Raw genomic sequence first — 55,749 nt, 5'->3', positions numbered from 1 at the left:
GCGGCCCGGTACAGGACTGGCTGGCCCTCCTGGCGCGGCCTGAGCCGGTCGTGACCGTGCCGGGGCGGTCTCGGCGGGAGCGGCCTCAGCGGGGCCACGGGTAGGCCGGGTCCGGTGTGGTCCTCACCCGGTGGAGCGCGTTCCGGGGGAAGCTCCAGATCCGGCCTGCGGTACTGGTGGCGGTGACCACGTGGTCGTCGAGGGTGACCTCGGCGAACGGGTTTTCGAAGCGGTCCACGCCCGGCATCACGGCACGGCGCGGCAGACGGGTCACAGCACCGCCGGTCGGGGCTGCGCCGAGATGCGCCCGCCGGTCCGCTGCCGCACGGTCAGAACCATGAGTGGTGTGATCGTGCTACTGGAACTGGAGCCCTTTGCCGAGGTCCTCGATGCCGGCGAGGTCGACGTGAGCGCCCGGATCCGCTGGGTCCACGCGGCCCCGACCGCCCCGGACGTGCCCGAGGCCCCGGGCCCGCTCACCTTCTGCGGTATCGCCACGAGCGGCCTGGAGCGTGAGCCGTACCGCTCGACCGGGCCGGGAGCCCCCTGGTACCCGCCGTCCCAGCGGACCCGTCGCTGCCAGGCCTGCGAGGCCGCGCTGAAGGCTCTGTGACGGCCTTTCCCTGGCCAGCCGGCCGCGCCCCGGCGAGAGCGCCGTCCTTCTCTCTCGTGGCCGGCAGTCACGTGACAGCTCTCAACCGATCCCGGTGGCCGTCGACGCCACTGACAGGAGCAGGGCGCCGAGCGCACCCGCAGCGCCGTGGAACCACACCTCGCGCGGGCAACCGTGCCGCCGGACATGTCGAACGGTAGCGGCGGCGAATACCAGGCTACCGAGGATGAACCACGGCCCCCACAGGTAGAGGTACCAACGGGTCAGCCCGACCAGGTCGGGCGTGACAGAAAGCACTCCGGCCTCGACCAGCACGCCGTGAACCACGAAGAGGCAGCCGTGCCAGACGAGCAGGACGGCCGCGCCGCCGCCGCAGAACACCAGGAGGCGGCTGATCCGCCTGCGCCGGGGGTGTGTCAGGCCGATGCCGATCACCGCTCCGAAGAGCTTCAGGAAGCCGGTCACCCACAGGACGGCCAGGAACCACGGCACCCCGTCGCGAGCGAGCTTCATCAGCGCCGGAGACACCGTCGACTCCGCCCCGAGGGTGCCACCCGAGGCCCAGACGAAGCTGGGCACGGCGAACAGGAGGCCCCACGCCGCGGCGGCGTATCCGGACCACTCGCCCGGACGGAGACGGTGCGCCGTCCGCGGGATCGGCCGCACCCTGTCACCCGGAGAACGCGTGGTCGTCATGACTCCACTCTGGCTGACCGGCGGTGACGAGGCATCATCTGCACCGAGGAGCTCCCTCCCCCATGCGGGCTAGGTCTCGACGCCTTGCGGCTGACGACCCGAAGGAGACGGAACCGGCGACCACGAATGCGGACCTCCTGGCACCCGGAGCCCACGCCCTACCGCCGCGGCAACGGGCAGCGCGGCGGGCCGGGTTGAGGCGGCCGGGAAGACTCCGTCCGGATTGTGGATCACAGGCAACCGAACACGGGCTTCCGGTGGTCTCTTCGAACGCAGTACGAGCCGGGCAGGTGGCCCGGACGGCACAGGAGCTGGATACAACAACGCGATGAAACTGACCGGCACCCCCTTCTACATCCTCACGATCGTCCTGTTCCTGGCCTCCATAGGGTTGGCCATGCTGCAGTGGGCGAGGGGAGGAGGAAGCGGCATCCGCTGGGGCCGGGGCGGCGCGCAGGGGCAGGCGGCGGCGAGCAGGCTGGGGCCGCTCCGGTTCGTCGGCTACCTGGCGACCGTCCTGCTCTGCCAGTTCACCGCCGTGATGCTGGTGTTCGTCATAGTCAACAACGAGAACATGCTCTACGACAGTTGGGGCGACCTGCTGGGTACCAGCAGCCATGTCCGGGCGGTTCCGGTGCCGCCGAAGGACAACGGCATCGCGGGCGACTCCGGCGCGGGCAAGGATCGGCCCAAGGTGATCCAGTCTTTCCACGGGGTGGACAACGACATGATTCCCAAGGACGTCAAGGAGACCGATCTCAAGGGCCAGCTCTCTGGAGTGGACGGTGAGGTCCTGGTGTGGACGCCGCCGCAGTACGACGACCCGGCGTACAAGGACAAGACCTTCCCCGTGGTCGAGCTGTTGGTCGGGTTCCCCGGCAGTGCAAACGCCTGGTTCGGCACCATGAAGGCCTCCAAGGAGCTCGCACCACTGATGAAGTCCGGTCAGGTGACACCGTTCATCCTGGTCTCACCCCGGGTCAAGCTGCTCGGCGAGAGCACCGACACGGGCTGTGCGGACATCCCGGGCAAGGTCAACGCGGAGACCTGGCTGTCGCGTGACGTGCCGCAGATGGTGCTGGACAACTTCCGGGCGGACGCCTCCTCCGACCGCTGGGCGGTGGCTGGCTACTCGGCGGGCGGGCACTGCGCCACCAGGCTCGCGCTGGCGCACCCGAACCGCTACCGGGCCGCGATCAGCATGTCCGGCTACAACGACCCGGCGGGGGAATCCGCTTCGCTGACCGGCAAGGACCCGCACCTGCGGGAGACCGCCAACCCGCTGTACCTGCTGACCCACGCCACCACCCCGCCGAACGTCTCCCTCTTCGAGACCGGCAACAAGGGCGACGGCTTGGAGGACGCGGCAGCGCTGCAGAAGGCGGCCAAGTCCCCGACCTCGGTGACGACCTTCGAGACCCACGGCCCGCACCTGAGCTCGACCTGGATTCCGATCGTCGAGCCCTCCTTCAAGTGGCTCAGCGGGATCATCCCGGCGAAGCACTGACCGACCGGCAGGCGGTTCAGGTCTCCCCCAGGTCCCCGTCCAGCTCCTGGTCGAGCCAGTCGAGCCAGAACGTCTCCAGGCCGATGCCCGCCTGCAGCGCGAGGTGCTGCAGGCGGGCCCTCTCGTCCGTCATCGAGGCGAAGTCGGGGGTTGAGGAACATCCGTGCCAGATCGTGTGCTAAGCCCTGGCCGGTCTCGGGAGGCCGTGGTGGCGGTGGAGTCCGCCTCCACCAGCCACCCCTCAGTCGGCGCTGACCTGGCAGAACGACCGTAGGGGGCGGGAACGACCTCTGGCTCAGGAAGATCGAGACAGATCGGGAGTTGGCCGAGGTCGACTGAGACGCGCGATCAGTTGGTGCAGAACGATCGAGACTGCTCACCTTCGCAGAGACGGGACACTCACGGCGCCGGTCCAGGTTGCAGTGATTGCTAGTGTTAGCGCCGTGCTTGCATTTGCAAGCACGGCGGGGGAGACTGCCCGTATGGCCTCACTGAACGTTGGCTCGCTGGGCGAGTACATCCGGGAGCAGCGGCGGAACGCGCAGTTCTCGCTGCGGCAGTTGGCGGAGGCCGCCGGCGTGTCCAACCCGTACCTCAGCCAGATCGAGCGAGGGTTGCGCAAGCCGAGTGCGGAGATCCTGCAGCAGATCGCCAAGGCGCTGCGGATCTCGGCGGAGACGCTGTACGTCCAGGCCGGGATTCTGGAGGAGCGGCAGGGTGAGGGGCTCGAACTGCGGGCCGCGATCCTGGCCGATCCGCTGATCAACGAGCGGCAGAAGCAGGCGCTGCTCGCGGTCTACGACGCCTTCCTGAAGGAGAACAAGGAAGGGCCGTCCCCCGCGGACGGCACGGCGGCGGCCGGGCCCGGCGGGCCAGGACCGAACGCCGACGAGGGCTGAACACGGGGTGGCTGCCCGATCGGGTGGCCACCGGGCGAAGACCCATGACAGACCGGTCGCCCGGCTGTCGACGCAAAGGGAGGACCGGTCATGCCGATCACCGACGAGATCAAGAAGACCCTCAGCGACCCGACCCCGCTGTACGCCCTCGCGGGCGCCGGCGACCTCGCCTACGAGAAGCTGCGCGAGGTGCCGGGCAAGGTCGAGGCGCTGGCGGCCGATCGGAAGGGCACTCAGGAGAAGGCCGTGGTCCGGCTGCAGGAGGCTCAGACTCGGCTGGTCGAGGCGCAGGCGAAGGTGACCGAGACGGTCACCACGCTGCCGACCGACCTGAAGGCACTGCAGGAGAAGGCCCAGGTCTTCGCGTTGCAGCAGGTCGGCCGGGCGGCGGAGTTGGCGGTCCGGGCCAAGGAGGTCTACGACGAGCTGGCCGTGCGCGGCAAGGCGGTCGTGGAGCGCGGCCAGAGCTGGGCCGGGGACAGCTCGGCGACCGAGCCCGCGGTGGTCGCGGTCGACGCGGACGAGCCCGTTGAGGCCGAGATCGTCGAGGACTCCGGGGCACCGGCTCCCCCGGAGGGCGCCAGGAAGGCCCCGCGGGTGCGGAAGTCCGCCGACAAGTCCGCGGAGTAGGCCGCCTCAGGGTCACCGGGAGGCTCGGGGAGACCGCGGCGGGGCGGCGGACCGGCCGGTGAGCGGGCCGCGTCCGGCCCCCGGGGAGCGCTGCCGGGCACATCGGGGCCGGTCGGTTCGTTGTCCGGTGGGCACGACGCCGGCCGTGCCACGATGGGAAGTGGCCGTTGCCCGACCCGGTGGCACCCGGGGCGGTTCCGTCGAGACCACAGTGAGGAGACCGCAGTGGGACAGATCCTGGCCTTCGCCTATCTGAATCCGTTCTGGTGGCTGACCACCGCGATGGTGTGCTTCAAGCTCTTCGCGTTCGTGGACGCCGCCACGCGTCGCGAGGACGCCTACCGTGCGGCGGACAAGAAGACGAAGCAGTTCTGGTTGATCATCCTCGGTCTCGCCCTGGTGCTCGACCTGCTGCTCGGGTCCAGCCTGTTCGGCATGCTGTCGCTGGCCGGACTGGTGGCCGCGATCGTGTACGTGGTTGACGTCCGCCCCGCCATCAAGCAGTTGACCGACGGTCGGGGCAAGGGCGGCCGGCGGAACGTGGGGCCGTACGGACCCTGGTGATCACCGCACCGGCTGGGCCGCCCGCGGGGCGGCGGACGGGATGCAGCGGACGGATGGGAGCGGCAGGGCTGCAGGAGCAGTGGAACCGTACGAGAAGGCGGATCCGTACGGGACGGTGGGAGCGGTACCGGTCGGGTGCCGCTCCCACCGCGTTTCGTGACGACCTTCAGCCCATGATGAGCGGCACCGGGTTGCGCTCCAGTAGCAGAACGGCGACATCGTCGGCGAGCGCGCCGCCGTTGAGCTCCTCGACCTCGGCGATGGCGCTGTCGACCAGCCTGCCCCGGGTGAGGCCGGCGGACTGGTGGTCGCCGATCAGCTCGACCAGACCGTCCTGGCCCAGTCGGCGGGAGCCTGCGCCGACCCGGCCCTCGACCAGGCCGTCGGTGTAGAGCAGCAGCCGCCAGCCGGGGTGGAGCTCGAGCTCCTGGGCCGGCCAGACCGCCTGTCCGTCGTCGCACGGGACCAGCCCGAGCGCGGGACCGGCCTGGTCGGACGGGAGCAGTACGGGACGGTCGTCCGGCCGGAGCAGCAACGGTGCCGGGTGCCCGGCCAGGTAGAGCCGGGCATGCTCGGCCTCGCCGGGGCCGACGGGCGCCGCGGAGTCGGCGGACGCCACCGGATGGCCGGAGGCTGCCCGGCCGGTGGACGGCGCGGCTCCGGGGGAGAGCACCAGCATGCAGAGCGTCGCGAAGATCTCGTCACTGCGGCGCTCGTGCTCCAGCACGTGCTGGAGGGTGCTGAGCAGTGCCTCGCCGGTGAGCCCGGCGAAGATCAGGGTGCGCCACGCTATCCGGAGGGCGACGCCGAGGGCCGCTTCGTCCGGGCCGTGGCCGCAGACATCGCCGATCACCACATGGACGGTGCCGTCGGAGGTGCGGACCGCGTCGTAGAAGTCGCCGCCGAGGAGGGCTCGGCGGCGGCCGGGGCGGTAGCGCCGGGTGAACGCGAGCCCGGCGCCGTCGAGCAAGGGGGTGGGGAGCAGATGGCGTTGCAGCCGGGCGTTCTCCTGGCCGCGCAGCTCGGCCTCGACCAGGCGGCGCTGCGACTCGTCGGCCCGCTTGCGCTCGACCGCGTAGCGCAGGGCACGGGCCAGCAGCGGCCCGTCCGTCTCGTGCTTGACCAGGAAGTCCTGGGCACCCGCGGCGACGGCGGCGGCTCCGAGCTCGGCGCTGTCGGCCTCGGTCAGGACCACGACGGCGGTGTGCGGCGCCCGGCGCAGCAGCTCGCGCAGGCCGTCGAGCCCGTCCGGTCCGTTCACCCCGCCGGGGGTGTGCACCCCGGCGGGACCGCCCGCCTGATCACCCGGCTCGCCGGGGGCGGCCAGGTCGAGCAGGACGCAGCCGAAGTCGGCGCCGCGCGGGCGGCTGCGCCTGGCACCGGGCAGCGTGGGGGAGAGCAGGCCGACGGCCTGGTCGATCCCGTGCGCCCAGTGGATCTCGATGGGAGTACCGCTGTCGGCGACCAGTTGCTCGATCAGGACCGCGTCGGAGACGTCACTCTCGATGACGAGCAGCCGGAACGGCTCGCCGCGAAAGGGCGTGCCGGGAGCGCCGTTGGTGCTCCGCGGGTGCGGTATGGGGCTCGCAAGGTTGAGCTGACCGTCGGATCGGCTTCCGGGCACACCGCCGCAGCCGTCGGAGCGCCGGCCGGCGAGACCGTCGAGCTCTCCGTGGAACCGTCCGTCGCCGAGCTCGTCGAGCTGCTCGTCGGGCCGACCGTCGGTGACGCCGTCCGAGCGGGATGCGGCATGCCCGCTCGCCTGCCCGGACGACCGGTTCATGGTGGTCTCACCGCAGCCGTCCAGCCGGTCGAGGGCGGTGCCTGCGGCACGCTCGGTCAGGACGCCGCCGACAGTGGCGATGGCATGTTCGGTCAAGACTCCGCCGGGGCTGCCCGGCCGGTACGAGGCACGCGGTGCCCGCCCGTCTCCCGTTGCGGGCATTGGTCGATCCTCCCTTTCCCCGACTGGGCAACGGCTGAGAGCCGTGCTCAGTGCCCGCATGGCACCGTGTGTCGGGGAGCTTCTCGCGACCATAACGTGATCTCCGGGGATTTCTCTGACCGACCGGCGTCGATGTGGTTATTGCCATGCTCCCAGCGGTCGGGGTGGTTAGTGTGGGCGCCCTGTGGGCACGGTGTGACGGGAGGCCTGGTCTGGTGACGCAGATCACGTTGGTCGAGGGTGACATCACGGAGCAGCAGGTGGACGTGATTGTGAACGCAGCCAACTCCTCCCTGCTCGGTGGTGGTGGGGTAGACGGTGCGATCCACCGCAGGGGCGGCCCGGAGATCCTCGCGGACTGCCGCAGGCTGCGGGCCTCCCGCTACGGCAGGGGCCTGCCGACCGGGCAGGCCGTCGCCACGACGGCCGGCCGGTTGCCGGCCAGGTGGGTGGTGCACACGGTGGGGCCCGTCCATCTGTCGGAGGAGTACGAGCAGCGGGCCGAGCTGTTGGCCTCCTGTTATCGCGAATCGCTGCGGGTGGCGGTCGGGTTGGGGGCGCGGACGGTGGCGTTCCCGGCGATCTCGGCCGGGGTGTACGGCTGGCCGTTGGAGGACGCGGCGCGGATCGCCCTCACGGCGGTGGCGGAAGCGGTGGCCGGGCCGGTCGAACCTGCCGGACCCGCCGGGCCGGTGCCGGTCGGACCGGCGTCGGTCGGGTCGGTGGAGTCCACGGGCTTGGCCGAGGTGCGGTTCGTGCTGTTCGGTGCGGAGGCGTACGGAGTGTTCGAGCGGGTGTGGCGCGCCCTGGAGCGGCGGAGCTGACGGGGGCTCAAGTCCCCCTTGTCGAAAGCCGTCAGCTCGTGCAGCCGCCCCCATGGTGACCTGGTGGGGCGTCAACATGCTAGAGGTATTCGATAACTCGTTCGAGTGAACTCGCGCAAGCCGCAGCGCGTCGGATCGCAGGTCCGGCCCAGTCGGTTCCGGCCTGACCGGGTCTGACCGGCCCCGGCCCCGGCCCAGCTCGGCCTGGCCCCGGCTACGGCGCCAGAGCGCTCCACGGCAGTGTGACCTCGCCCTGCCGCCAGCGGCCACGGGCGTCCACCAGCGGCCAGTTCCCCGCCAAGGCGGTGCACGCGGCCACCCAGCGCTGGCGCGCCCCGAAGGCTCCGTACGGCGCGGCCGCGGCCCAGGCGCGGTCGAAGTCGGTCAGGAAGGCGTGCACCGGACGGCCGGGCACGTTGTGGTGGATCAGTGCCTTCGGCAGCCGTTCGGCCAGGTCGGAGGGCTGGTCGAGGCCGCCGAGCCGGGCCGCGAAGGTCACCGTGCGGGGGCCATCGGGGCCGAGTGCCACCCAGACGTGCCGCCGTCCGATCTCGTCGCAGGTGCCCTCGACCAGCAGTCCGCCGGGGGCGAGCCGTTCGCGCAGCCGCTCCCAGACCGCGGCCACCGCCGACTCCTCGTACTGCCGTAGTACGTTCGCCGCCCGGATCAGCAGCGGAGCCGCACCGTCCAGCGGTACCTCGAAGCCGCCGCGCCGGAAGGTCAGCAGTGGGGGAGCGGCGTACGGGAGGGCGGCCGCGACCCGGTCGGGCTCGATCTCGATGCCCACCACCCGGATGTCAGTCCGTACCGCACGCAGGCGGGTGGAGAGTTCGACCGCGGTCCAGGGCGCCGCGCCGTAGCCGAGGTCCACGGCGATCGGCGGCCGGTCGGCGCGGCGCAGTGCCGGGCCGAGGGCGTGGGCTATCCAGCGGTCCATCCGGCGCAGGCGGTTGGTGTTGGTGGTGCCCCGGGTGACCGTCCCGACCGGGCGCGCGGAGCGCCCACGGGCGGCGGAGGGATCGAACGAGGCGGCCATGCGAGGAAGCCTACGCGGACCGCGCCGCATCTCATTCAGCGAGACGGGAATAGCGGCCGTCGGCCCCGGGGTTGTCACACTGGACGAATGCCCACGTGGGGCCGCCGCCGTTCGGCAGGGGGTCCGGCGGGGCGGCCGCACAGAACGTCCGGAGCAGTACGGTCCGCAGGCAGCACGGCCCCTAGGCAGTCGGGGGAGCAAGAGGAGGCTTCAGCCCGGTGACCCAGCACCCCGTACGGAAGGCACGCCGTGCCCAGTACGCGCTAACGCCCACCCGCGCGCGCCTGCAGTCGCTGGTCGGCGGTCGTCCGCGCAGGCCCCGCCGGATAGCCATGCTGAGCGTCCACACCTCGCCGTTGCACCAGCCGGGCACCGGCGATGCGGGCGGGATGAACGTCTACATCGTCGAGCTGGCCAAGCGGCTGGCCGAGCTGGACATCGAGGTCGAGATCTTCACCAGGGCGATCCGCTCCGAGGACGCGCCCCTGGTGCAGCTCGCGCCCGGAGTCCTGGTCCGACACGTCACGGCCGGGCCGTACGAGGGGCTGGTCAAGGAGGATCTGCCCGCCCAGCTCTGTGCCTTCACCCACGGCGTGCTGCGGGCCGAGGCCGGGCACCGGCCGGGCCACTACGACCTGGTGCACTCGCACTACTGGCTCTCCGGCCAGGTCGGCTGGCTGGCTGCCGAGCGCTGGGGCGTGCCGCTGGTGCACACCATGCACACCATGGCCAAGGTCAAGAACGCCGCCCTCGCCGAGGGCGACACGCCGGAGCCGACGGCGCGGGTCATAGGTGAGACCCAGGTGGTCGAGGCCGCCGACCGCCTGATCGCCAACACGGCCGAGGAGGCCGGCGAGCTCTCGTACCACTACTCCGCCCGCGAGGACCAGCTCGCCGTCGTCCACCCGGGTGTCAACCTGGACATCTTCCGGCCCGGCGACCGCGCCGCCGCCCGCGCCAGACTCGGGCTCCCGCAGGACGCCCCAGTCCTGCTCTTCGCCGGGCGGATCCAACCGCTCAAGGCGCCCGACGTGCTGCTCAGGGCCGTCGCGGTGCTGCTGGAGCGCGAGCCCGGCCTGCGCGAGCGACTGGTGGTCCCGGTCGTCGGCGGGCCGTCCGGAACGGGACTGGCCAAGCCGGAGAGCCTGCACAAGCTCGCCGCCCAGCTCGGCATAACGGACGTGGTCCGCTTCCACCCGCCGGTCGGGCAGGCCGAGCTCGCCGAGTGGTACCGGGCCGCATCGGCGCTGGTGATGCCCTCGTACAGCGAGTCCTTCGGGCTGGTCGCCCTGGAGGCCCAGGCATGCGGCACGCCGGTGGTCGCGGCCGCGGTCGGCGGTCTCCCGGTCGCGGTCCAGGGCGGCCGTACCGGCACCCTGGTGCAGGGCCATGACCCGGACACCTGGGCCGACGCACTGCACCAGTACGCCACCCGGCCCGAGCTGGTCGGGCAGCAGGGCGCCGCCGCGGCCCGGCATGCGGCGGGTTTCGGCTGGAGCACGGCCGCCGCGGCCACGGCCGACGTGTACGCGGGCGCGCTCGCCCGACAGGCGGGCCGCCTCGCCCGCTCCCGCCTCCGCATCAGCTGAGCAGCTGACCCAGCCCCGGGGTCGCTCGGACGACCCCGGGGGCGTCGTGCGGACTCTGCGCCCGGGAGCGCGCATCACCAGGTGTCGCTGGAAAGCCGGGCTTACCGCCGAGTAGCGTCTCCTCCATGGCAATCCGCACGAAGGACGACGCCCTCGAGCTGCTCCGCTCCGCCCTGGACGAGGTTGGGGTGACCTGGGAACCGGCCGCCACCGATCCGTACACCCTGGTCGCCTCGCTACCGGGCAGTCGAAAGCTGGCCACCACCTGCGCGCTGCGGGTCGGCGAGCACACCCTCTCGGTGAACGCGTTCGTGATCCGCCGCCCCGACGAGAACCACGAGGCGGTCTACCGCTGGCTGCTGGAGCGCAACACCCGTCTGTTCGGGGTCGCCTACGCCGTCGACCGGCTCGGTGACGTCTACCTCGCGGGCCGCGTCCCGCTGGACGCGCTCACCCCGGACGTCGTCGACCGGCTGCTCGGCACCGTCCTGGAGAGTGCCGACGAGCCTTTCAACACCCTGCTCGAACTCGGCTTCGCCACGGCGATCCGGCGCGAGTGGGAGTGGCGCACCAAGCGCGGCGAGTCGACCCGGAATCTCGAAGCCTTCGCACACCTCGCCGGACCGGCGGCCTCCGAGCCCCGGCCGCAGGAGGACGGCCGGCCGGTGGCCGGCACGGACGGGACGGCCTGAGCCCCGGCCGGACGGCCGGAGCCCAAGAGCCGAAACCCGGAGTGACCCGACCCGGAACTCAGGTCGAGGAGACCGCCTTCCGCTCAGCGACGGTGCCCGATGCGCCCGACGCACCGGGCGTGCCGAAATCGCCGGACTCGTCAAAGGAGTCGGACTCGCTGAAGGAGCCGGACTCGGCCGTGCCCGGCTGCGCCGCCTTCCGCCGCCCGAGCAGCAGGAACGCGAGGCCGGCGGCCGTCCCGCAGACCGCGCAGGCGCCCCAGACGGCGCCGCCCGCGTGCTGCAGGAGGTAGCCGCCGGCCGCCGGACCGAGGAAGGAGGCCAGTGACCAGGAGAGCGAGTACACACCCTGGTAGCGGCCACGTGCCACGGTCGGTGAGAGCTCGGCGACCAGGCTCATCATGGTCGGCGCGTTGATGATCTCGCCGATCGTCCAGACGGCCACGGTGAGGGCGTAGAAGGCGGCCGAGGAGCCGGCCAGCGCGGTCAGCCCGAAGCCCCAGCCGGTCAGCAGGGCACTCGCGACCAGCAGCGCCGTCCGGTTGCGGCCGTTGGTCAGCTGGGTGAGCGGCAGCTGGAGCAGCACGATCAGCAGCCCGTTCAGGCCGATGACGAAGCCGTACCCGGTGGTGGAGATGCCCGCCTCCCCCATGCTGACCGCAAGTGTGGTGCTGCCCTGCTGCGCGACCACGGCGAGCAGCAGGTTGGCGCCGACCACCGCCATGAACCGGCCGTCCCTGAAGACCGCGCCCAGCCCGATCCGGGCCTCGGCGCCGGGCCCGGCCGTCTCGACCGGCCGGACGGCGGCCTCCGGCCGGGTCTCGGGGATCTTGACGAAGACCACCACGGCGCAGAGCAGCGTGCTCAGCGCGTCCAGCAGGAAGAGGGTCAGGTAGCCGTGGCTCGCGATCAGCCCGGCGGCGGCCGACGAGACCCCGAACCCGATGTTGATCGCCCAGTAGTTCAGCGAGAACGCGCGGACCCGGTCCTTGGCCGGAACCACGTCGGCGATGATCGCCGAGATGGCCGGGCGGGAGGCGTTGTTCGACAGGCCGACCAGGAAGGCGACCGCCGCGATGGCCACCGGGCCGTCGGTGAAACCGAGCACGGCGGTGAAGAGCGCCGTGGACAGCTGCGCGACCAGCAGCGTCGGCCGCCGCCCGATCCGGTCGGCGAGCACGCCCGCGCCGAGGGCCGCGATGGCCGAGCCGAGCCCGAAGAGCGACGCGACCAGGCCCGCGTACGAGGCCGAGTAGCCGCGCTCGGCGGTCAGATAGAGGGCGAGGAAGGTGACCACGAAGCCGCCCAGGCGGTTCACAAGCGTAGACGTCCAGAGCCACCAGAACTGTCTCGGCAGGCCGCCGACGGCGTTCGAGAGGGCGGCGGGGATGCGGGCGGGTCCGGGCAAAGGGGGCTCCGAGGGCAGCAGGGGCCCGCCGAGCGGGCTGGGGGCTGCCCAACGGGCATGTAAGTGGTCCAATGCTTGATCGCATATTACTAAGGGACTTTCGGCCCGGCCACTGGTTATTTGGCTCCATTAAGCTGTGGGCCATGGCTGACACGACGTACCGACTCATCCTGCTCCGCCACGGCGAGAGCCAGTGGAACCAGAAGAACCTCTTCACCGGCTGGGTCGACGTCGACCTCAACGAGAAGGGCGAGAAGGAGGCCGCACGTGGTGGCGAGCTGCTCGCCGCCGAGGGTCTGTTCCCCGACGTGGTCCACACCTCGCTGCTGCGCCGTGCGATCCGCACCTCCCAGATCGCGCTGGACAAGGCCGATCGCCACTGGATCCCGGTCAGCCGCAGCTGGCGCCTGAACGAGCGTCACTACGGTGCGCTCCAGGGCAAGGACAAGGCCCAGACCCTGGCCGAGTTCGGCGAGGAGCAGTTCCAGCTCTGGCGCCGCTCCTACGACACCCCGCCGCCGGCGCTGGCCGACGACGCCGAGTACTCGCAGGCGCACGACGCCCGCTACGCGGACATCCCGAGCGAGCTGCGCCCGCGCACCGAGTGCCTCAAGGACGTCGTCGAGCGCATGCTGCCGTACTGGTACGACGCGATCGTCCCGGACCTGGCCGCCGGTAAGACCGTGCTGGTCACCGCGCACGGCAACAGCCTGCGCGCGCTGGTCAAGCACCTCGACGGCATCTCCGACGCGGACATCGCCGGCCTGAACATCCCCACCGGCATCCCGCTGGTGTACGAGCTGGACGCCGACTTCAAGCCGGTCGTCAAGGGTGGCCGCTACCTGGACGCCGAGGCCGCCGCAGCCGCCATCGAGGCGGTCAAGAACCAGGGCAAGAAGTAAGCCCGCACGGCACTCGCCGCACTCCTCCGAGCCCCCTGCCCGCGGTCCCGCCGCGCGGCAGGGGGCTCGGTCGTGTGCGCCGGGCCGATCCGGGGAGTGTCGTGGTGGCGGCGTGCGTCCTCAGGGGTGTCCGGTCAACTCCCTTGGTGCTCACGGTGGTTCAGACCATTGACGGTCGCGGGTGGCGCTTCTGCGACGCCTCCCAGCCGCTGACCCGGGACGGCCTGGACACCACGCCCTTCCTCACCGTCCCCTACGGCGGCGCCCAGCCCCCGAGCACGCTCAGCCGCACCGCGACCCTTCCGGTCGGCCGGACCGGCCACCAGGTGGTGCTCGCGGTCTGGGACATCGCCGACACCGGCAACGCCTTCTACTCCTGCACCGACGTCGACTTCTGACGTCCGCCGGTGCGCGGCGGCAGCAGAACCGCGACCGGGTGCCCCGCCGTACGGCGGGACACCCGGTCGCGGGCCTGCCTGGGCTCAGTGGTCGCCGCAGCAGCCGCCGCTGGCGCCGCCGCACTGGCACGGCGCTCCGGACTGGCAGCCGCAGCCGCAGCCGGGTCCGCAGCCGCAGCCGGCGGCGAGGATCGGCAGCAGGGCCGGTGCGGGCGGTTCGATGACGCTCGGCGGTGGGGTGTTGGGGGTCGGGGTTGCCTTCATCGCGCTGGGCCCTCCTCGGGACGGGCACACGGCGGGTGTGCCTACGCCCATGAGTGAAGCCCCGCCCATAACAGGGCGTCAACGGGCGCGCAGAGGCGCTCGCGAGGCGCACCGTGCGCCCCCGTCTGTGCGATGTCCTCCGGAGGCAGCCCCGGGCATGCCACCGGCAGCTGCCCCCGCCCCGTGCCTACTGGGCCTGGGAAGCCTCCTGCGCGGCGACGAACTCGGCCGCGTGCTCACCCGTCACCAGGAACACCACGCGCTTGGCCACCGACACCGCGTGGTCGGCGAACCGCTCGTAGTACCGGCCGACCAGGGTGACGTCCACGGCGGTCTCGATGCCGTGCTGCCAGCGGTCGTCCAGCAGGTGCGAGAAGAGCTCGCGGTGCAGCGCGTCGATCGCGTCGTCGTCCTGCTCCAGCTCCAGGGCCTTGTCCACGTTCTTGGTGGAGATGACCAGTCCGGCCTTGGCGACCAGACGCTGGGCGAGTTGCCCCATCTCCAGCACGATCGGGTGCAGGTCGCCCGGGACGGCCGTGGCCGGGTAGCGCAGGCGGGCCACCTTGGCGACGTGCCGGGCGAGGTCGCCGCAACGCTCCAGGTCGGCGCTCATCCGCAGGCTGGTGACGACGATCCGCAGGTCGGTGGCGACCGGCTGCTGGCGCGCCAGCAGGTCGATGGCCCGGTTCTCCAGGTCGTGGTGCAGATCGTTGATCTTCGCGTCGGCGGCGATGACGCTCTCGGCCAGTTCCAGGTCGGCGTCGAGCAGCGCGGTGGTGGCCCGGCCCATGGCCGAACCGACCAGCCGCGCCATCTCGACCAGTCCGTCGCTGATCGAGTCGAGTTCCTCGTGGTACGCGTCGCGCATGCTCTCTCCTCAGTAGCTGTGTCGGTGGCGGTGCCGACCGGTCGTCCCGCCGACTCGTGCGACCACATCCGTGGACATCCGCCCGTGGACGTGCGCGAGGGCCGGGAGGCCGCTGCAGGTGGCGCGAATCGTACGCGCACGCCACCGCCCGCACGGGCTGCGCGACCCACACTGGGCCGTCCGGGCGACGGCGCACGGCCGCAGCAGTGAACCGGTGGCAACCTGAAGGTGAATTCTCGGCAACGTAAGGTCGATCCCTTGATCGCAAGCTTGGGGGAGGTCTTCACCTTGCGCTTAGGCTGGCCGTATGGACGTGAATGTGGCCGCCGCCGCTGCCTGCGCCATAGCCGGGCTCGGTGTCGGCCTCACCGCCGCCATAGCCTTCCGCTGGAGTGAGCGCGAGCAGAGCCGGAGCAGCAGGGTCGGCGGCAAGACCAGGAGCAGTACCGGTGGTGCGCCCCCGCACGAGGCGGCACTGCCGCCCGGAGTGGACACCGTGCTGTCGGTGCTGCGCTCCTGCGCCATCGTGCTCGGCGAGGCCGACGAGGTGGTCAAGGCCAGCTCGGCGGCCTATGCGATGGGCCTGGTGCGGGGCGGCGCGGTGGCCGTCGAGCAGATACTGTCGCTGGCCCGCGGCACCCGGCGCGACGGCGAGATCCGGCAGGTCGAGCTGGAGGTGCCGAAGCCGGGGGTGGCCCGCGCGGCCGATCCGCTCGCGGTCTCGGTCCGGGTCGCCCCGCTCGGCTCCCGGCTGGTGCTGGTCCTGGTCGAGGACCTGACCGAGCGCCGCCGAATCGAGGCGGTCCGCCGCGACTTCGTGGCCAACGTCAGTCATGAGCTCAAGACCCCGGTCGGCGCGCTCTCGTTGCTCTCCGAGGCCGTCGCGGACGCCGCCGACGACCCCGAGGCCGTCCAGCGCTTCGCGGGCCGGATGCAGATCGAGGCGACCCGGCTGGCCAGCCTGGTCCAGGAGATCATCGACCTCTCCCGGGTCCAGGACGACCAACTGCTGACCGACCCGGAGCCGGTGCCGGTGGACGAGCTGATCGCGGAGGCCACCGACCGCTGCCGCCAGCCCGCCGCCGCCAAGCAGATCCACATCGCCTCCGGCGGTGTCGCCGGCCTCTACCTGCACGGGAACCGCGGCCAGCTTGCCGCCGCGCTCGGCAACCTGGTGGAGAACGCGGTCAACTACAGCCCGCCGCGGACCCGGGTGGCCATCGCCACCCGCCGCATCTCCAGCGCCGCGGCGCTGGGCGAGGCGGACGGCGAACTGATCGAGATCTCGGTGACCGACCAGGGCATCGGCATCTCGGAGAAGGACCGAGAGCGGATCTTCGAGCGGTTCTACCGTGTAGATCCGGCCCGTTCCCGTGCCACTGGCGGAACCGGCCTCGGCCTGTCCATCGTCAAACACGTCGCCGCTTCCCACGGCGGCACCGTGTCCGTCTGGAGCGTCGAGGGCCAAGGCTCCACGTTCACTCTGCGGCTCCCCGCCGGGCAGATCCCGGTGGAGCAGCCGATCATCCCGCTGTCGAAGCGAATCCCCGCAACCACAAGCCCCATTTCTGCCCCGGAGGCCCGATCGTGACCCGAGTACTGGTGGTCGAGGACGAGGAGTCGTTCAGCGACGCCCTCTCGTACATGCTCCGCAAGGAGGGCTTCGAGGTGGCCGTCGCCGCCACCGGGCCCGACGCGCTGGAGCAGTTCGAACGGAACGGCGCCGACCTGGTGCTGCTCGACCTGATGCTCCCCGGGCTGCCCGGCACCGAGGTCTGCCGTCAGCTGAGGGTCCGCTCCAACGTCCCGGTGATCATGGTGACCGCGAAGGACAGCGAGATCGACAAGGTGGTCGGCCTGGAGATAGGGGCTGACGACTACGTCACCAAGCCGTACTCGACCCGCGAACTGGTCGCCCGGATCCGCGCGGTGCTGCGCCGCCGTGGCGAGGACGCGGGGGGCAACGGCGACGGCGGCGGCCCGGGCGCCCTGGAGGCGGGCCCGGTCCGGATGGACGTGGACCGGCACGTGGTCACGGTGGACGGCGCCAAGGTCGACCTGCCACTGAAGGAGTTCGACCTGCTGGAGATGCTGCTGCGCAACGCGGGCCGGGTGCTCACCCGGATGCAGCTGATCGACCGGGTCTGGGGCGCCGACTACGTCGGTGACACCAAGACCCTGGACGTCCACGTCAAGCGCCTGCGGGCCAAGATCGAGCCGGACCCGGGCGCGCCGCGCTACCTGGTCACGGTGCGCGGCCTCGGCTACAAGTTCGAGCCGTAAACCCCGCAGCAGCGAAGCGAAGGGCCCCTGCCGAGCAGGGGCCCTTCGGCGTACGACCGCGGAGTCAGTGGGTGGCGGGGGTGCCGGAGGCGGCGCCGCTCGGGGTCGTACCGGCCGGGGCCGTGGCAGCGCCGGAGGCGGGGGCCGTGGCGGCGCCCGAGGGCGAGGCGGTGGCGGAGGCCGGGGCCGAGGCGGTGGCCGGGGCCGAGGTGGTGGGGGTCACCGGCGCCGGGGCGACGGTCGGGCCGTACGAGGCGAACAGGCCGGTGGCCGGGCTGACCTGGGCCTGCGCGGTGACCTTGCCGCTCTTGGCGAAGGCGAAGCTGACCGGGGCGAAGCCGCCGACCGTGACCTTGGCCGAGGCGACGTGAGCGGCCGGCTGGCCCTGGCCGCCGACCAGCACCGCACCGCCGGCCGGGATGACGATCTCGGTGACCGGAGCGCCCTTGACGTCGGTGAAGGTCGCCGCGCTGCCCTCGCCGACCGTGATCGACTGCAGCGTCTCGGGGGTGGTGCCGTTGTTGGCGATGTTGACCGAGACGTTGGCCGGGCCGGTCTGGTCGCCGATCGCGTCGGCCTTGGTCACCACCACGATGTTGTTGAGCTTGAGGTGCTCGCCCAGCGAGGTGGCCGCGCTGTCCGGCTTGATCTCCAGGGTGTCCGGGGTGTTCCCGGCGGCGCAGGCGGACAGCGGGACGATCGCTGCGAGGACGAGGGCGGCGATGGCGCCGCGTCGAAGGCTCCGGCTCACGGCGGCGACTTCTCCTTGGATCACGTGTCGGGTGGTCAGTCAGGGCTCAGACTACCGACCACACTTATCTGCTTCTCACGGGGTGGCCCCGTGTCGCATCCGGAGCGCACTTCCGGCGCTTCCCGCCCCTCGTCGACACGGGTGCACCGTTTACGAACGACGATCATCCGCCGTGGCTCCGCGGCTCGGCGGACCGGAGTGTGACCGGGATCGCGACGGGGCGCGGCGCGCTGTGCGGCAAAAACTCAAGATCCAATCATGGTTTCCGAAGTGTCGCCAGAGGTTTCGTCAGGTCCTCCATACCGCCTCCGACCTGCGAGAAGCCTCCGTCGAACACCGGTCGCAGCACGTGAAGGGGGTGGTTGTCAAGCCCCGAGACCCGCCCTGACCTGCGGAAACGCCCTTCGGGTGCGCCGAAAAGCGTGTTATTCTGGAAAGCCACGGAAGGGGTCCTGTCACATGACGTTCAAGGTTGGCGACACGGTGGTCTACCCCCATCACGGGGCTGCGCTGATCGAGGCCATCGAAACTCGCCAGATCAAAGGTGTGGACAAGACCTACCTGGTGCTGAAGGTGCAGCAGGGAGACCTGACGCTGCGCGTGCCCGCGGAGAACGCAGAGTTCGTCGGCGTGCGCGACGTAGTCGGCCAGGAGGGTCTGGACCGCGTCTTCGAGGTGCTGCGTGCACCGTACACCGAAGAGCCCACCAACTGGTCCCGCCGCTACAAGGCAAACCTGGAGAAGCTCGCTTCGGGTGACGTTATCAAGGTCGCCGAGGTCGTGCGCGACCTGTGGCGTCGCGAGCGCGAGCGCGGCCTGTCGGCCGGCGAGAAGCGGATGCTCGCCAAGGCCCGGCAGATCCTGGTCAGCGAGCTGGCCCTGGCCGAGAACACCAACGAGGACAAGGCGGAGACGCTACTCGACGAGGTGCTGGCCTCCTGAGGCCGGCCTCCCGGTAGCACCGCGAACGCCACAGCGCCCGATGTCGGCGCGCCACCACGGTTCGGTACGCCGGGCGGGTGGCGCGGTGGCACCTCGGGCGCTTCGGCGTACCCGTAGCCGGGCGCCCTGGTTCGGTGGATCCGAGTGAAACGGCGAGCCGGCCCGGACAGCCACGGCCGGACCTGGACGGTCCGATGTCCGGGGTGGTGCGGAGTGCCGGTAGTCCGCGGAGGTCCACGGGTCTGCGGTTGGAAGGGGTCCGCGCTGTGCACCCGCCGCGCACGCCATGGCCATACCCACTTCGGCGAAGGAGTGAAACCTGAACGCCACAGCAGCAGTTGCAGCAGCCGTCGTACCCGCCGCCGGGCGGGGTGAACGGCTTGGGCCGGGCGCGCCCAAGGCCCTGCGCGAGCTCGGCGGGGTGCCCCTGCTGGTGCACGCGGTCCGGGCGCTGGCGCGCAGCCGGGCGGTCGGCCTGGTGGTGGTCGCTGCGCCGCCGGACGGTGTGGCCGGAGTGGCCGCACTGCTGGACAGCCACGGCCTGGACGGCAAGGACATCCGGGTGGTGGCCGGTGGCGCGACCCGGCAGGAGTCGGTGCGCCTGGGCCTGGCCGCGATCCCGGCCGGGACCGGGATCGTGCTGGTGCACGACGCCGCCCGGCCGCTGGTCCCGGTGGAGGTGGTGGACGCGGTCGCCGCCGCCGTCCGGGCGGGCGCCGAGGCCGTCGTGCCGGCCGTGCCGCTGGCCGACACGGTCAAGCGGGTCACTCCGGCCGCCGCGCCGGGGGTGCCCGAGCCGGTGCTCGACACGCCCGACCGCGCCACGTTGCGCGCGGTGCAGACCCCGCAGGGCTTCCGTCTGGACACCCTGCACGAGGTGCACCAGAAGGCGCTGGCCGAGGAGGCCGGCGGCGGCCTGCCGCCGGTCACCGACGACGCCGGTCTGGTCGAGCGCTACGGCGGTCAGGTGGTCGTGGTGCCCGGCCACGAGGAGGCCTTCAAGGTCACCCGTCCGCTGGACCTCGTGCTCGCCGAGGCCGTACTCGCCCGCAGGAGGGCCTCCGATGGCTTCTGAGCCGCTGATTCCGCGGATCGGTATCGGCACCGACGTGCACGCCTTCGAGGTGGGGCGCCCGCTCAGGGTGGCCGGCCTCGACTGGCCGGACTCCGAGGTCGGCCTGGCCGGGCACTCGGACGCCGACGTGGCCGCGCACGCGGCGTGCGACGCGCTCTTCTCGGCCGCCGGGATCGGCGACCTGGGCGCGCACTTCGGGACCGACCGGCCGGAGTGGTCCGGCGCCGCCGGGGTGACCCTGCTCGCCGAGGCGGCCCGGCTGGTGCGCGCGGCGGGTTTCGAGATCGGCAACGTCTCGGTCCAGGTGATCGGCGTCCGCCCGAAGATCGGCAAGCGCCGGGACGAGGCGCAGGCCGCGCTGTCGGCCGCCGTCGGGGCCCCGGTCTCGGTCTCCGGCACCACCACGGACGGGCTCGGCCTCACCGGCCGGGGCGAGGGCCTGGCCGCGATCGCCACCGCGCTGGTGTACCGGTTCTGACCGTCGGCAGCTGACCGTCGGCCGGGACGATTTGCGGCCTGACGAGTGTTCAACCCTCCTGTACGGCAAGAGAGTCGATAGCGTGGGCGGGCGGCGGATCGCCGCCCGCCCGACCGTTCACCGCACCAGAGGAGAGGTCCGACTCATGGCCGCAGAACTTCCCGACCAGGCAAAGGCGCTGCTCGACGGCAAGGCCTTCGCGGTGGTGACCACCCTGCTGCCCGACGGTAGCCCGCAGTCGTCCGTCGTCTGGGTGAAGCGGGACGGCGACGACGTCCTGTTCTCCACCGTCGAAGGCCGCCGGAAGCACCTCAACCTGGTCCGGGACCCGCGGGTCTCCGTCGTGGTCAACCCGCCGGAGCAGCCCTACACCTACGTCGAACTGCGCGGCGAGGCGGCCCTGAGCCGGGAGGGCGCCCGGGAGCTGATCAACGAGCTGGCCCACAAGTACATGGGCAAGGACTACGACATGGACGGTCCCGACGACGTCCGGGTGGTGGTCCGGATCAAGCCCCGCAAGGTGGTCGGCCGCTTCTGAGTCCGGCGGCGATCGGCGTGGACCCGACGAAGAAGTGGGCATCGGGTCCCGTAAAGGTGGCGGGGCACCCCCCGCCGCCCACTACGCTTGACGCTGTGAGCCTTCGCCTGTACGACACCAGCACCCGCCAGGTACGCGACTTCGTCCCGCTTGTACCGGGCTGTGTCTCGATGTACCTGTGTGGGGCGACCGTCCAGGCGGCCCCGCACATCGGACACATCCGGTCCAACCTCAACTTCGACGTGATGCGCCGGTGGTTCACCTACCGCGGCTACCAGGTCACCTTCGTCCGCAACGTCACGGACATCGACGACAAGGTGATCAAGAAGGAGCGCGAGCTCGGCACCCCGTGGTTCGAGATCGCGTACACCAACGAGCGTGCCTTCAACGAGGGTTACGCCGAGCTGGGTTGCCTGCCGCCCTCGGTCGAGCCCCGGGCCACCGGACACGTCCCCGAGATGATCGAGATGATGCGGAAGCTCATCGCGAAGGGGCACGCGTACGAGTCCGAGGGCAACGTCTACTTCGCGGTCGGCACCTTCCCGCAGTACCTCGGGCTGTCCAACCAGCGGTTGGAGAACCTGCTGCAGCCCGAGAGCGAGGGCGAGACCGGCAAGCGGGACCCGCGCGACTTCGCGATGTGGAAGGCGGCCAAGCCGGGGGAGCCCAGCTGGGACACTCCGTGGGGCCGGGGTCGCCCGGGCTGGCACCTGGAGTGCTCGGCCATGGCGCACAAGTACCTGGGCAAGGCCTTCGACATCCACGGCGGCGGGCTCGACCTGATCTTCCCGCACCACGAGAACGAGATCGCCCAGTCCCGCGCCTTCGGCGACGACTTCGCCAACTTCTGGGTGCACAACGCCTGGGTCACCATGAGCGGCGAGAAGATGAGCAAGTCGCTCGGCAACTCGGTGCTGATCTCCGAGATGGTCCAGCGCTGGCGGCCGATCGTGCTCCGCTACTACCTGGCCGCCCCGCACTACCGCTCGATGATCGAGTACAGCGAGGAGTCGATCCGCGAGGCGGAGACCGGCTTCGGGCGGATCGAGGGCTTCATCGAGCGCGCGGTCGAGCGCTGCGGCCGGGTGGACGCCGCGCCCGAGGTGCCGCTGGCCTTCGCCGAGGCGATGGATGACGACCTCGGGGTGCCGCAGGCGCTCGCGGTCGTGCACACTGCAGTCCGGCAAGGCAACAGCGCGCTCACCGCGGACGACAAGGAGAGCGCGGTGGCGCGTCTCGCCGAGGTCCGTGCGATGCTCGGAGTGCTGGGTCTCGACCCGCTCGACGAGCACTGGGCCGGGGCCGACCGGGGCGACGACCTCCACGGCGTGGTGGACTCGCTGGTCCAGCTGGTGCTGGAGCAGCGGCAGGCGGCCCGGGCTCGCAAGGACTTCGCCACGGCGGACGCCATCCGCGACCAGCTCTCGCAGGCGGGCCTCACCATTGAGGACACCCCGTCCGGCCCGCGCTGGATCATCAACAACCAGTAACCCCTTGGGCGCCTGGGCGCCCAAGGGGTGAGGGTGGGCCGTTCCGGACCGGTGCGGCCCTCCCTCCTTGTCCGGCAGCGGGCGGGGAGGGGCCCACATGACGCAGAGCATGCCGCGGGCGGGAATCGGCCGCCCGGCATGACGGACAGACAGGAAGTACAGCCATGGCCGGCAACAGCCAGCGCAGGAACCGCCGCAACCCCGGATCCAAGAAGGGCGCGAGTGTCGGGACCGGCGGCCACAGCCGGAGGGCGCTCCAGGGCAAGGGCCCGACCCCGCCCGGTGAGGCCCGCAAGGGCCACCCCAAGCAGCGTGCCGCCAACGCCGCGCTGAAGCGCGAGCGGGACGCCAAGGCGCGCGCCGGCATGCGCCGCGCCGGAGCCGGCGGCCGGGGCGGGCGCGGTGGCGCGGGCGCGGCCGAGCTGGTGGTCGGCCGCAACTCGGTGGTCGAGGCGCTGCAGGGCGGCGTCCCGGCCAACGCGCTGTACGTGATGCAGTTCATCGACACCGACGACCGCGTCCGCGAGGCCTTCCAGGCCGCCAACGAGCGCGGCATCCCGCTGATGGAGGCCCCGCGTCCGCAGCTGGACCAGATGACCGGTGGGCTCAACCACCAGGGTCTGGTGCTCCAGGTCCCGCCGTACGAGTACGCGCACCCCGAGGACCTGCTGGAGGAGGCCGCCAATCTCGGCCAGGACGCGCTGATCATGGCGCTGGACGGGGTCACCGACTCCCGCAACCTCGGTGCCGTGGTCCGTTCCGCCGCCGCCTTCGGCGCGCACGGCGTGGTCATTCCCGAGCGCCGGGCCGCCGGCATGACGGCCGGCGCCTGGAAGACCTCCTCCGGTGCGGCGGCGCGGCTGCAAGTCGCCCGGGCCACCAACCTCACCCGGGCCCTGGAGGCCTACCAGAAGGCCGGCCTGATGGTCGTCGGCCTGGCCGCCGACGGCGAGGCCGAGATCGGCGACCTGGACGTGCTCACCGGCCCGGTCGTGATCGTCGCGGGCAGCGAGGGCCGCGGCCTGTCCCGGCTGGTCGCCGAGACCTGCGACATCCGGGTGCGGATCCCGATGCCGGGTGAGACCGAGTCGCTGAACGCCGGTGTCGCCGCGGGCATCGTGCTGTACGAGGCCGCGCGGCTGCGCGCCAAGCGCTGACCGACGTCGCCGGTTCTCGACCGGCGACTTTGTGACCGTCAACCGATCGGGCCTGACCGGGCCCGATCGGTTTGCGCATGATCACTTCAATCACCGCCAGGAATCCACCCGGGAGAGTGTCCTAAGTGGCTGTCACCCGGTTAGACGGGTGTGGACACCAGAACACCTCGGCGCCCGAGGCAGGGCGGCACGGCTGGGATAGACGACGAGCCCAGCCTCAACACGGTCAAGGTGCCGTCCGATCCGGCCAGGCTGAGCAGCACCCAGGCCAGCTTCCGGGTACGGCTCACCACCCCGGTGGCCTCGCTGATCGAGTCCCCGGCGGATGCGGCTTTCGGCAACCCGTACGGCACGCAGAGCCTCGGCGACAGGCCGCTGGTCACCCCGCACGTGGTGGTGGACGGTTCGGCGTTCGCGGCGGCGCTGACGGGTGTCGGTGCGGTCGGCACCGCCGGGTCGTCGGTCGGTTCGGTTGGTACGCCCGTGCGGCGCAAGGGCCGGGTCACCGCCGTCACCTGGAGCGGACAGGCCGCGCCGGGCGACCTGGCGGCGACCCAACTGCTGGACGCAGTCCGCCTCAACACCGTGCCCGCCCCGGCCGCCGCGCCCGGCAGCGGCCCGGCCCCGCTCGGGGTGGAGGACACCCAGCGACTGGAGCCGTTCCCGCCCTCCGGGCCGTACCGGGACCCGTACGGGCAGCCCGAGCAGTACGGGCAGGCGGTGCCGAAGCAGCCGGGCTCGCCCGAGGGCCGCGGCCGCGCCGGTGGCTCGTACGGGGCCTCCGCGCAGTCTCCGGGCATGCGGATGCGGCCCCCGTGGACGCCCGGTGGTGAGCTGCCCGAGGTCAGTCACCCGGTCGGCGGGGAGAACCGGCACGCCTGGTACCCGGGCCGGAAGGTCGACCTCGGCCTGGTGCTGCTGCCGCTGCGCGTGCTGCTCGGCTCGCTCTCGGTCTACGCCGGCTTCAGCAAGCTCTGCGACCCGGTGTACTTCGACGGCGGCCAGCGCGGCTCGATGATGCGCTGGCTCGGCTCGCTCCACCCCTGGAAGGTGGCGCAGCCGCTGCTCGACTTCGCCATGGCGCATCCCGTCGGGTCCGGGCTCGGCGTGGCGTTCACCGAGGTCGTGGTGGGCGTCCTGTCGATCCTCGGGCTCTGGCAGCGGCTCGCGGCCGGAGCGGCGATGGTGCTCTCCGCGGTCCTGCTGTTCACCGTCAGCTGGCGGGCCGTCCCGGTCTACGACGCACCCGACCTGATCTTCCTGGCCGCCTGGAGCCCACTGCTGATCGCCGGTGCCCCGTTCGGCTCCCTGGACGGCCGGATCGCGCTGGAGGCGTGGCGCCGGTACGGCTCCGATGCCCCGGCCGTGCTGCGCCGCCGGATCCTGCGCTGCGGTGCCGTGGTGACCACCCTGGTGATCGGGACGACCCTGCTGCTCGGCTCCGTGCTGGGCGCGGCGGTCCGTACCAGCGGCCGGCCCGTCCCCGGTCCGGCCACGCCGTCGCCCGACTACGGAACGCCGGTGTGGCCCGGCAACGGGCCGTCCTCGGGGCCGGTCTCCCCGGTCATGCCGGCGCCGGTGCCGGCGCCCGTGTCCAGCTCTGCCGCCTCGGCCTCGCGGTCCCCGTCGTCCACCCCCTCGTCCACGGCGGCCTCCCCGTCCGCCTCCTCCAGCAGGAGCGGGAAGACGCACAGCGCGAGGCCGGACCGGAGCTCGGCCGGCGGCGAGGGCGCGGGCACCGGGTCGGGTTCCAGCAGTGGCGCGGGCAGCCGCAGCGGGAGTTCGCCCGGCTCGGGTTCCGGCGCGGGCGGGTCCACCCCGAAGCCGGCCTCCTCGAGCGGCGGCCTGCTCGGCGGGGTCCTGGGCAGCGGACCGCTCCCCGCGCTCGGCATGAACGGCGCGCACTACGGCGTCAGGCCGGGCGGCACCACCGTCTGACGGTACGGCTGCTCCCGGTCACGACTGCCGGGCCCCCTCCGATCGGAAGGGGCCCGGCAGTCTCCGTTTCCCGGGCCTTCCCGGGGCTTCGGGAGGAGGCACCGCTCGCCGTGCCGGGCCGAGGCTGCCGTCTGCGACTCACCCGCCCGAGGAGAGCTCCCTGGCGGCCTCGGTGAGGTCCTTCACGGTGTCGATGGCCCGCCAGTAGCAGCCCTGCGGCAGCTGGTACCCCGCGAGCCGCCCGCTGCGGGCGAGCTGCGGGAAGGTGGTGCGCTCGTGGTCGCCGACGTCCGGGAGCAGCTCGTGGAACTCCGGCCCGAAGACGTACAGGCCGGCGTTGATCAGGAACGGGGAAGGCGGCGCCTCGATGAAGTCCAGTACGTTGCCGAACCGGTCGGTCTCCACGGTGCCCCACGGGATGCGCGGCCGGGCCAGCGCGAGGGTGGCGACGGCGTCGCGCTCATGGTGGAAGGCGGCCATGTCGCGGAGGCTGAAGCGGGTCCAGATGTCGCCGTTGGCGGCGTACCAGGGCGCGTCGGGGTGGGGCAGCGCCTTCGAGGCGTACTTCAGGCCGCCGCCGCGTCCGAGCGGCTCCGCCTCCACGACCGTGCAGACGTCCAACGGCAGGTCAGCCTTGTCCAGCCACTCCTGGAGCACCCCGGCCAGGTGCCCGCAGGAGATCACCACGTCGGTGACACCCTCGGTGGCTAGCCAGGTCAGCTGGTGCCCGACGATCGGTACTCCGGTTCCGGGGATCTCGACCAGCGGCTTCGGGCGGTCGTCGGTGTACGGGCGCAGCCGGGAACCCTGGCCGCCGGCCAGGATGACGGCCTGGGTCACGGCCTGCGGGACCACCCGCGGGGCGGAGCGGGACGCCGGGGCGGTCACGGCGAGAACGGTGCGGGGACGGTCATGCCGAGAACGATAAGGTCCCCGGCCGGTGCCGGGGAGCCCAGCGGCGGCAATCGGCGGCCCCGGCCGCCGGGGTCAGCCGGCCGCGCCCGCCGCGAACGAGCCGTCGCAGACCGGGCGGGCGAAGGAGCGGGCCCGCTGGACGTCGCCCTGGTACTTGCGGACGGCGGCGCGCCCGAGGTCCGCGGCGAGGTTGCTGCAGTACGGGGTGAGGGACGGCTTCTCGCGCATGGTGCGTTCCAGCAGGTCGAGCGCCGTGCCCGGGTTGTGGTTGCGGAGCTCGTCCATCAGGTCGGCGCGGAGGGCGTCCTGCGGGGAGAGCCCTTCGGTGCCGGTGGTCGTGGTGCTGCGGCCGATGGTGCCGTCGCCGCTGGACGCCGCGACCACCTGCTGGTCCAGCCTGGTCGGCTGGGCCCAGGGGACATGGGTCACGGCGAGGGTCCCGGTGGTCACCAGGATCACGGGAAGGGTGAGGGCGACGGTCTGGCCGATACGGCGCACGAGCTGTTTCACGCTCAGGAGAGTAGCGCTCGGTGAGTCATGGGTTGCACTCCGTTACACCAATGAGTGACGCGTGTCCCGGTTCGTCCGTACGGCGTGTTGACGCGAAGGTGGCGCGCAGAGCGGACGGGTCGCGTGCAAGCCAATGCGTGAGCCCCCGGCGGACACCGTCCGCCGGGGGCTCACGCGGTTGCTCAGGAGCTCAGGCGCTCGCCTGTGCTGCTGGAGAAGACGTGCGCCTCGCCACCGGTCGGGACCACGTGGATGGTCTCGCCCTTCTGCGGGACCTGGCGGCCGTGCACGCGCACGACGATGTCCCGGTCCGCGCCTCCGATCTTGGTGGTGCCGTAGACGAAGCCGTCCGCGCCGAGTTCCTCGACCACGTTGACGGTGACCGCGACGCCCTCGATGCCGCCCGCCGGGACGATCTCGAAGTGCTCCGGCCGGATGCCGACGGTCACGGTCTTGTCGCTGCCCGCGCCGGCCAGGTCCTCACGCGAGATGTTGACGACCGAGCCGCCGAACTTCACACCGCCGTCCACCAACGGAACCTCGACCAGGTTCATCGCCGGGGAGCCGATGAAGCCGGCCACGAAGACGTTGGCGGGCCTGTCGTACATCGCCCGGGGGGTGTCGACCTGCTGCAGCAGGCCGTCCTTGAGCACCGCGACCCGGTCGCCCATGGTCATGGCCTCGGTCTGGTCGTGGGTCACGTACACGGTGGTGATGCCCAGGCGGCGCTGCAGGCCGGCGATCTGGGTGCGGGTGGAGACGCGCAGCTTGGCGTCCAGGTTGGACAGCGGCTCGTCCATCAGGAAGACCTGCGGCTCGCGGACGATCGCGCGGCCCATCGCGACACGCTGGCGCTGACCGCCGGAGAGCGCCTTCGGCTTGCGGTCCAGGTACTGGGTGAGGTCGAGGATCTTCGCGGCCTCCTCGACCTTGGTGCGGATCACGTCCTTGCTGACGCCCGCGATCTTGAGCGCGAAGCCCATGTTGTCGGCGACGGTCATGTGCGGGTACAGCGCGTAGTTCTGGAACACCATCGCGATGTCCCGGTCCTTCGGCGGCAGGTGGGTGACGTCCCTGTCACCGATCCGGATGGCGCCGCCGTTGACGTCCTCCAAGCCCGCCAGCATCCGCAGGCTGGTCGACTTGCCGCAGCCGGACGGGCCGACCAGCACGAGGAACTCGCCGTCCTCGATGTGCAGGTCCAGCGCGTCGACGGCCGGCTTGGTCCCGCCCGGGTAGAGGCGGGTCGCCTTGTCGTACGTCACAGAAGCCATGACTGTGCTCTCCTTCACCGGCAGGAACGTGCCGGACGATCCGAGTAAAGGGTTGGGTTGTCCTGCCGCCACCCCGCCGCCAGTGGTCTGAACCAGCCGACGGGATTCGACTCCGGGCGACGCTACCCGCCGGTTCACCCGCTGTCAGCCCCCCACAGCGCCCGATTTCGGCATCGATCCGATCACAACCGGGACAGCCCGGTCATACCGGTCACCTTGATATCCGCCACCACCACGGCCCCCCGTCCCGGTAGACTGCCCCTGGTGCCGCCGTGGTCCGCCGCGGACGGCCACCGTGCCTCCTTAGCTCAGCTGGCCAGAGCACCGCTCTTGTAAAGCGGGGGTCGTCGGTTCGAACCCGACAGGGGGCTCTCCGCTTGAAACCCTGCAGCACGCACGGAAGGGCCGGTTCACGAGGGTGATCCTCGGGAACCGGCCCTTCGTCGTTGTCCGAGCGGTGCAGTTCGTCGGGACGGCCGTGCCACTGCCGTGCCGGAATCGGCCGGCGGATCCTCGCCGCCGAGCGCTCCGCGGATGGCTTCACCGAGCTTGTCGGCGATCCCGGTCGCGGTCGCTTGGTCGGGTCAGGCCACCGACTTCGCGGCTGGATGGTTCGGACGTGGGGCGCGAAGGCCCTCGGCGCGCAACGAGTAGGCGACGGCCGCGCTGTTGACGTGCGCGGTCGCGGGTGCGCTCTCAGTCGCAACCTGCGCAGCTTTCTGCCGAGAGCCGCGCACCTACGCCTTTCGGCACCCCAACGCCGCCATGACCTAGGGAGATTGCTTCATCACGTGCGGGCCCGTGGGCTGCGGAGCCTGGGGCCATCGTGAACTGTGAACGCCGAATAGGTCGCCGGGGAGGGGCCCCCTGTTCCAGGGGGGCTTACCGTGGTCGTGGGACTCGCTCGGCGATGGCTCGGCGGCAGCGTTCTGCCCGTTCGTGCCGTCCTTGCCGTCCTTGCCCTCCTTGCCCTCCCTGCCCTCGACGCCGTCTCGCCCTTCTCGCCCGTTCTGTCCGTCCTGTCCGTCCTTGCCGTCCTTCCCGTCCCTGCCTTGCAGGCCGTCGCGGCCGGCGGGGCCGGCCGGGCCGGAGGGGCCAGGCGGACCGGAGGGTCCGTGCACGATGTGCTCGCCCTGCAGATCGCCGATGCGCTGAGCCTGCAGATCGTCGATCTGCATTTGCTGGGAGACGAGCACGGCCAACTGCACGACGAGCGCGGCGATCAGTGATCCGCGGAGTACGAGGTGACGCCGCGACCTTCTTGGTGCTTCATTCACGCTGCTCACATGAACCCTCACGTTGTGTGATGGCGACAGTTTAAGTGATGAGGTGCCGAAGGGGGCGGATCTCCTCCCCGGGTTCCGCGGTTCGTGGGCGCACATGTGCGAAGTCGAAGCAATCTCCGCAGGTCGTGGCGGGTGCTGGGGTGTCGGTGGGCGTAGGTGCGCGACTCGGCGGGGAGCTGCGCGGGTTGCGGCTGGCGCGGCGCCGCGGTTACGGGGCTGGGTAACTTCCCGGCCCCGTTTGAGGTCGGGCGCCGCTTCAGCGGCCGGTTCATGTGGTCCATCGCCTCGCGCGGCCTCTCCTGCGCTGCGTGCGCTTTGGCCTCCGCCGTGACCGCGATCTGGTGGTGCCCGTCGGGCGCCGGGGGCGATGTCGGCGGCGGACGGGAGTGCCTCGCGCGGCCGCGTCAGGTGTCGTGCGGTCCGATCGGGAGGCGGCGTGCGGGGGGTGGGCGGTCGATTGTCGCTCGTGGCGGTGGGCCTGCCTGCAGTCGAAGGGTGTTGGTCCGGGGGGTGCGCCCGGTGTCGGCGTCCGGGTGGAGGCGCAGTCCCCGGTGCCCTGGCGTTCCCGCTAGCCGGTGCTAGCCTGACCGTGCGGTCAGTTGACTGACCGTTCGGTCAGAGCCTTGCTGCGAGGGGAGCGTGGACATGGAGCGGACGACGTGCTGTGTGGTGGGTGGTGGCCCGGCGGGGATGATGCTCGGACTGCTGCTGGCCAGGGCCGGAGTCGAGGTGACCGTGCTGGAGAAGCACGGGGACTTCCTGCGGGACTTCCGGGGCGACACCATCCACCCCTCCACCCTGCGACTGCTGGACGAACTCGGCCTCGGCCGCAGGTTCGCCCGACTTCCGGCCCGCAGGCTGGAGGAGATGCAGATGAACATCGGCGAACACACCGTCACCATGGCCGACTTCCGCTGGATCCCCGGCCCCCACAAGTACATCGCCATGGTCCCGCAGTGGGACTTCCTCAACCTGCTCGCCGAAGCCGCCGCCGAGGAGCCCTCGTTCACCCTGCGGATGCACACCGCGTTCACCGGCCTGTGCACCGAGCGTGGCCGGGTGACGGGCGTTCACTACGTCGACGAGGACGGGTCACCCGGCGAGCTCGCGGCCGACCTGGTGGTCGCCTGCGACGGCCGGGGCTCGGAGGTCCGCCGGGAGGCCGGGATGCGGCCCGACTGGTTCGAGGTGCCGATGGACGTCTGGCAGGTGCGGGTACCGGTCCTGCGGCCCGACCGCGACAAGGCGGGCCGGGTCTTCGGGCAGGTCCGCAGCGGGCGGGTCGCGGTCACCACGGACCGCGGCGACTACTACCAGACCTCGTACCTCATCCCCAAGGGCGGCGACACGGGGTTGCGGGCCCAGGGGATCCAGTGGTTCCGTGACGAGCTGGGCGAACTGTTCGGCTGGGGCGCCGAGGTGACGGACGCGATCGAGTCCTGGGAGGACGTCAAACTGCTGGAGGTGACGATGGGCCGGCTTCCGCGCTGGTACCGGGAGGGCCTGCTGTGCATCGGCGACGCCGCCCACACCATGTCCCCGGTCGGCGGTGTCGGGGTCAACCTCGCGGTGCAGGACGCCGTCGCGGCGGCCCGTATCCTCGCCGACCCGCTGCGCCGCGGCCGCGTCCGACTCGCCGACCTGGCGCGGGTGCAGAAGCGGCGCTGGCTGCCGATGGCCTTCATGCAGAAGACGCAGCTGGGCGACCACGACATGATGCACGGCCCAGCTCTCAGCGGAACGCTCGACACCGAGCGCCTGCCGGTTCCGATCCGCCTGATGCGGCGGGTGCCGGCGCTGCGCAGTGTGACGGGCTACCTCGGCGGCATCGGCATCCGCCCCGAACGTGCACCCGCCTTCGCGCGACGGTAGCCGCCGTGGCGGCGTGAGGGCCGTACCGCGCGGAAGGCGAGTGCGTCGCATCGGATCTGATGGCGGATCTGATGGCGTGTCGCAAATGGGAGCCCAAGCGCAGCGGGTGAGCGCGCGGTGAACTCGCTTGCCGGCGCGGCGGGCTGGCGGCGAGTCCCTCGCGCGCTGAAATGTGGTGGCTAGTCGCGCGGTCGGATGGCGTTGAGGGTGAAGGTCTCCAACTCGGCGGTGGCGGCGTCGAGATCGAGCTCGGGGTGGACCAGCCAGTGCGAGATGACGCTGTCGATCGCGCCGCCGATGGCCAGCGCCGTCACCTGGGTGTCGAACTCGCGCAGGCGGCCGGCTTGCTGGCCGGCGGCGAGCAGGGCGGCCAGCTCCTGCCAGCGGCCGCGGGTGTCATGTGAGCCGGGGTTCTTCAGCTGGGTGCCGCCTCGGTCGTCCAGCAGCATCTCGGTGATCACCCGGACATGGCGCCGGTTGGCCTGCTGGTAGCCGATCATCGCGCGCAGGTAGGCGATCACGGTGTCGAGCGGATCGGACTCCGCCGCCACCCGCTCCCGGACGTACCCGGTGAACTGCTCGAAGACGTGGTCGAGCGTCGCCTGGGTGACGTTGTCCTTGGAGGAGAAGTGGTACAGCACCGCCGACTTGGAGATGCCGGCCTCCTCGGCGATGGCCGAGAGCGAGGTCGCGGGGTAGCCGCGGGTGGAGATCAGGTCGATCGTGCACTCGATGATCTGGCGGCGGCGGGCCTCCTCGACGAAGGTCCGGGCCGCGGGGTCGGCGCTCCGGCGCGGGGCCATCGGCACCCCACCCCCTTCACGTTTCCCCGGTCCAGCGAACGACACCCGACCGTACACCGCCCGGGCGCGGCCTGGCGAAGTGGCGCGTCCGGCTCGGTGGAGCGGCGGTGCCCCGGAACGTCGGCCGGCCGGGGCGGGCCCGGAGGCCCGCCCCGCTAGATGCCCAGGCCGGACGCCCGGCTCGCGGCCCGGTCGAGCAGCCGGTGGACGTCGGCCTGGCGGGTGGTCGGGGCGTCGTTGTACTCGTCGGGGGAGGCCACCGGATGCCCGGTGCCGTGCAGCACCTCCATCACCTGGACGCGGCCGCGGCGGGCGTGGTCCGGTGTGCCGTACCCGTGGGCGAGTACCGCCGCCTGCGCGCCGAGCAGGCAGACCCGTCCGGCCTCGTCCCACATCGCGCCCTGGAGCCAGCCGTGGAAGGCGATGTAGTGGGAGGTGAGCCGCAGATGGTCGGCCACGGTGACCGGGACCGGGCGGGGCGGACGGCGGGCGATCCGGTCCAGCAGGGTCGGCCGGGGCTCCGGGTGGCCGGCGTTCCAGGGCCGGCGGACGCTCCCGAGGGCGCAGACGTACGGGACGGCGGTGCGCGCGGGGGTCGGCAGGGAAGCCAGGTACGCCTCGATCTCGGCGATCAGGCCGGAATCGTCGAGAGTGAGTAAGAACTGCTGCGGGGCTCGGGTGAGAAGCGGCATGGCGGACTCCAATGAAAGGGTTTGTACCTATTTGCCCTTCCGTTGATAGCGCGGCGGCCGTTCTCGGCGCCGGAGGCGCGCACCGGATGCAGTCGTCGTGTCGGCGGCCGTACCGTGGACGGGGGTCCGGGCGGACTCGGGTCCGGCCGGACGGGATCCCGCAGGACGGGGAACCGATCGGACAGGGGGCCGACTGTAGGAGGGCTCGATGCCTGGTTCCATGACGATTGGCCACACCGACGCGCTGGTGATGCTCAGCCATGCCGATGCCGAGCGGCTGTCGACGACGCTGCGGGAGGTCTCGCACCTGCTGGAGGTGCACAGCCCCGACCGGCTCACCGACGCGCAGGTCGCCGCCCTGTGCGAGGGGCAGCTGCACCACCGCGAGGAGCTCGCCGGATGGTGCCGGAGCGTTTCGGAGTACCTGAGGGACCACCTGTAGGGGCATCTGCGGGAGTGCCGGCGGGCGGGTCCGCGCTGGCAGGGCTGCGCCGGCAGTCGGTGCAGGCGGCAGGCGGACTCGGGCGGACAGGCGTACGTAGGCAGGCGTACGCAGGCGGGTGTGCGCCGACGGTCGGGGTGGCGGTGGGTTCGCTGCCCCGGCCGTTCGGGTACGACTGTTCGATCTTCGCTCGCGGCTCCCCGATGCCCTGACGTGCTGAATTGCCGCCGACTCTATGAGGCGGCCGATCGGCTAATTGAACAGGTGAACCAGTCGTACTAATTTGGCACCTATTCCCGCCACTCGAAAGAGTGATTGCGAATGACTCCGGTTGGGCGCAGCATGTGTGCAGTAAAGCGATACTTCATGCGCTCATGCGGAGGCTCTCTCTAATGACGACCGAAACAAATCTCGGTATTCCCGCTCAGAGCGGCCAGCCGCAGGACCGGCAGCAGACCAGCCTGACCACCGCCGGCGCGCGGAATCTGGCTACGACCACCAAGTCCGAGCCGCAGATGCAGGGCATCAGCTCCCGCTGGCTGCTCAAGATGCTGCCGTGGGTGCAGGTTTCCGGTGGTACCTACCGGGTGAACCGCCGGCTGAGCTATGCGGTGGGGCGCGGCCGGGTGAGCTTTGTGAAGACCGGCGCGGAGGTCAGGGTCGTCCCGCCGTCGCTGCGCGAGGTGCCCGTGCTGCGGGGCCTCGGGGACGACACGGTGCTGGAGGAGCTGGCCGGCCGGTTCGTCCAGCGGGACTTCGCGGCGGGCGAGGTGCTCGTCGAGGCAGGCCAGCCGATCGACGAGGTCTTCCTGATCGCGCACGGCAAGGTGAACAGGATCGGCAACGGCAAGTACGGTGAGACCACCGTGCTCGGCGTGCTGGCCGACGGTGACCACCTCGGCGACGAGGCCGTCCACCAGGCCGACGCGCTCTGGGAGTACTCGGTCAAGGCCGCCACCGCCGGTACGGCGCTCGTACTGCCCTGGGCCGCGTTCCAGCAGTTGGTGAACCGCTCCGAGGCGCTGCGCGACCAGATCGCCGCCTACCTGGCCGACGCGCAGCAGTCGCAGAACAAGCACGGCGAGGCCGAGATCGAGCTGGCTGCGGGCCACGAGGGCGAGATCGAGCTCCCCGCCACGTACGTGGACTACGAGCTCGCTCCGCGCGAGTACGAGCTGAGCGTCGCCCAGACGGTGCTCCAGGTCCACAGCCGGGTGGCCGATCTCTACAACCAGCCGATGAACCAGATCGAGCAGCAGCTGCGGCTGACCATCGAGGCGCTCCGTGAGTGCCAGGAGCACGAGTTGATCAACAACCGCGAATTCGGCCTGCTGCAGAACGCCGAGTACGGCCAGCGGATCCAGACCCACTCCGGCCCGCCCACCCCGGACGACATGGACGATCTGCTCAGCCGCCGCCGGGGCACCAAGATGTTCCTCGCCCACCCGAAGGCGATCGCCGCCTTCGGCCGGGAGTGCAGCAAGCGCGGCCTCTACCCGACGCCGACCGAGGTCCACGGTCAGCAGGTCCCGGCCTGGCGCGGTGTGCCGATCTTCTCCTGCAACAAGATCCCGATCGTGGACGGGCACACCAGCTCGATCATCGCGCTCCGTACCGGGGAGGACAACCAGGGCGTCGTCGGCCTGCACCAGACCGGAATTCCGGACGAGTACCAGCCGAGCCTCTCGGTGCGTTTCATGGGCATCAACGAGAAGGCGATCATCTCCTATCTGGTCAGTGCCTACTACTCGGCCGCCATTCTGGTTCCGGATGCGATCGGCGTACTGGAGAACGTTGATGTCGCGCGTCCGCGTGACTGATTCCGCCCGGTCGATTTCTGTCCGGTGCGGATCCTGACCGGAAAGCGGGGTGCGGTCGGTCGGATTTTGCGACCACGCCCCGCCTGACCGCCTGTATTGGAAAAGCCCCGACCGGGGTCGGGGGAGGGGCTGGGTAGGGCCTCGTGGAAGGCCCACCGAAAGAGCCCGACGATCCGGGGGAGGAACACACATGGGGATCTTCACACTCGACCGCGGCAGCCGGGAGGGCCACCAGGTCGCCGACGTGCTGGTCCGGACGCGGACGCTGGTCGACCCGGCGCTGCGCTCCGCGATCGGCACGCTGCCCGAGTCGATGCGCCGGATCGCCGGGTACCACTTCGGCTGGTGGGAGCCGGACGGTACGCCCGCGAACGCCGGTGCGGGCAAGGCGATCCGCCCGGCACTGGTGCTGGCAGCCGTACAGGCCCTCGGCCGCCGCCCGGCCGAGGCCGTCCGGGCGGCGGCGGCCGTCGAACTGGTGCACAACTTCACCCTGTTGCACGACGACGTCATCGATCGGGATCAGACCCGGCGCCACCGCCTCACCGCCTGGCGGGTGTTCGGCACCACCGAGGCCATCCTGGCCGGCGACGCGATGCACTCGCTCGCGCTGCGCACGCTCGCCGAGGACGACCACCCGGCCACCCCGGCGGCCGTCCGCCGGCTCGCCGACTGCGTCGTCGAGCTCTGCGCGGGCCAGCAGAGCGACTGCGCCTTCGAACGGCGTGACGACGTCTCGCTCGCCGAGTGCCTGACCATGGCCGAGGGCAAGACCGGGGCCCTGCTCGGCTGCGCCTGCGCGATCGGCGCGCTCTACGCCGGCGCCGACGACAACGCCACGCAGGCCCTGGACGCCTTCGGCCGGGAGATCGGCTTGGCCTTCCAGCTGATCGACGACCTGATCGGCATCTGGGGCGACCCGGCCGTCACCGGGAAGCCGGTCGGCGCCGATCTCGCCGCCCGGAAGAAGTCACTGCCGGTGGTCCACGCGCTCTCCTCCGGATCCGAGGAGGCGGCGGTGCTCGCCGAGCTCTACGCGCTCGAGAGGCCGCTGACGGCCGAGGAGTTGCTGGCCGCCGCGGCGGCGGTGGACGGCGCCGGCGGGCGGGCCTGGGCACAGACCGAGTCCTGTGAGCGGATGGCGGCCGCGATCGGCCACCTCTCCACAGCCGTCCCCGATCCGACCGCCGCCGACGACCTGCTGGCGCTGGCCGAACTGGTCACCCGCCGCAACCACTGAGGGCCCGTCCCCGACTCCGCGTCCGACCGCGCCCTTGCACCCAGAACCACCTCTGCACGTCCGCAGGTCCGCACAACCGCAAGGGCAGGGAAGCACAACGTATGAGTCTGTTGGACATCGGGATCCTGGTCGGCGTCCTGCTAGCCGTCTCGGCGGTGCTGTACCTGGTGCAACGCTTCATCCCGCACCCGGTACGCGAGGTTCACAACGATGTGGCGGGGTTCATCTTCGCCGCCGTGGGGGTGCTCTACGCAGTACTCCTGGCGTTCGTGGTGATCGCGGTCTGGGACAACAACGACGCGGCCCGCAAGACCACCTTCAAGGAGGCCGACTCGCTGGCGGGGATCTACTGGATCTCCCGCCAGCTGCCGGCTCCGCTCGGCCCGCAGCTGGAGAAGCACACCCTCGACTACGCCCAAACGGTCAAAGACAGCGAGTGGCCGCTGATGGCCCACCACGAGTCCCTTCCGGCCGCGACCGAACTCGTCTACCAGATGCGCGATGACGTCTTCGCGATCCAGGCGGGCAACGACCAGCAGCGGGTGCTCTACGACCACGCGGTCAGCCACTTGGAGAGCCTGGCCTCCGAGCGCCGCGCCCGGCTGAGCCAGGTGGACGAGGACGTGCCGCCGCTGCTCTGGGCGGCGCTGATCATCGGTGGTGTGCTGACGGTCGGCTTCACCTTCCTGTTCGGACTCTCCAACACCTTCTCGCACGCGCTGATGGTGCTGGCGCTCAGCGGGCTGGTGGTGATCTCACTGATCGTCATCAGGGAGATGGACTTCCCGTTCGCGGGGGTCACGGCGGTCAAGCCGACGGCGTTCGACGTCTTCCTGCAGCGCCTGCCTCCGCCGCGCTGACGGGCTCCCGCCAAGGGGGGAGGGGCACCGCGAAACCGGCCGGCTCCACAGCGGCCGGCCCACGCGGTGCCCCACCCCTCGGCCGGGTGCCCCGCCCCGTCCAGGCTTCCCCCGCCCCCGGCCGGGCGCCCGGAGCCCTCGGGCGGGGTTCAGCCCGCCGCCTGCTCCAACAGTCTGCGCTCCTTGGCCGGGTCGATCCCGAGCGGGACGCTGCCCTGGGTGTAGGGCTTGGTGCGGGGGCCACGCTCCTGGATCCAGGCCCAGGTGTCGCGGACGGACTCGGCGATCGGGCGGCAGTTCAGCCCGGCGGCCTGGGCCTTGGCGGTGTCGGCCAGCCAGATGCCCTGCCACTCGGGCAGGTCGGGGGTCCAGAGCGGCAGCTCGACCCAGGGAGTGACCTCGGCCGCCAGCAGTGCCTCGTCGTCGATCCAGACCAGCTCGGCCTTGCCGCCGGTGACCTCCACACAGGTGGCCAGCCACTCGCCCATGGTGGTCGACCCGGCCGGTGCAGTGGTCACGTACCGGCCGGAGGCCCCGCGCTCGACGAGGTCGAGCCCGAAGGCGGCGAAGTCCCGGGCGTCGATCAGTGCCATGGTCCGGTCGGGGCTGCCGGGCGCGGCCACCTTTCCGCCCCGGGTGATCCGCTCCAGCCACCAGGGCAGGCGGCCGACGTTCTCGTAAGGGCCGATCAGCAGGCCGCAGTTGAGGATCACCGAGCGCTCGGCGCCGAAGTGTTCCAGCAGTGCGCGCTCGCAGCCGGCCTTCAGCGCGTTGGCCGGGGGCTGGTCCGCCGGGGTGTCGGCCGGGCAGGGGTGGGTGGGGGAGTCCTCGCTGACCGGCAGCGCGGGCCAGTCGGCGAAGGCGTGGATGGAGGAGACGAAGCTGTAGCGGTCGGTGTGAGGCCGCAGCAGGCGGGCGGCGAGGGCGACCGCGGCGGGCTGCTGGCCGGCGGTGTCCACCACCGCGTCCCACCGCCGGCCGTCGACCAGCCGTTCCAGGTCGGCGGCCGAGTTGCGGTCGCCCCGGACGGCCTCGACGCCGTCCTGGTCGGCTCCGCTCAGGCCGCGGTTGAAGGTGGTGACGCGGTGGCCGCGGCGCAGCGCTTCGGTGACATAGGCGCGTCCGAGGAAGGACGTGCCGCCGAGTACGAGGATGTTCATACCGGCAAGACTGCACGTCACTACCCTTGCTGGGTACGGTCGTTCACTTCGAGCTGACTTTCGTTCACTCGTGGCGGAGTGCGGCGTGTCGTTCCGGTGGGCCGTGCTCGGCGCGCTCCTCCGTGCCTCCGGCGTGCCAAGGCTTCGGACCGCATCTAGCACCCACTTTGTGCGGTAATGTCCGAATAGCTCGCCGGTCGGCCAGCCGGTCATCGGCGTGACCCGGTGTGACCGGGCAGCGGTCCGGCCAGGCAGTGGGGAGTACGGCAGCATGGGCAACCCGGCACTCGTGGACCCGGCGACGATCAGGGAGACCGCCACCGAGGCGTGGATCTGGGGCTCCGCCCTGCTGGCGAACTACCGGACCATGTACCCGCAGGCCGTCGACGACGCGGACCCGCGTTTCGTCGGCGGTTTCGGCGTCTTCCGGCACTACCCGAACCCGTTCACCCCGGCGGACGTCGACCTGGTGGCGCCGAGCGCCGACACCCCGTACTCCTGCGCCTGGCTGGACCTGCGGGCCGAGCCGTGGGTGCTGGAGGTCCCGGCCACGGAGCGCTACTACGTCCTGGCGGTGCACGACCTGGACACCTCGTACGTCGGCTTCATCGGTTCCCGGACCACCGGACAGGCGGCGGGCCGCTACCTGATCGCGGGGCCGCACTTCACCGGGGACGCCAGAGCGGGCTTCGACGGCGTGCTGCGGGCGGACACCGAACTGGTCGGCATCCTCGGCCGCACCTACCTGGCGGGCCCGCAGGACCTGCCCGCGCTGCGGGAGCTCCAGGCGCAGTACTCGCTCAGACCGCTCAGCGCCCATCTCGGCACCGAGCCGCCGCCCGCCGCACCCGAGCCGCACTGGCCGGTCTGGCGGGACGACGAGGTGCTGGAGACGCTGGAGTTCTTCGTCCTGCTGGACTTCCTGCTCGGCTTCTTCCCGGTACTGCCCGCCGAGGCCGACCTGCGCAGCCGGCTGGCCGAACTCGGCGTCGGTGCAGGCGACTTCGAGTCGGCGGCGCTGCCGCTGGACGTCCGGGCGGCGATGCTGCGGGGCATCGCGGACGGCCGGGCCAGACTGGCGGCGGAGGCGGCCAAGGGCCTGGAGAGCACCGCCTGGTTCGGCACCCGGGCCCAGCTCGGCAGCGACTACCTGGCCCGCGCGGTGGGAGCCCAGCAGGGCAGGTACGGGCTGCCGGTCGAGGAGATCTGGTCCACCGACTGGCTCGCCGACGACCAGGGCAACCGCCCGCTGGACGCCGCCGAGGGCCGCTACACCCTGGACTTCCCGGCCGGGCAGCTCCCGCCGGCCAGGTTCTTGTGGTCCGTGACCATGTACCGGCTGCCCGACCGTCTGCTGGCGGTGAACCCGGCCGGCCGCTACTCGATCGGCGACCGCACCCCGGGCCTGGTGTACGGGGAGGACGGTTCGCTCAGCCTGGTCCTGCAGCACGAGCGGCCCGCCGAGCCGGACCGGGCGGCCAACTGGCTTCCGGCGCCCGCCGGTCCGTTCACCGTGGTGCTCCGGGTGTACGGACCCGAGCCGCCGGTGCTGGACGGTCGCTGGCAGCTGCCGCAGCTCAACCTCCGCGACTGACCGGGCAGCCGGCCGGCAGTACTGATCCGGAAGGGAGTCCCGCATGTCCGATGCCGCGTCCGACGCCGCCCTGGAGGCGCTGGCGGCCGATGCCTACGTCTACGGCAGCCCGATCGTCCGCGACCTCACCACGGTCGGCGCCTTCGTGGCCCGCGGCATGGGCGGTGGCCTGCCGCCCACTCCCTTCAACCACTTCGCGCACGCCAGGGAACCGGCCACGCCCCGGACGGAGTTCCCCTCGGTCAACAGCGACACCCTGTACTCCTTCGCCCAGCTCGACCTCTCCGGCGGGCCGATCCTGCTGCACGTCCCGGACAGCCGGGGCAGCTACTACGTGCTCCAGTTCGTGGACGCCTGGACCAACAACTTCGCCTACCTGGGCCGCCGTTCCACCGGCACCGCCGAGCAGACCTGGCTGATCACCCCACCGCACTGGCACGGCACACCGTCCGAGGACGTCCAGGTGATCGTCTCGCCGACCGTCGTCGCCACCATCGTCGGCCGCTACGCCTGCGGCGGCCCGGCCGACCTCCCCCGGGTCCTCGACCTCCAGCGGCACCTCGCCCTCACCCCGCTGGAGCCCGGCGGGGTGTACGCCGGGATCCCTGCGCCCGATCCGGCGGTGCCCGGGGAACTGGGCTTCCTGGAGCGGCTCCGGCAGTGGATGGCCGCCTTCCCGCCCGCCGAGCCGGACCTGGCCTACCAGCAGCGCTTCGCACCGCTCGGCCTGCTGGACGCCGGCCCCTCCCCGTTCTCGGCCGCCGACCCCGCCTTCGCCCAGGCCCTCGTCAGGGGCCTGGCGGCCGGACGGCAGCGGGTCGAGGCGGTGACCCGGCCGACCGAGGACCGCCCCGCCGGGGAGTGGGCCGTCAGCCTCCACCTGTACGACTACAACCTCGACCACTTCGGCCCCGGTACGGTCGCGTCCCGCGAGTGGCGCGCCGCCGACCGCCGGGCCGCCTATCTCATCCGGGCGGCCGCCGCGCACACCGGCCTCTGGGGCAACCACGCGTACGAGGCCACCTACGCCACCACCCATGACGACGCCGCGGGAAAGCCGCTCACCGGCGCGCACTCGTACACCCTGCGCCTGGACGACCCGCCGCCGGTCGACGCCTTCTGGTCGCTCACCGTCTACGAGCTGCCCGACCGCCGCCTGACCGAGAACCCGATCGGCCGCTACTCGATCGGCGACCGCACCCAGGGACTGGCGTACGGGGAGGACGGTTCGCTCACCCTGGTCCTGCAGCACGAGCGGCCCGCCGAACCGGCCGAGACGGCGAACTGGCTGCCGACCCCGGCCGGCGAGTTCCGGCCGATCCTGCGGATGTACCAGCCCAGGGCCGCGGTGCTGGACGGCTCGTACCGGCTGCCGCCGCTCGAACCGCGCTGAGCCGGGGCCGCAGGCGCGTCCGCCGCCGTGGCGGCCTGCCGGCCGCCGGGGAGAAACCGGCCGCCCGGGAGAGGAGGACTGCTGTGGGCGACGCGATCGGACCGATGCTGGCCTCGGCGGCCGGCATCGCGATCGGCCCGGTGCCGCTGGTGGCGACGGTCCTACTGCTGGCCACTGCGCGCGGGCGGGTGAAGGGTGCCGTGTTCGCGCTCGGATGGGCGGCGACCCTGGCGGCGGTGACCACGGCGGTCGTGGTCCTCGTGGGGGTCTCGTGGACGGGCCCGCGAGGGGGAGCGGCCGGCCACGGGGCGGGAGCCTCCTGGCCGTGGTGGGTGCGGCTGGCCGTGGGGCTGCTGCTCCTGCTCCTCGGCGCCGGGCGGTGGCGGGAGCGCCCGCGGGAGGGCCATGTGCACCGTCCGCCGCGCTGGATGTCCTCCGTCGACCGCCTCACCCCCGGCCGGTCGGCAGCCTTGGCCGTCTCCCTGGTCGCCTCCGATCCGAAGAATCCGCTGGTGGCGGTCGGCGGCGCCGTCGCCATCGCGACCAGCGGCGGCGACGCGGGGAACAGGGCACTGGCCCTGGCGCTGATGGTGCTGCTGGCGTCGCTGTGCGTCCTGGTGCCGCTCGCCGTCCGGCTGGCCGGCGGGGAGGGGGCCGACCGGGAGCTGGGCGAGTGGAAGGCCTGGATGTCCACCCACAACGCGGCGATCGCCACCGTGCTGCCGGTGGTGCTGGGGGCGGACAACGTCGGTGCCGCCCTCTCCGGGCTGACGGCCTGATCCCGCGGTCGTGGACCGGACCGGGCCCCTTCACATCACCCGGCCGGGCGGATGTCTGCGCGCCCGTCGGGGCGGGTCGCGTGTACGACCGCCCGGGCGGGGACGGCCCCGTCGGGGCGGCCGGTCCGCACCTCCGGCGGCCGGCGGCCCCGGTTGTCGTACCCAGCCGATACGGTTGGCGGCATGGCTGCCCGCACCAAGACCACCGCCAAGCCGCGCCCGGCGTACCGCTGCACCGAGTGCGGCAACCAGCTGCCCAAGTGGGTCGGCCGCTGCCCCGAGTGCAATGCCTGGGGCACCGTCGAGGAGTACGGCGCGGTGCCTATCCGCACCACGGCCGCCGGGCCGGTCAGCTCGCCCGCCAAGCCGATCGCGCAGGTGGACGGCCAGGTGGCGACCGCCCGTACCACCGGTGTGCCCGAGCTGGACCGGGTGCTCGGCGGCGGGATCGTCCCCGGCGCGGTGGTGCTGCTCGCGGGTGAGCCCGGTGTCGGCAAGTCCACCCTGCTGCTGGATGTCGCGGCGAAGGCCGCCAGCGACCGGCACCGCACCCTGTACGTGACCGGTGAGGAGTCGGCCGGCCAGGTCAGGCTGCGCGCCGACCGGATCAAGGCGCTCTCCGACCACCTCTACCTGGCCGCCGAGTCCGACCTCGGCGCGGTCCTCGGCCACATCGAGGCGGTCAACCCGGGCCTGCTGATCCTGGACTCGGTGCAGACCATCGCCTCCGCCGAGCTGGACGGCGCCCCCGGCGGCCCCGCCCAGGTCCGCGAGGTGGCGAACGCGCTGATCCGCGCCTCCAAGGAGCGCGGCATGGCCTCCCTGCTGGTCGGCCATGTGACCAAGGACGGCCAGATCGCCGGCCCCCGGCTGCTGGAGCACCTGGTGGACGTGGTGCTGAGCTTCGAGGGGGACAGGCACGCCCGGCTGCGCATCATCCGAGGGGTCAAGAACCGCTACGGCGCCACCGACGAGGTCGGCTGCTTCGAGCTGCACGACGAGGGCATCGAGGGCTTGGTCGACCCTTCGGGCCTGTTCCTGACGCGCCGCGACAAGCCCGTTCCCGGTACCTGCCTGACCGTCACCCTGGAGGGCCGCCGCCCGTTGGTCGCCGAGGTGCAGGCGCTGATGGTGGACTCGCAGATCCCCTCCCCGCGCCGGACGACCTCCGGTCTGGAGTCCCCCCGGATCGCGATGATCCTGGCCGTGGTCGAGCGGCACGGTGGCGTGAAGCTAGGCAAGCAGGACATCTACACGGCGACGGTCGGCGGTGTGAAGCTCACCGAGCCCTCCGCAGACCTGGCGATCGCGCTCGCGGTGGCCAGCTCCTCCTCCGACACCCCGCTGCCGAGCAACCTGGTGGCGATCGGGGAGGTCGGCCTGGCCGGCGAGGTCCGCCGGGTCACGGGCGTGCAGCGGCGGCTCGCCGAGGCGCACCGGCTGGGCTTCACCCACGCGTTGGTCCCGCCGGACCCGGGCAAGGTGCCGCCGGGTATGAAGGTGGTCGAGGTCTCCGACATCGGCGAGGCGCTGCGGGCCATCCCCGGTCGCCGCCGGCCCGCCAGGTCGAAGGCGGAGGGCGACAACAAGCCTGCACCGCAAGGGCGTTCGGTCTCCCGCCCGGTCCCCGCGCCGGCCGTGGCCGCCTACCCGGACGAGCTGATGGCCGGGTGGGAGCCGGTGGACTCCGACGAACTGGCCTGACCCCGGCCCCGATATTGCCGTGCACAGTTAGACTCTGAGCTGTCCAATTGGCATCAAGTGCAGTAATTGAGCAGCGACAGACCGTCGGGCGCCACGCCACACGGTCCGGGGCGACCGGAGGAGTCACGTGGCAGCCAGCGACCGGGTGGACAGGTCCTCCCGCGAAGACGCCCTGCTGCGGGCCTCCCTTCAGGCCATCGCCCCCGGCACCCCGCTGCGGGACGGCCTGGAGCGGGTGCTTCGCGCCAACACCGGCGGCCTGGTGGTGCTGGGCTTCGACCGCACCGTCGAGTCGCTCTGCACCGGCGGCTTCGTGCTGGACGTCGAGTTCTCCGCGACCAGGCTGCGCGAGCTGTGCAAGCTGGACGGCGCGGTGGTGCTCGACAAGGACATCACCAAGATCGTCCGAGCCGGTGTGCACCTGATGCCGGACTCCACCCTCCCCACCGACGAGACCGGCACCCGCCACCGCACCGCCGAGCGGGTCAACCGTCAGACCGGGTTCCCGGTGGTCGCCGTCTCGCACTCGATGCGCCTGATCGCGATGTACGTCAACGGCACCCGCCGGGTGCTGGAGGACTCCACCACCGTGCTCTCCCGGGCCAACCAGGCGCTGGCCACCCTGGAGCGCTACAAGCTGCGCCTGGACGAGGTCGCGGGCACCCTCTCCGCGCTGGAGATCGAGGACCTGGTCACCGTCCGGGACGTCGCCGCGGTGGTCCAGCGGCTGGAGATGGTCCGGCTGATCGCCGCCGAGATCGCCGGCTACGTCCTGGAGCTCGGTACGGACGGCCGGCTGCTCTCGCTCCAGCTGGACGAGCTGATCGCGGGCGTCGAGCCCGAGCGTGAGCTGGTCGCCCGGGACTACTTCCCCGAGCGGGCCGCCAAGAAGGGCCGTACCGTGCCCGAGGTGCTGGACGACCTGGAGGCCCTCACCCACGCCGAGCTGCTGGACCTGCAGACGGTCGCCAAGGCGCTGGGCTACTCGGGCTCGCCCGAGTCGCTGGACTCGGCGGTCTCGCCGCGCGGCTACCGGCTGCTGGCCAAGGTGCCGCGCCTGCCCAACACCGTGATCGAGCGGCTGGTCGAGCACTTCGGCGGGCTGCAGAAGCTGCTCGCCGCCAGCATCGATGACCTGCAGACCGTCGAGGGCGTCGGTGAGACCCGGGCCCGCTCGGTGCGCGAGGGGCTGTCGCGTCTCGCGGAGTCGTCCATCCTGGAGCGGTACGTCTGACGCCAACTGCCCTGCGCGCGCGGACGATGCCGCGCCGCCGCGGTCCTCTCCTGGCCCAACTGCCCTGCGCGGACGATGCGAGCGGGGCGGACGTGTGACAGCAAGCCGCCCGCCGCACGGGATCCCGTACGGCGGGCGGCTTGCTGTCGGCGGGGATCCGGGACGGCGGCCGAGCCGGGCTCAGCCGTCGAGGCGGATCGAGGTCCGGGCGGTGATCGGACCGCCGGTCGGGCCGGTCAGGGTCGCCTGCACCAGGTAGTTGCCCGGCTGGGCGGTCGAGCCGTCCGGGGTGGCGCACTGCGGCTTGCTGCGGCTGCGGTCCCAAGTGAATGTCTCGGTCAGGCCGTTGCCCGCGCTGATCTCAACCCAGGTGGCCTGCTTGTCGGTCGGGCAGTCGGCGGAGGACCAGATTCGCTCGTTGGCCGCCGAGGTCACCGCGATCGCGGACGCCGTCCGGCCCAGGTCCACCCGGCAGTTGGAGCCGGAGGTGTTGCGGACGGTCAGCGCGAGGCGCGGCTTGTCCTTGCTCTCGAAGGAGTTCTGGGTGCCGGCCAGCTCCAGGGTGACCTGTGAGGCGCTGCAGACCGGGAGGGCCATCACCTCGGCCGTGTTCACCGGAGGCGGCGCGACGGCTCCGTTCGACCCGCCGCCGGCCGAGCCCCCCGAGGTGCCGCCCGATGCGCCGCCGGAACCCCCGGACGCGCCACCCGACGAGCCGGCCGAACTGCCGCCGCTGGCACCGCCGGTGAGGCTGACCTCGCCACCGCCGCCGCCCGAGACACCGCCACCGCCCGAACCGCCACTGCCGCCGGGGCGGGTGGTGATCGCGGGGCCGGTCGGCGAGGCGCCGGGGGTGATCGACTGGGCCGGCACGGGCTGGGCGGTCTTGCCGGTGGGTTTTCCGCCGTCGTCCTGAGCGGTCGTCAACCAGACGACGAGCGCGATCACGGCGAGCAGGACAGCGGACACGACGATGCGCCGCCGCCAGTAGATCGACGCGGGCAGCGGTCCGACGGGTTGACGAAGAGAGGGCACGCGCAAACTCTACGAGACTGGGTGTACCCATTGACGCACCAACACTGACCCTGCGTCGCTTCATTCACATCATCCGTCATTTGGCCCGGATGAGGGAAGAGGTGTAGGCCGTGTCGCCCACCGACGATCCGTCCCGTAGCCGACCGGGGGACGCCGACTGCTCCGGGCAGGCGACTGCTCCGTTGCTCCGCATGGGCGCGGGAAGCGGAGCGCGTCGGGTGGCGGCTGCGGCCGGCCGAGCTCGCGGACCGGGCCGGTCGCATCCGGGTAGCCCGGGGGTGCGGTGCGGTCCACCGACCGGAGGCGTGCGACTACGGCACTCTCCGCCGCACGGCGTTCCCCGTGCTTGCAGCGTTCCCCGCGCCCGGGGATGCGCCGCTTCCGCCCGGCGACCGGCGACGGTGGCAGGCGTGGGAGGATCGAAGGGCCATGGTTGCCATCACCTCCACTCCCGCCGCGCTGCTCCATTCGACCGTGCTCGACTGGTACGGGGCCAACGCCCGCGACCTCCCCTGGCGGGCGGCCGACGCCTCGCCGTGGGCGGTCATGGTGAGCGAGTTCATGCTCCAGCAGACTCCGGTCAAGCGGGTCCTGCCCGCGTACGCCGCCTGGCTGGAGCGCTGGCCCGCCCCGGCGGACCTGGCGGCCGACGCCCCGGGCGAAGCCGTCCGAATGTGGGGCCGGCTCGGCTACCCGCGTCGAGCCCTGCGGCTGCACGCCGCCGCCGTGGCGATCACCGAGCAGCACGGCGGTGAGGTGCCGGACGACCATCCGGCACTGCTCGCGCTGCCCGGCGTCGGGGAGTACACGGCCGCCGCCGTCGCGTCGTTCGCCTTTCGGCAGCGGCACGTGGTGCTGGACACCAACGTTCGCCGGGTCTTCGCCCGTGCCGTGACCGGCGTGGAGTACCCGGCCCAGGCGACCACCGCCGCCGAACGCCGCACCGCCACCGAGTACCTGCCCGCCACCGCCGAGACCGCGGCCGCCTGGGCGGTCGGCGCGATGGAGCTCGGCGCGCTGGTCTGCACCGCTCGCAGCCCGGAGTGCGGGGCCTGTCCGCTGCTGCGCCACTGCGCTTGGCAGCGGGCCGGACGCCCGCCGTACGAGGGCCCGGCGCGGCGCGGCCAGTCGTACGAGGGCACGGACCGGCAGGTGCGCGGAAAGCTGCTGGCGGTGCTGAGGGAGGCGCACGGCGAGGTGCCGCAGGAGCGGCTGGACGCGGTGTGGCACGAGCCCGTGCAGCGGGCGCGGGCGCTGGACGGGCTGGTCGCGGACGGCCTGGTGGAGCCCGTCGCCCCGGGCGTGTACCGACTTCCCCGCTGACGACGAGGCGGCCCGAGGCGGATCCTTCATCCGTCTCGGGCCGCCGTTGCGGTCGATCAGCGCACGAACTTGGAGAATTCCTCGAAGCTGATCTGTTCGTCGCTGTTCTCGTCGGCGTAGTCGAGAGCCGCGCGTGCGTTGGCGTCGCTGACCTTGGGGTTCTTCTGTAGGTACGCCTTGAACTCATCGGCGGCGATGTAGCCGTCGTGATCGGTGTCGATCTCGTCGAACTGGCGCCGGAGGCTGTCCTTGCTGCTCATTCCCACTCCTGTGTCGGTGCGAATCTGGCGTTCCGAAGCTTAGGACGGAGAAGGCGGAGAACTGCGGGATAGAAATGCCGAACGGCCCTGTTGTGCCAATCGCACAACAGGGCCGTTCGGGCGGTGTCAGACCGCCGCCGCTTCGAGCGACTGCTCGCCCGAGGGCTTCCCGGCGCCGCGGAGCGGCACCTCGCGCAGGAAGAGCGAGGCCGCTACGGCGACGACGCTGATCAGCGCGCCCCACAGGAAGACGGTGTGCATGCCGTTGGAGACGGCGTGGTGGTACGCGTCCTGGACCGTGGGGTCCTGGTGGCGCAGGGCCTCCGGGCTCATTTGGGTGAGCTTGCCGCCCGAGCCCATGGCCGCGGCCTTGCCGTGGAGGAGATCCTTCATGGTCGCGGTGACCCGGCTGTTGAAGAGCGCGCCGAACAGGGCGACACCGAAGGAACCGCCGATGGTCCGGAACAGGGTGGCCGTGGAGCTGGCCACGCCCATGTCCTTGAGCTCCACGCTGTTCTGCGCGACCAGCATGGTGATCTGCATCAGGAAGCCCATGCCGGCGCCGAGCACCACCATGTAGCAGGAGGAGGCGAACCGGCTGGTGTCGGTGGAGAGGGTGGAGAGCAGCAGCGAGCCGCCGACCATCACGGCGGTGCCGATGATCGGGAAGATCCGGTACTTGCCGGTCTTGGTGACCACCTGGCCGACCACCAGAGAGACCACCAGCATGCCGAACATCATCGGCATCAGCAGCAGCCCGGAGTTGGTCGCCGAGGCACCCTGGACGGTCTGCTGGTAGAGCGGCAGGAAGGTCACCGCGCCGAACATCGCGAAACCGACGATGAAGCCGATCAGCGAGACCATGGCGAAGTTCAGGTTGCGGAACAGGCCGAGCGGGAGCATCGGCTCCTCGACCCGCTGCTCGACGTAGCAGAAGGCGATCAGCGAGGCGACGGCGAGCGCGGCCAGGCCGAGGATCTGCTTGGAGCCCCAGGCGTACTGCTGGCCGCCCCAGGTGGTGATCAGGACCAGCGAGGTGATCCCGGCGGTGAGCAGGACCGCGCCGATGTAGTCGATCTTGGCGTTGGAGCGGACCTTGGGCAGCTTCAGGGTGACCACGATGAAGGCGAGCGCCACGATGCCCAGCGGCAGGTTGATGTAGAAGGTCCAGTGCCAGCTCAGGTGGTCGGTGATGAAACCGCCGACCAGCGGGCCGCCGATGGTGGCGAGGGCCATCACGGCGGCGAACATGCCCTGGTACTTGCCGCGGTCACGCGGCGGGACCAGCGCACCCATGATCGACATCACGCCGACCATCAGACCGCCGGCGCCCAGGCCCTGCACGGCGCGGAAGGCGATCAGCTGGGTCATGGACTGCGACAGGCCGGAGAGCGCCGAGCCGAGCAGGAAGATCACGATCGAGGTGAGGAAGGTGCCCTTGCGACCGTAGAGGTCGCCGAGCTTGCCCCAGATCGGAGTGGAGGCGGCGGTGGCCAGGGTGTACGCGGTGACCACCCAGGACAGGTGCTCGGCACCGCCCAGGTCGCCGACGATGGTGGGCATCGCGGTGCCGACGATCAGGTTGTCGAGCATGGCCAGCAGCATCGCGACCACCAGGCCGATCATCACCAGGCGGATCTCGCGCGGTGATCTCGGCGCGGGCTCGGCCGACCCCTCGGCGGTCGACGGGGTGGCCGCCGAAGCCTCGACCTGCTGTTGTGACATGGTGCGTCTCCCGGAAGCGCATCGGCCGGCCGCGGCCTTCGCACCCCTTGGCGGTGGGTCCTCGGCTCACTTACTTGTCGACCGGCTAGTTAATTATCAATTGGCACGGTAGGTTGTTTACTAGCCGGGCGTCAAGCCAGTTTCGGCGAGGCGGCCCTGGGCAGGGAGAATGCAGTCCGAGGCGCGCTCCGCAGCCGGCGCGCGTCCGCCCCACCACCGCAGTCACAAGGCAGGCCGACACGGCATGAGTACGACGCAGAGCCCCCGCACCGACACCCGGGCGCGGATCCTCGACGTGGCGCTGGAGCTCTTCTCGGAGCAGGGCTACGAGAAGACCTCGCTCCGTGAGATCGCCGACCGGCTCGGGGTCACCAAGGCCGCGCTCTACTACCACTTCAAGACCAAGGACGACATCGTCCACGGCATCGTGGAGAGCATGGCCGCGCCGATCGACGAGGTGATCGCCTGGGGGCAGGAGGAGGCGTGGTCGCCGCAGCTGCGGGACGAGCTCGTCCGCCGCTTCGCCGCGGGCATGGCCTCGCGGGCGCCGCTGCTGCGCTTCTTCCACGAGAACCAGCCCGCACTGCGGGAGTCCAAGGCCGGGCTGGAGTTCAAGGACCGGATGCTGGCGATGATCCGGCTGGTCCAGGGGCCTGACGCCGGCTTCCCAGACCGGCTGCGCGCCACCATGGCGCTCTTCACCATCAACTCCGCGTTCTTCCTGCTCAAGGAGTCCGTCAACGGCGGTGGACTGGAGTGCAGCGAGCCCAAGGTGTCCACCGTGGCCGAGGCGATGGAGGCGGCGCTGACGGTTGCGCTGGAGATCGCCGCCCGGATCGAGCCCGCGGACGCCTGACGCAACTGCGCCCCTTCCGCCCGGGGAGGCGGAAGGGGCGCAGTGCGGACGTGCGTCAGAAGTCGCTGACCCCGCGGGCCGAGAGGTAGGCGATCGGATCGATGACCGCCGCGTACCGGTTGGCGCTGCGGATCTCGAAGTGCAGGTGCGGCCCGGTGGAGTTGCCGGTGGTGCCCGAGCGGCCGATCTCCTGGCCCGCCGACACCGTCTGCCCGGCGCTGACCTCCAGCGAGGACATGTGCGCGTACTGGGCGAAGTGGCCGTCCGGCAGGCGCAGCACGACCTCCTTGCCGTACGCGCCGTCCCACTTCGCCGAGACCACGGTGGCGTGGCCGACCGAGAGCAGCGGGGTGCCGGAGTTCACCGCGAAGTCCACGCCGGTGTGGTAGCCGGCGGCGTACGCGCGGTTGGGCTTGCCGTACGGGTTGCTGATCAGCGCGCCCGGGACCGGGGCGGACCAGGCGGACCCGGGGGTGAGGACCGAGCCGGGCGCGGGCTGGGCGGCGGCCCCGGCCGCCGGTGCGGTGCCCGGCGCCAGGTTGGCGGCCACCGTGACGGACCTCTGCGAGTCGACCGAGCGCGGCAGTTGGTACGGGGTGGGCTGGGCCACCTGGACCAGGGCGGGCTGGTGGAACGGCGCGGAGACCGAGGTGAAGGCCGAGTCGCCCGGGGTGGTGGGGTGCACGGTGTGCGCCGAGGCGTAGCTGGGCAGCAGCAGGGCGCCGAAGGCCACCACCAGGGTGCCGCTCCAGGCGGTCGTCGTCCGGTTCTGCTGCACCCACCGGACGGCCGGGCGGAGCCGGTCCGGCGTACGGGCATCGGCGGCCCGGTAGAGCCTGCGGGCACCGGTCACGGTGCCGGCCCGTCCGGACTCCGCCGCCCTCGCGAGCCGGGCCGCGCCGATCGCGGCGCCGGTGCGGCCGGTGCCGATCGCGTCGGCGAGCTTGCGGGCGCCGACCGTCGCGGTGGCACTCCCGGTGCTGATCGCTTCGGCAAGCAGACGGCGGGCGGTGTGGCGGGAAGGCATCGGGTCGTGGCACCTCGGGGACGGGAACGCCCGGCGCAGGGCCGCTGAGGGCATGCCGGGCTTGGGACAGACCGATCTAAGCCGCCACCAGGGCCGGTGCCCAAACCCGTCCGCTACTACGGCTGGTAGTCCCGGCGGTCCGTGATCTTCGATCCCCAGATGTGGCGATCTTTCGAGTGGATCATCCCTTTTATCCCTTTCTTGCCTGCCACTGCCTGGTCCGCGGCGGTGGCGGGAAGACCCCGGCCGGCTCCGCCGCGGCCGTGATCCACCCGGCGGCCGACGGCTACTACTAGGCCTCGTACCGGAGTCGGGCACTGTGACAATCGCCACGAACGGCGTCCGGCGGGCGGTCGGCTACCCGGCCCTGCCAGGACGGAATCGTGAGCCGGGGCACAGCTGCGCCGCCCGGCCCGCTGTCCCCGCTCGCCAGGCCGTGCCACCCTGTCCGCACCACGGCAGCACCCGTCCTGTTCCGAGCACCTCTTTCCTCACCGGAGGACCTCCCATGGCGGCACCGCGGCTCAAACCCGGCACGTCCTGGAACGAGACCTACGCCCGCTGCGTACGGGCCGCGCCGGAGGCATTCGCGCCCGACCGGCTACTCAACCTGGTACGCGGCGAGTGGCGCGCCGTCGGTACCCCCGGCGAGCACAGCACACCGCTGGACGGCACCCCGATACCGGGACCGCCCCGGGTCGGCATCGAGGAGGCGCGGCGCGCGGTCGCCTTCGCCATCGACCGGCACGCGGCCTGGGCGAAGGTCCCGCTGGACGAGCGCAAGGCCAGGGTCGCCGCCGCCGTCGAGGGCCTCGCCGGGCAGCGCGACCTGCTGGCCCTGCTGCTGGTCTGGGAGATCGGCAAGCCCTGGCGGCTGGCCTGCGCCGACGTCGATCGGGCGTTGGACGGTGTCCGCTGGTACCTCGACAACATCGACCGCCAGATGGCCGGGCGCACCCCGCTGCCAGGTCCGGTCTCCAACATCGCCAGTTGGAACTACCCGATGAGCGTCCAGGTGCACGCCGAACTGGTCCAGCTGCTGACCGGGAACGCGGTGGTCGCCAAGACCCCGTCGCAGGGCGGCTTCCACTGCCTCACGCTCGCCCACGCGGTCATGCACCGGGCGGGACTTCCGGTCACCCTGCTCTCCGGGATGGGCGGGCAGATCGCCGACGCGCTGATCCGGGCCGAGGGGCTGGGCGCGCTGGCCTTCGTCGGCGGCCGGGCCAACGGCCGCAAGGCCGCCACCGCGCTCGCCGACCTGGGCCGGCGGCACTTCCTGGAGCAGGAGGGCCTCAACACCTGGGGCGTGTGGGACTTCACCGACTGGCCGACGCTCGCGGCGCACCTGCGCAAGGGCTTCGAGTACGCCAAGCAGCGCTGCACGGCCTACCCCCGTTACGTCGTGCAGCGCCGGCTCTTCCCGGCCTTCCTGGAGGCCTACCTCGGTGTGCTCGCCGACCTGCGGTTCGGGCATCCGCTGGCGGTCGCCGCCCCGGAGGACCCGCTGCCCGAGCTGGACTTCGGGCCGGTCATCCATGCCGCCAAGGCGGCCGAGCTCCGCAGCCGGTTCGACGCCGCGGTGGCCGGCCGGGCCGTCCCGCTCCATCGGGGAAGCCTGGAGGCGGGCGTCTTCCTCGACGGGCAGTGCACCGACGCCTACCTGGCGCCCGCCGCCCTGCTCGATCCGCCCGCCAACTGGGCGCTGCACCACTTCGAGCCCTTCGGCCCGCTGGACTCCGTGGTCCTGGCCGACACCGAGGCCGAGCTGCTCGCCGCGATGAACGCGGGCAACGGCTCCCTGGTCGCCTCGCTCGCCACCGACGACCTGGCCTTCGCCGACCGGCTCGCCCCCGACCTGCTCGCGTTCAAGGTCGGGATCAACCGGCCGCGCAGCCGGGGGGACCGTGAGGAGGTGTTCGGAGGGTTCGGCGCCTCCTGGAAGGGCGCCTTCGTCGGCGGCGACCTCCTGGTCCGGGCCGTCACCTACGGCCCCGAGGGCGCCGACGAGAAGCTCTACGGCAACTTCCCGACGTACTCGCTCTATCCGCCTCGCTGATGCCGGGCCGGCGGTTCCCGCGGTACGGGAACCGGGGGCACGGCGCACCCGGGGGGATCTCCGGGACGCCCCCGTTTCCGCCGGGGGATTCCCTCAACTGATGTGTGTCCGAGGCATGTTGCGCCGACGCGGGATCGGGGATCATCGGCGGATGGGTTACCAACCTGACACCGGCTCCGCCGACATCCCGCGCGAGCGCCGGTTCGCCGCGTTCCGCCGTAGCGAGCGCCTCCTCTCGGGCGTCCGCCCGACGAGCATCCACGACCGGCTGACCGAACTGTCCGCGCTGCACGAGCCGTCCACCGACGGCGTCGCGGCGTACGACCTCGACCAGCGGCCCGACTTCTACGGCGACGGCATAGCCCGGACGCTCGAGGTCCGGGTCGCCGGCCTGCTGGGCAAGCCCGACGCGGTCTTCTTCCCGACCGGGACGATGGCCCAGCAGGCCGCCCTGCGGATCTGGGCCGAACGCAGCGGAAACCGTACGGTGGCCATGCACCCGCTCGCCCACCCCGAGGTGCACGAGCGCCGTGCGTACGCCCGGCTCAGCGGCCTGGACGCGGTCTGGCCGACCGCCGCCCCCAGGCTTCCCACCGCCGGCGAACTCCGATGCCTGGGTGAGCACTTCGGCAGCCTGATGATCGAACTCCCGCTCCGGGAAGCCGGATTCCTCCTGCCGACCTGGACGGAGCTGGTCGAGCTGGTCGGTGCCGCCCGGGAGCGCGGTGCCGCCGTCCACCTCGACGGCGCCCGGCTCTGGGAGTCCACCCGGCACTTCGACCGGACCCTGCCCGAGATCACCGCCGTGGCGGACTCGGTGTACGTCTCCTTCTACAAGACCCTCGGCGGCATCAGCGGCGGCGCGCTCGCCGGATCCGGGGACTTCGTCCGCGAGGCCCGCGCCTGGCGGCACCGCTACGGCGGCCAGCTCTACCAGCAGTGGCCCGCCGTGCTCTCGGCGCTGGCCGGCCTGGACCGCGAACTCCCGCGCCTGGACGAGTACGTGGCCCACGCCAGGACGGTCGCCGCCGCACTGGCCCGGGTGCCGGGCGCACGGGTCTTCCCCGAGCCGCCGCACACCCACCAGTTCCAGCTCTGGCTCCCGTACCCTGCCAAGGCCCTGGACGAGGCCGGCCTCCGCCTCGCCGAGGAGAGGGGCATCGCCCTCTTCTGGGGCTGGCTCGAACCCGGCGAACCGGGCCTGGCAGGCCACTCGGTGACCGAGGTGACGGTGGCTGCCGAAGCCCTCACCTGGACGCCCGAGGAGATCTCCGAGGCCATGGTGGCCTTCCTCGCCCTGCTCCAGTCCTGACTCCGGTGCGCGGGGAGCGGATGCCGCCCGTTCCACGGCCCGAGCTGACGTCCGATCGGATCAGGCTCCACGGGAGACCGCGGCTTCGGTTCCGCCGGGCCAAGTGCGGGAGATCCTCGCCAGTCGCCATGGCGGACCGGCTGCCGGGAAGCGGCAAGGGCCCCGGCGGATCGCTCCACCGGGGCCCGGACTGCCTACCGCTCAGGTCACTTGACCGGGCGGACGGCGATCACGGTCTCCAGCTTGTTGAGGCTCTGGTAGATGACCGAGATGCTGGTGTGGGTGTCGGGAACCTTGACGCTGCTGGTGGGCGTCGCGGCGTCCCAGTAGCTGGTGGTGTGGTCGTTGAAGGTGCGGACGGCCTTCGACGACGGGATGGTGGTGAGGACGTCGGCCTTGTGGAGCTTGAGGCCGTCGGTGTTCTCCAGTCCGAAGGTGGAGTCGTAGCCCTGCACGCGGTTGCGCATGTACTTGCCGTCGGACCACTTCAGCGGGGCCGGGTGGGCGTCGACCGGCAGGATCAGGCCGGTGCCCGGGTGGGCGCTGGTGTTGTTGTCCGCCTGCGAGGTGTCCCAGAGCCAGATCAGCACGCCGTTCTGGTTGGCGTAGTGCTCGACCCGGTTGGGCTGGGCGGCCGAACCGAAGTTGTACGGGCCGACCTTGAGGGTCGCGTCGTACGAGACGTACTGGCGGTTCTCGACCAGGTAGTACTGGTCGTAGTCCTTGGAGAACTTGCCCGAGATGCGGGAGAAGCCCGTCGCGGTCCAGCCGTTGTCACCGTTCTCGGCGTCATCGGAGAAGACGGCCTTGCCGTCCGCGGCGACGGCGATGTTGTCGAGGGCGAGGCCCTTGAGGTGCAGGCCGCCGTCGGTGGTGTTGCGGAAGCGGATCTTGACGGCCTTGCCGGCGTAGGCGTCCAGCGGGAAGACCAGGTCGCCCCACTTGTTGCCGGAGTTGCCGGTCAGGCCGGCCGCGCCCGCGCTGTTCTTCGGGATGGCCTTGCCGTCGAAGGTCCCGTCCAGGGCCTTCCAGTTGGCGCCGCCGTCGGTGGAGACCTCGGCGTAGGCGTAGTCGAAGTCCTGCTCCA

53 protein-coding genes and 1 tRNA gene (1 of these 54 running past the window's edge) are annotated in these 55,749 nt (G+C 71.8%); 34 read left to right on the top strand and 20 right to left on the bottom strand.

Annotation, left to right across the window (positions count from 1 at the left end; all coding sequences use genetic code 11):
• Positions 1–85 precede the first annotated feature (85 nt).
• Complete coding sequence (locus ABD369_RS05290; protein WP_344635008.1) at positions 86–238, bottom strand: hypothetical protein; 153 nt, start codon at positions 236–238, stop codon at positions 86–88.
• Positions 239–337: 99 nt separating this feature from the next.
• Here ABD369_RS05290 and ABD369_RS05285 point away from each other — a divergent pair, with 99 nt between their 5' ends.
• A complete protein-coding gene (locus tag ABD369_RS05285) occupies positions 338–613 on the top strand; it encodes a hypothetical protein (protein WP_344635007.1) in 276 nt (91 codons plus the stop codon).
• Between the two features lie 81 nt (positions 614–694).
• On the opposite strand, the gene ABD369_RS05280 is transcribed toward ABD369_RS05285, so the two are convergent.
• Positions 695–1,309 carry a DUF3995 domain-containing protein gene (locus ABD369_RS05280; RefSeq protein WP_344635006.1) on the bottom strand — a complete coding sequence of 205 codons (615 nt, stop codon included), beginning with the start codon at positions 1,307–1,309 and terminating at the stop codon, positions 695–697.
• Positions 1,310–1,637: 328 nt separating this feature from the next.
• Between ABD369_RS05280 and ABD369_RS05275 the strand changes: the two genes are divergently transcribed.
• Positions 1,638–2,816, top strand: a complete 1,179-nt coding sequence (locus tag ABD369_RS05275) for an alpha/beta hydrolase (RefSeq protein ID WP_344635005.1) — start codon at positions 1,638–1,640, stop codon at positions 2,814–2,816.
• A 16-nt stretch (positions 2,817–2,832) separates the two neighbouring features.
• Here ABD369_RS05275 and ABD369_RS05270 read toward each other — a convergent pair whose 3' ends face one another.
• On the bottom strand, positions 2,833–2,949 hold the full coding sequence (locus ABD369_RS05270) for a hypothetical protein (protein ID WP_344635004.1): 117 nt from the start codon (positions 2,947–2,949) through the stop codon (positions 2,833–2,835).
• Positions 2,950–3,298: 349 nt separating this feature from the next.
• Between ABD369_RS05270 and ABD369_RS05265 the strand changes: the two genes are divergently transcribed.
• The 3 genes from ABD369_RS05265 to ABD369_RS05255 all read left to right on the top strand — a co-directional run bounded on the left by ABD369_RS05265 (position 3,299) and on the right by ABD369_RS05255 (position 4,909).
• Entirely contained in the window at positions 3,299–3,715 is a 417-nt protein-coding gene (locus ABD369_RS05265) for a helix-turn-helix domain-containing protein (protein ID WP_344635003.1), read from the top strand.
• Between the two features lie 90 nt (positions 3,716–3,805).
• Positions 3,806–4,345, top strand: coding sequence for a hypothetical protein (locus ABD369_RS05260; RefSeq protein ID WP_344635002.1), 540 nt, complete (start codon positions 3,806–3,808; stop codon positions 4,343–4,345).
• A 234-nt stretch (positions 4,346–4,579) separates the two neighbouring features.
• Positions 4,580–4,909, top strand: coding sequence for a DUF2516 family protein (locus tag ABD369_RS05255; RefSeq protein ID WP_425557542.1), 330 nt, complete (start codon positions 4,580–4,582; stop codon positions 4,907–4,909).
• Between the two features lie 166 nt (positions 4,910–5,075).
• Here the strand turns inward: ABD369_RS05255 and ABD369_RS05250 are convergent, their stop codons facing one another.
• A complete protein-coding gene (locus ABD369_RS05250; RefSeq protein WP_344635000.1) occupies positions 5,076–6,788 on the bottom strand; it encodes a PP2C family protein-serine/threonine phosphatase in 1,713 nt (570 codons plus the stop codon).
• Between the two features lie 281 nt (positions 6,789–7,069).
• Between ABD369_RS05250 and ABD369_RS05245 the strand changes: the two genes are divergently transcribed.
• On the top strand, positions 7,070–7,678 hold the full coding sequence (locus tag ABD369_RS05245) for an O-acetyl-ADP-ribose deacetylase (protein WP_344634999.1): 609 nt from the start codon (positions 7,070–7,072) through the stop codon (positions 7,676–7,678).
• A 214-nt stretch (positions 7,679–7,892) separates the two neighbouring features.
• Here the strand turns inward: ABD369_RS05245 and ABD369_RS05240 are convergent, their stop codons facing one another.
• The gene (locus ABD369_RS05240) at positions 7,893–8,714 is read right to left on the bottom strand and encodes a class I SAM-dependent methyltransferase (protein WP_344634998.1); all 822 of its coding nucleotides are present in this window, start codon (positions 8,712–8,714) and stop codon (positions 7,893–7,895) included.
• A 218-nt stretch (positions 8,715–8,932) separates the two neighbouring features.
• Here ABD369_RS05240 and mshA point away from each other — a divergent pair, with 218 nt between their 5' ends.
• Both mshA and ABD369_RS05230 read left to right on the top strand, forming a co-directional pair.
• Positions 8,933–10,303 carry a D-inositol-3-phosphate glycosyltransferase gene (gene mshA, locus ABD369_RS05235; RefSeq protein WP_425557536.1) on the top strand — a complete coding sequence of 457 codons (1,371 nt, stop codon included), beginning with the start codon at positions 8,933–8,935 and terminating at the stop codon, positions 10,301–10,303.
• Between the two features lie 125 nt (positions 10,304–10,428).
• The gene (locus tag ABD369_RS05230; protein WP_344634997.1) at positions 10,429–10,995 is read left to right on the top strand and encodes a type III secretion system chaperone family protein; all 567 of its coding nucleotides are present in this window, start codon (positions 10,429–10,431) and stop codon (positions 10,993–10,995) included.
• Between the two features lie 58 nt (positions 10,996–11,053).
• Here the strand turns inward: ABD369_RS05230 and ABD369_RS05225 are convergent, their stop codons facing one another.
• Entirely contained in the window at positions 11,054–12,403 is a 1,350-nt protein-coding gene (locus tag ABD369_RS05225) for an MDR family MFS transporter (RefSeq protein ID WP_344634996.1), read from the bottom strand.
• 143 nt (positions 12,404–12,546) lie between these two features.
• Between ABD369_RS05225 and ABD369_RS05220 the strand changes: the two genes are divergently transcribed.
• Positions 12,547–13,305: a phosphoglyceromutase gene (locus tag ABD369_RS05220; RefSeq protein ID WP_344634995.1), complete on the top strand. Its 759-nt coding sequence runs from the start codon at positions 12,547–12,549 to the stop codon at positions 13,303–13,305.
• 155 nt (positions 13,306–13,460) lie between these two features.
• Positions 13,461–13,703 (top strand): lytic polysaccharide monooxygenase, encoded by a 243-nt coding sequence (locus ABD369_RS05215; RefSeq protein ID WP_425557535.1) that lies wholly within the window; start codon positions 13,461–13,463, stop codon positions 13,701–13,703.
• A gap of 84 nt (positions 13,704–13,787) precedes the next feature.
• On the opposite strand, the gene ABD369_RS05210 is transcribed toward ABD369_RS05215, so the two are convergent.
• Together ABD369_RS05210 and phoU are read right to left on the bottom strand one after the other, a co-directional pair.
• Complete coding sequence (locus ABD369_RS05210; RefSeq protein ID WP_344634994.1) at positions 13,788–13,967, bottom strand: hypothetical protein; 180 nt, start codon at positions 13,965–13,967, stop codon at positions 13,788–13,790.
• A gap of 187 nt (positions 13,968–14,154) precedes the next feature.
• Complete coding sequence (gene phoU / locus ABD369_RS05205) at positions 14,155–14,835, bottom strand: phosphate signaling complex protein PhoU (RefSeq protein ID WP_344634993.1); 681 nt, start codon at positions 14,833–14,835, stop codon at positions 14,155–14,157.
• A gap of 307 nt (positions 14,836–15,142) precedes the next feature.
• On the opposite strand from phoU, the gene ABD369_RS05200 reads away from it, so the two are divergent.
• On the top strand, positions 15,143–16,426 hold the full coding sequence (locus ABD369_RS05200; RefSeq protein ID WP_344634992.1) for a sensor histidine kinase: 1,284 nt from the start codon (positions 15,143–15,145) through the stop codon (positions 16,424–16,426).
• Positions 16,423–17,118: a two-component system response regulator PhoP gene (phoP, locus tag ABD369_RS05195; protein WP_344634991.1), complete on the top strand. Its 696-nt coding sequence runs from the start codon at positions 16,423–16,425 to the stop codon at positions 17,116–17,118. The genes ABD369_RS05200 and phoP overlap by 4 nt, the downstream gene beginning before the upstream one ends.
• Positions 17,119–17,182: 64 nt before the next feature.
• Here phoP and ABD369_RS05190 read toward each other — a convergent pair whose 3' ends face one another.
• Positions 17,183–17,869, bottom strand: coding sequence for a DUF461 domain-containing protein (locus ABD369_RS05190; RefSeq protein WP_344634990.1), 687 nt, complete (start codon positions 17,867–17,869; stop codon positions 17,183–17,185).
• Between the two features lie 459 nt (positions 17,870–18,328).
• On the opposite strand from ABD369_RS05190, the gene ABD369_RS05185 reads away from it, so the two are divergent.
• The 7 genes from ABD369_RS05185 (at position 18,329) to ABD369_RS05155 (ending at position 25,487) form a co-directional block, all read left to right on the top strand.
• Entirely contained in the window at positions 18,329–18,811 is a 483-nt protein-coding gene (locus ABD369_RS05185; RefSeq protein WP_014136563.1) for a CarD family transcriptional regulator, read from the top strand.
• Positions 18,812–19,130: 319 nt separating this feature from the next.
• On the top strand, positions 19,131–19,886 hold the full coding sequence (gene ispD / locus ABD369_RS05180) for a 2-C-methyl-D-erythritol 4-phosphate cytidylyltransferase (protein WP_344635103.1): 756 nt from the start codon (positions 19,131–19,133) through the stop codon (positions 19,884–19,886).
• A complete protein-coding gene (ispF, locus tag ABD369_RS05175) occupies positions 19,876–20,364 on the top strand; it encodes a 2-C-methyl-D-erythritol 2,4-cyclodiphosphate synthase (RefSeq protein WP_344634989.1) in 489 nt (162 codons plus the stop codon). The genes ispD and ispF overlap by 11 nt, the downstream gene beginning before the upstream one ends.
• A 145-nt stretch (positions 20,365–20,509) precedes the next feature.
• Positions 20,510–20,902 carry a PPOX class F420-dependent oxidoreductase gene (locus ABD369_RS05170; protein ID WP_344634988.1) on the top strand — a complete coding sequence of 131 codons (393 nt, stop codon included), beginning with the start codon at positions 20,510–20,512 and terminating at the stop codon, positions 20,900–20,902.
• A 95-nt stretch (positions 20,903–20,997) separates the two neighbouring features.
• Positions 20,998–22,392: a cysteine--tRNA ligase gene (cysS, locus tag ABD369_RS05165; protein ID WP_344634987.1), complete on the top strand. Its 1,395-nt coding sequence runs from the start codon at positions 20,998–21,000 to the stop codon at positions 22,390–22,392.
• 164 nt (positions 22,393–22,556) lie between these two features.
• On the top strand, positions 22,557–23,549 hold the full coding sequence (rlmB, locus tag ABD369_RS05160; RefSeq protein WP_344634986.1) for a 23S rRNA (guanosine(2251)-2'-O)-methyltransferase RlmB: 993 nt from the start codon (positions 22,557–22,559) through the stop codon (positions 23,547–23,549).
• A 150-nt stretch (positions 23,550–23,699) separates the two neighbouring features.
• The gene (locus ABD369_RS05155) at positions 23,700–25,487 is read left to right on the top strand and encodes a DoxX family membrane protein (RefSeq protein ID WP_344634985.1); all 1,788 of its coding nucleotides are present in this window, start codon (positions 23,700–23,702) and stop codon (positions 25,485–25,487) included.
• 138 nt (positions 25,488–25,625) lie between these two features.
• On the opposite strand, the gene ABD369_RS05150 is transcribed toward ABD369_RS05155, so the two are convergent.
• The 3 genes from ABD369_RS05150 to ABD369_RS05140 all read right to left on the bottom strand — a co-directional run bounded on the left by ABD369_RS05150 (position 25,626) and on the right by ABD369_RS05140 (position 28,186).
• A complete protein-coding gene (locus tag ABD369_RS05150) occupies positions 25,626–26,375 on the bottom strand; it encodes a nucleotidyltransferase family protein (RefSeq protein WP_344634984.1) in 750 nt (249 codons plus the stop codon).
• Positions 26,376–26,474: 99 nt separating this feature from the next.
• Entirely contained in the window at positions 26,475–26,912 is a 438-nt protein-coding gene (locus tag ABD369_RS05145) for a peptidylprolyl isomerase (RefSeq protein ID WP_344634983.1), read from the bottom strand.
• 182 nt (positions 26,913–27,094) lie between these two features.
• Positions 27,095–28,186 (bottom strand): ABC transporter ATP-binding protein, encoded by a 1,092-nt coding sequence (locus ABD369_RS05140; protein WP_344634982.1) that lies wholly within the window; start codon positions 28,184–28,186, stop codon positions 27,095–27,097.
• A 297-nt stretch (positions 28,187–28,483) separates the two neighbouring features.
• On the opposite strand from ABD369_RS05140, the gene ABD369_RS05135 reads away from it, so the two are divergent.
• Positions 28,484–28,557: transfer RNA gene (locus ABD369_RS05135), tRNA-Thr, on the top strand.
• Positions 28,558–30,117: 1,560 nt separating this feature from the next.
• Entirely contained in the window at positions 30,118–31,344 is a 1,227-nt protein-coding gene (locus ABD369_RS05130) for an FAD-dependent oxidoreductase (protein WP_344634981.1), read from the top strand.
• 179 nt (positions 31,345–31,523) lie between these two features.
• Here ABD369_RS05130 and ABD369_RS05125 read toward each other — a convergent pair whose 3' ends face one another.
• Together ABD369_RS05125 and ABD369_RS05120 are read right to left on the bottom strand one after the other, a co-directional pair.
• The gene (locus ABD369_RS05125; RefSeq protein WP_344634980.1) at positions 31,524–32,147 is read right to left on the bottom strand and encodes a TetR/AcrR family transcriptional regulator; all 624 of its coding nucleotides are present in this window, start codon (positions 32,145–32,147) and stop codon (positions 31,524–31,526) included.
• Positions 32,148–32,302: 155 nt separating this feature from the next.
• Positions 32,303–32,839 (bottom strand): DUF6197 family protein, encoded by a 537-nt coding sequence (locus tag ABD369_RS05120; RefSeq protein WP_344634979.1) that lies wholly within the window; start codon positions 32,837–32,839, stop codon positions 32,303–32,305.
• Between the two features lie 208 nt (positions 32,840–33,047).
• Here ABD369_RS05120 and ABD369_RS05115 point away from each other — a divergent pair, with 208 nt between their 5' ends.
• The 4 genes from ABD369_RS05115 (at position 33,048) to ABD369_RS05100 (ending at position 37,201) form a co-directional block, all read left to right on the top strand.
• A complete protein-coding gene (locus ABD369_RS05115; protein ID WP_344634978.1) occupies positions 33,048–33,281 on the top strand; it encodes a hypothetical protein in 234 nt (77 codons plus the stop codon).
• 392 nt (positions 33,282–33,673) lie between these two features.
• On the top strand, positions 33,674–35,101 hold the full coding sequence (locus tag ABD369_RS05110; RefSeq protein WP_344634977.1) for a family 2B encapsulin nanocompartment shell protein: 1,428 nt from the start codon (positions 33,674–33,676) through the stop codon (positions 35,099–35,101).
• Between the two features lie 190 nt (positions 35,102–35,291).
• Positions 35,292–36,341, top strand: coding sequence for a family 2 encapsulin nanocompartment cargo protein polyprenyl transferase (locus ABD369_RS05105; RefSeq protein WP_344634976.1), 1,050 nt, complete (start codon positions 35,292–35,294; stop codon positions 36,339–36,341).
• Positions 36,342–36,442: 101 nt separating this feature from the next.
• A complete protein-coding gene (locus ABD369_RS05100) occupies positions 36,443–37,201 on the top strand; it encodes a bestrophin-like domain (protein WP_344634975.1) in 759 nt (252 codons plus the stop codon).
• 149 nt (positions 37,202–37,350) lie between these two features.
• On the opposite strand, the gene ABD369_RS05095 is transcribed toward ABD369_RS05100, so the two are convergent.
• A complete protein-coding gene (locus ABD369_RS05095; RefSeq protein WP_344634974.1) occupies positions 37,351–38,361 on the bottom strand; it encodes an NAD-dependent epimerase/dehydratase family protein in 1,011 nt (336 codons plus the stop codon).
• A gap of 271 nt (positions 38,362–38,632) precedes the next feature.
• On the opposite strand from ABD369_RS05095, the gene ABD369_RS05090 reads away from it, so the two are divergent.
• The 5 genes from ABD369_RS05090 to disA all read left to right on the top strand — a co-directional run bounded on the left by ABD369_RS05090 (position 38,633) and on the right by disA (position 45,065).
• Positions 38,633–39,955, top strand: coding sequence for a DUF1254 domain-containing protein (locus ABD369_RS05090; protein ID WP_344634973.1), 1,323 nt, complete (start codon positions 38,633–38,635; stop codon positions 39,953–39,955).
• A gap of 43 nt (positions 39,956–39,998) precedes the next feature.
• Entirely contained in the window at positions 39,999–41,348 is a 1,350-nt protein-coding gene (locus ABD369_RS05085; RefSeq protein WP_344634972.1) for a DUF1254 domain-containing protein, read from the top strand.
• An 83-nt stretch (positions 41,349–41,431) separates the two neighbouring features.
• The gene (locus ABD369_RS05080; RefSeq protein WP_344634971.1) at positions 41,432–42,127 is read left to right on the top strand and encodes a GAP family protein; all 696 of its coding nucleotides are present in this window, start codon (positions 41,432–41,434) and stop codon (positions 42,125–42,127) included.
• Positions 42,128–42,310: 183 nt separating this feature from the next.
• Positions 42,311–43,831: a DNA repair protein RadA gene (radA, locus tag ABD369_RS05075; protein ID WP_344634970.1), complete on the top strand. Its 1,521-nt coding sequence runs from the start codon at positions 42,311–42,313 to the stop codon at positions 43,829–43,831.
• Positions 43,832–43,958: 127 nt separating this feature from the next.
• Positions 43,959–45,065, top strand: a complete 1,107-nt coding sequence (disA, locus tag ABD369_RS05070) for a DNA integrity scanning diadenylate cyclase DisA (RefSeq protein WP_344634969.1) — start codon at positions 43,959–43,961, stop codon at positions 45,063–45,065.
• A gap of 180 nt (positions 45,066–45,245) precedes the next feature.
• Here disA and ABD369_RS05065 read toward each other — a convergent pair whose 3' ends face one another.
• Positions 45,246–46,100, bottom strand: a complete 855-nt coding sequence (locus ABD369_RS05065) for a hypothetical protein (RefSeq protein WP_344634968.1) — start codon at positions 46,098–46,100, stop codon at positions 45,246–45,248.
• A gap of 429 nt (positions 46,101–46,529) precedes the next feature.
• Between ABD369_RS05065 and ABD369_RS05060 the strand changes: the two genes are divergently transcribed.
• Positions 46,530–47,423: an HhH-GPD family protein gene (locus tag ABD369_RS05060; protein ID WP_344634967.1), complete on the top strand. Its 894-nt coding sequence runs from the start codon at positions 46,530–46,532 to the stop codon at positions 47,421–47,423.
• A gap of 56 nt (positions 47,424–47,479) precedes the next feature.
• Here the strand turns inward: ABD369_RS05060 and ABD369_RS05055 are convergent, their stop codons facing one another.
• Both ABD369_RS05055 and ABD369_RS05050 read right to left on the bottom strand, forming a co-directional pair.
• Positions 47,480–47,683: an EF-hand domain-containing protein gene (locus ABD369_RS05055; protein WP_344634966.1), complete on the bottom strand. Its 204-nt coding sequence runs from the start codon at positions 47,681–47,683 to the stop codon at positions 47,480–47,482.
• A gap of 126 nt (positions 47,684–47,809) precedes the next feature.
• A complete protein-coding gene (locus ABD369_RS05050) occupies positions 47,810–49,408 on the bottom strand; it encodes an MDR family MFS transporter (protein WP_344634965.1) in 1,599 nt (532 codons plus the stop codon).
• 244 nt (positions 49,409–49,652) lie between these two features.
• Between ABD369_RS05050 and ABD369_RS05045 the strand changes: the two genes are divergently transcribed.
• Complete coding sequence (locus ABD369_RS05045; RefSeq protein ID WP_344634964.1) at positions 49,653–50,264, top strand: TetR/AcrR family transcriptional regulator; 612 nt, start codon at positions 49,653–49,655, stop codon at positions 50,262–50,264.
• 55 nt (positions 50,265–50,319) lie between these two features.
• Here ABD369_RS05045 and ABD369_RS05040 read toward each other — a convergent pair whose 3' ends face one another.
• On the bottom strand, positions 50,320–51,291 hold the full coding sequence (locus ABD369_RS05040) for a M23 family metallopeptidase (RefSeq protein WP_344634963.1): 972 nt from the start codon (positions 51,289–51,291) through the stop codon (positions 50,320–50,322).
• A gap of 508 nt (positions 51,292–51,799) precedes the next feature.
• Between ABD369_RS05040 and ABD369_RS05035 the strand changes: the two genes are divergently transcribed.
• Together ABD369_RS05035 and ABD369_RS05030 are read left to right on the top strand one after the other, a co-directional pair.
• Positions 51,800–53,350 carry an aldehyde dehydrogenase family protein gene (locus ABD369_RS05035; RefSeq protein WP_344634962.1) on the top strand — a complete coding sequence of 517 codons (1,551 nt, stop codon included), beginning with the start codon at positions 51,800–51,802 and terminating at the stop codon, positions 53,348–53,350.
• A 151-nt stretch (positions 53,351–53,501) separates the two neighbouring features.
• A complete protein-coding gene (locus tag ABD369_RS05030; RefSeq protein ID WP_344634961.1) occupies positions 53,502–54,662 on the top strand; it encodes a threonine aldolase family protein in 1,161 nt (386 codons plus the stop codon).
• Positions 54,663–54,868: 206 nt separating this feature from the next.
• On the opposite strand, the gene ABD369_RS05025 is transcribed toward ABD369_RS05030, so the two are convergent.
• A protein-coding gene (locus ABD369_RS05025; protein ID WP_425557534.1) for an immune inhibitor A domain-containing protein crosses the window boundary here: on the bottom strand, positions 54,869–55,749 show its final stretch. The gene runs 1,480 nt beyond the window's last position; the window shows 881 of its 2,361 coding nt (coding positions 1,481–2,361); its start codon lies off the right edge, out of view; the stop codon is at positions 54,869–54,871.

It is taken from the genome of Kitasatospora cystarginea (assembly GCF_039533515.1).
Lineage (GTDB): Bacteria > Actinomycetota > Actinomycetes > Streptomycetales > Streptomycetaceae > Kitasatospora > Kitasatospora cystarginea.
Note: the sequence above shows the minus strand (reverse complement) of the source record. Positions and strands in the feature narration are given on the sequence as shown.

Excerpts from the sequence above, each read along its gene's own strand:
- ABD369_RS05285 (WP_344635007.1), top strand. The coding sequence starts at position 338 with ATGAGTGGTGTGATCGTGCTACTGGAACTGGAGCCCTTTGCCGAGGTC.
- ABD369_RS05280 (WP_344635006.1), bottom strand. The coding sequence starts at position 1,309 with ATGACGACCACGCGTTCTCCGGGTGACAGGGTGCGGCCGATCCCGCGG.
- ABD369_RS05275 (WP_344635005.1), top strand. The coding sequence starts at position 1,638 with ATGAAACTGACCGGCACCCCCTTCTACATCCTCACGATCGTCCTGTTC.
- ABD369_RS05270 (WP_344635004.1), bottom strand. The coding sequence starts at position 2,949 with ATGACGGACGAGAGGGCCCGCCTGCAGCACCTCGCGCTGCAGGCGGGC.
- ABD369_RS05265 (WP_344635003.1), top strand. The coding sequence starts at position 3,299 with ATGGCCTCACTGAACGTTGGCTCGCTGGGCGAGTACATCCGGGAGCAG.
- ABD369_RS05260 (WP_344635002.1), top strand. The coding sequence starts at position 3,806 with ATGCCGATCACCGACGAGATCAAGAAGACCCTCAGCGACCCGACCCCG.
- ABD369_RS05240 (WP_344634998.1), bottom strand. The coding sequence starts at position 8,714 with ATGGCCGCCTCGTTCGATCCCTCCGCCGCCCGTGGGCGCTCCGCGCGC.
- ABD369_RS05230 (WP_344634997.1), top strand. The coding sequence starts at position 10,429 with ATGGCAATCCGCACGAAGGACGACGCCCTCGAGCTGCTCCGCTCCGCC.
- ABD369_RS05220 (WP_344634995.1), top strand. The coding sequence starts at position 12,547 with ATGGCTGACACGACGTACCGACTCATCCTGCTCCGCCACGGCGAGAGC.
- ABD369_RS05210 (WP_344634994.1), bottom strand. The coding sequence starts at position 13,967 with ATGAAGGCAACCCCGACCCCCAACACCCCACCGCCGAGCGTCATCGAA.
- phoU (WP_344634993.1), bottom strand. The coding sequence starts at position 14,835 with ATGCGCGACGCGTACCACGAGGAACTCGACTCGATCAGCGACGGACTG.
- ABD369_RS05200 (WP_344634992.1), top strand. The coding sequence starts at position 15,143 with ATGGACGTGAATGTGGCCGCCGCCGCTGCCTGCGCCATAGCCGGGCTC.
- ABD369_RS05185 (WP_014136563.1), top strand. The coding sequence starts at position 18,329 with ATGACGTTCAAGGTTGGCGACACGGTGGTCTACCCCCATCACGGGGCT.
- ispF (WP_344634989.1), top strand. The coding sequence starts at position 19,876 with ATGGCTTCTGAGCCGCTGATTCCGCGGATCGGTATCGGCACCGACGTG.
- ABD369_RS05170 (WP_344634988.1), top strand. The coding sequence starts at position 20,510 with ATGGCCGCAGAACTTCCCGACCAGGCAAAGGCGCTGCTCGACGGCAAG.
- rlmB (WP_344634986.1), top strand. The coding sequence starts at position 22,557 with ATGGCCGGCAACAGCCAGCGCAGGAACCGCCGCAACCCCGGATCCAAG.
- ABD369_RS05140 (WP_344634982.1), bottom strand. The coding sequence starts at position 28,186 with ATGGCTTCTGTGACGTACGACAAGGCGACCCGCCTCTACCCGGGCGGG.
- ABD369_RS05130 (WP_344634981.1), top strand. The coding sequence starts at position 30,118 with ATGGAGCGGACGACGTGCTGTGTGGTGGGTGGTGGCCCGGCGGGGATG.
- ABD369_RS05125 (WP_344634980.1), bottom strand. The coding sequence starts at position 32,147 with ATGGCCCCGCGCCGGAGCGCCGACCCCGCGGCCCGGACCTTCGTCGAG.
- ABD369_RS05120 (WP_344634979.1), bottom strand. The coding sequence starts at position 32,839 with ATGCCGCTTCTCACCCGAGCCCCGCAGCAGTTCTTACTCACTCTCGAC.
- ABD369_RS05115 (WP_344634978.1), top strand. The coding sequence starts at position 33,048 with ATGCCTGGTTCCATGACGATTGGCCACACCGACGCGCTGGTGATGCTC.
- ABD369_RS05110 (WP_344634977.1), top strand. The coding sequence starts at position 33,674 with ATGACGACCGAAACAAATCTCGGTATTCCCGCTCAGAGCGGCCAGCCG.
- ABD369_RS05105 (WP_344634976.1), top strand. The coding sequence starts at position 35,292 with ATGGGGATCTTCACACTCGACCGCGGCAGCCGGGAGGGCCACCAGGTC.
- ABD369_RS05100 (WP_344634975.1), top strand. The coding sequence starts at position 36,443 with ATGAGTCTGTTGGACATCGGGATCCTGGTCGGCGTCCTGCTAGCCGTC.
- ABD369_RS05095 (WP_344634974.1), bottom strand. The coding sequence starts at position 38,361 with ATGAACATCCTCGTACTCGGCGGCACGTCCTTCCTCGGACGCGCCTAT.
- ABD369_RS05090 (WP_344634973.1), top strand. The coding sequence starts at position 38,633 with ATGGGCAACCCGGCACTCGTGGACCCGGCGACGATCAGGGAGACCGCC.
- ABD369_RS05085 (WP_344634972.1), top strand. The coding sequence starts at position 39,999 with ATGTCCGATGCCGCGTCCGACGCCGCCCTGGAGGCGCTGGCGGCCGAT.
- radA (WP_344634970.1), top strand. The coding sequence starts at position 42,311 with ATGGCTGCCCGCACCAAGACCACCGCCAAGCCGCGCCCGGCGTACCGC.
- ABD369_RS05060 (WP_344634967.1), top strand. The coding sequence starts at position 46,530 with ATGGTTGCCATCACCTCCACTCCCGCCGCGCTGCTCCATTCGACCGTG.
- ABD369_RS05055 (WP_344634966.1), bottom strand. The coding sequence starts at position 47,683 with ATGAGCAGCAAGGACAGCCTCCGGCGCCAGTTCGACGAGATCGACACC.
- ABD369_RS05050 (WP_344634965.1), bottom strand. The coding sequence starts at position 49,408 with ATGTCACAACAGCAGGTCGAGGCTTCGGCGGCCACCCCGTCGACCGCC.
- ABD369_RS05045 (WP_344634964.1), top strand. The coding sequence starts at position 49,653 with ATGAGTACGACGCAGAGCCCCCGCACCGACACCCGGGCGCGGATCCTC.
- ABD369_RS05040 (WP_344634963.1), bottom strand. The coding sequence starts at position 51,291 with ATGCCTTCCCGCCACACCGCCCGCCGTCTGCTTGCCGAAGCGATCAGC.
- ABD369_RS05035 (WP_344634962.1), top strand. The coding sequence starts at position 51,800 with ATGGCGGCACCGCGGCTCAAACCCGGCACGTCCTGGAACGAGACCTAC.
- ABD369_RS05030 (WP_344634961.1), top strand. The coding sequence starts at position 53,502 with ATGGGTTACCAACCTGACACCGGCTCCGCCGACATCCCGCGCGAGCGC.